The organism is Clostridium sp. KLE 1755 (assembly GCF_000466465.2).
In the GTDB taxonomy this organism is placed as follows: domain Bacteria; phylum Bacillota; class Clostridia; order Lachnospirales; family Lachnospiraceae; genus Eisenbergiella; species Eisenbergiella porci.
The window spans coordinates 28,706-86,146 of record NZ_KE992768.1 but is presented as its reverse complement, the minus strand read 5'-3'; the positions used below and the strand labels follow the sequence as shown (position 1 = coordinate 86,146).

Sequence of the window (57,441 nt, the reverse complement as noted above, 5' to 3'; positions counted from 1 at the left end):
AGGAAAATGCCGGAGAGGCGGACGGCCTCTTCTTTTGTTTTTCCGATGACCAGATCCAGCATCATGTCCGCCGAGGCCTGGGAAACGGCGCAGCCGCTTCCTTCAAAGGCTCCGTCCGTTATCCTGCCGTCTTCTATTTTCAGCCTGAGCACAATATCATCTCCGCAGCTGGGATTTACGCCCTCCAGCTCCAGCCCCGCCCCGGCAAGGGGGTGCTTGTGGGCGGGATGCATGTTGTGGTCAATGAGTATTTCATGATAAAAAGTTCTATTCTCCATATCCCATTTTTCTCCTTACTTGTCGCAGGCTGTGAAGAAATGCCTGTATTTCATTTTCCGTATTATAGAAAGCAATGCTTGCTCTTGCGGTAGATGAGACGCCGAGATAGTCCATCAGGGGCTGGGCGCAGTGATGGCCCGCCCGTACCGCAATGTGATCCGCATCCAGTATGGAGGCTACATCATGGGGATGCACACCGTCCACAGTGAAGGTGAGTATCCCGCTGTGCTGTGTTCCATCCGCAGAGCCAAGGATCCGGATGCCGGGGATTTGCTTCATTCCCTCAAAGGCCAGTACGGTCAGTTCATCTTCTCTTTGCTTCAGCCGTACCCAGCCGATTTTTTCCAGATATCGGATTGCAGCTTCCAGGGCCGCCGCACCCGCGGCATTTACCGTCCCCGCTTCGAATTTATGGGGAAGGGGGGCATAAACGGCATCCCGGCGGCTTACCCTTTCTATCATCTCCCCGCCGGTCAGGAAGGGAGGCATGGCTTCCAGCAGTTCTTTTTTTCCATACAGCACGCCAATTCCCATGGGCGCCATCAGCTTATGGCCGGAAAAAGCGAGGAAATCAGCGTCCAGCGCCTGTACGTCAATGGGGATGTGGGGCGCGCTCTGGGCGGCGTCCACCACCACAACAGCTCCCTGCCTGTGGGCCAGTTCTGTAATTTCCCGGACAGGGTTCACTCTGCCGAAAACATTGGAAATATGGGCCACTGCCACCAGCCTGGTCCGCGCAGTGACGGCCTGTCGGATACATTCCGGCGTCAGTGTTCCGTCCGTCTCACATTCCAGGAACTTAAGTACGGCTCCCGTGCGCTTTGCCGCCATCTGCCATGGCAGAAGGTTGCTGTGGTGCTCCATGATACTGACCAGAATTTCATCACCGGGCCGAAGCTTCGACAGCGCATAGCTGTAAGCGACCAGATTCAGGGCTTCCGTGGTATTTCTTGTAAAAATTATTTCCTCCGGGCATGCCGCGTTGAGGAAGCGGCATACGGTTTTTCTCGCATTTTCATACTGCTGTGTGGCATCCATTCCCAGCTCATATAATCCTCTTAAGGGATTGGCGTTGCTGTTTTCATAAAAGGAACGTTCTGCTTCCAGCACACAGGCCGGACGTTGGGCAGTTGCCGCGTTATCCAGATAAATCAGCGGCCCGCTGCGGCCGAAGATGGGAAAATCCCCGCGTATTTCCTGTTCATTCCAGTTTTTCATCCGGGCTTCCTCCTTCCAGATATTTCTGTATCCGTCTGACAACGGTATCATCCGGGATTTTGGCGCACAACGCATCAATTCCTGCGCGGGCCATCATATCACAGGCTTCTTCGCGGCTTAGCCCCCTGGAGCAGAAATAAAAAAGTTTTTCCTCATCCAGCTTTCCCGCTGTGGCGCCGTGATTTCCCTGTACGTTCTCTTCACCGCATAAAATCAGCGGTATGGTACGGTTTACCACATCGTCTCCCAGAAGCAGCACTTCCTCTTTTTCCGCGCCTTCCGCGCCGGAGCAGCCCCTGTGGAAATCAATGGTGCCCCGAAAGAGCTTCGATGCCTGATCCCGCAGCACGCCTTTCACTTCCATCTGGCTCTCTGATTTCCTGCCGTGATGCTCGGCCACGTAATTCATATCCAGCTTCTGCATGTTTTTTCCCAGATAGCCGATATCCGCCTTCATGCGGCTCGCATCTCCCGCCAGGTTTATGCGGGCGCCCGCATAAGTGGTTTTGGCGCCCAGCTGCAGCTGCAGCAGTTCTATGGAAGCGCCTTCCTCACAAATCCCGCCCACATCATTCATGGCAGCAAAGCCATCGCCTAAAAGCTGTACCTGGATTAGCCTGACCGCCGCGTTTTTTTCAGCGTAAACCTTCGTCTGGATACCGGCGCTGCCGGAATCCTTACGGCCTGAAAAGTTTTCCATGATCACCGTGATGCTGCTTCCCTCCTCCGCATAAATACAGACCGCATGCAGAGAATTTTCTCCCTGTTTATATTGCCAGGAAAGTCTGAGCGCCTCTTCGGGATGCGCGCCCCTTTTAATTCGGAAAATATCCATGGGCGTTTCACTTTCCCGCACAAACTCATCCATATCCGGCCCCATACCTGTGGGGATTTCCTGAAAACCGGATTCCAGCGTTCCGGCGCTCATTCCCCGGATACAGGATACGCCCTGCCCGGGCAGCGTAAACTGCGGATTGCAGGACACCATATTTTTTCCGTAAATTTCAGTATCAATATCTGAAAGGCTGCTGTCATTCATATGAAGCCAGTTCCATGTCCTCATGGGCAGCCTGTTAACCTTCATTTCCATTCCTTGTTTCATTTCATCCTCCTACTGTTTTGCAAAGCAAAATACGGTTCCTCCGGCGGGCAGAGGCTTTCCGCCTTGTTTTGAAAAACAAAATGCAGGCCCTCTGCAGGCAGAAATTTTCTTCCGTCTCCGCGCCGCTATCCGATGCTGCCTTTCATTTCCAGCTGTATCAGATTGTTCATCTCCACCGCGTATTCCAACGGCAGCTCCCTGGAAACATTTTCGGCAAAGCCGCTGACTATCATAGCTCTGGCGTCTTCCTCCCCGATACCGCGCGACATCAGGTAAAATACCGCGTCTTCACTGATCCTTCCAATCCGGGCCTCATGCCCGATGTCCGCATCCGGCGTCCGGATATCCATGGCCGGTATAGTATCTGAGCGTGAAAAACTGTCCAGCATCAACGACTGGCAGGAAACGGCCGCCCTGCTTTGCTTGGCATCCTTCGCCACCACCACAGAACTGCGGAAGGTACTGATCCCGCCGTCCTTGGAAATGGATCTGGTATTGATAAAGGAGGAAGTATTCTCGCCCTGATGGACAATTTTGGCGCCCGTGTCAAGGCACTGGCCCTTTCCGGCGAAGGTGATTCCCGTAAATTCCGCCCGGCTGTCTTTCCCCTTTAAAATACTCATGGGATAGAGACAGGATACATGGGAGCCAAAGGAGCCGGATACCCATTCAATCACACCGCCTTCCTCCACTACAGCGCGTTTGGTGTTCAGGTTGTACATGTTTTTGGACCAGTTCTCAATGGTGGAATAGCGGAGCCTGGCTTTTTTGCCCACATACAGCTCCACGCAGCCGGCATGCAGATTGGCCACATTGTATTTGGGCGCGGAACAGCCTTCGATAAAATGCAGATCGGCGCCCTCATCCACAATGATGAGCGTGTGTTCAAACTGTCCCGCTCCCGGCGCGTTCAGCCGGAAATAGGACTGCAGAGGTACGGTGACTGAAATGCCCGGAGGCACATATACAAAGGAGCCTCCCGACCAGACGGCTCCGTGCAGCGCCGCAAATTTATGGTCATTGGGCCGTACCAGCTTCATAAAATGTTTACGTACCATGGAAGCATATTCTCCCTTCAGGGCGCTTTCCATGTCCGCGTATACCACGCCCTGGGCGGCCACCTCTTCCCTTACATGATGGTATACCAGCTCGGAATCATACTGGGCGCCCACGCCTGCCAGGGACTTACGCTCCGCCTTCGGGATCCCCAGCCGTTCAAAGGTATCCTTGATCTCCGCCGGTACATCGGACCATCTGGCGCTCATATGCGTGTTGGGCCTGACATAGGTTACGATATGCTCCATGTCCAGCCCCTCCAGGGACGGCCCCCAGTCAGGCACCCGCATCTGATTATAAATCTGCAGGGACTGCAGCCGGAACAGCTCCATCCACGGCGGATCCTTTTTCTCCCGGGAAATCTGCGCGACAATTTCAGGCGTCAGGCCTTCTTTTACCCGGTAAACATCCTTTTCTTCATTTTTTATGTCATAAACGCTTCTGTCTATATCATCCACATAGGTTTTTTCTTCCATAAACACTCCTTTCCGGCATTTTCGCGCCTACTGCCGATACATCCGCACGGCCTGTTCGTAAAACTGTTCAAAGCCTTCCGCATTGATTCGTTCCACCAGCCCGGCGTCTCCTGTCTCCACGATACGGCCATCCACCAGAATATGCGTGTAATCCACCTTCAGGGATTCCAGAATCCTCGTGCTGTGTGTGATGATGAGAAGCGCGCCCTTTTCATTCTTCTGGTATTCCTCCACGCCCCGGGATACCGTGCGGACCGCATCCACATCCAGCCCGGAATCCGTTTCATCCAGGATTGCCAGGGCGGGCCGCAGCATAAGCATCTGCAGGATCTCCGCCTTCTTCTTTTCGCCGCCGGAAAAACCTATATTCAAATCCCTGTCCGCATAGGTTTCATCCATCTGAAGCACCTCCATGGCCTTTTTCATTTCCTTCCGGAAATCCCAAAGCCTCAGTTTTTCTCCCCTGCGCCTCTCCAACGCGCTGCGGATAAAGCTGCCCAGGGAAATCCCCGGCACCTCCAGCGGATTCTGGAAGGAAAGGAAAATGCCGTCTGTCGCCCTTTTTTCCACCGCTTCCTCCGTAATATCCTTATTCTTAAAAAAAATGCTTCCTTCCGTGATCTCAAATTTGGGATTTCCCATCAGCGCATATCCCAGGGTGGATTTTCCCGCGCCGTTAGGCCCCATCAATACATGAGTCTCTCCCGCGTTCATCTGCAAATCTATCCCATGAAGAATTTCCCTGTCCTCCACGTTAACCTTCAGTCCGTTTACATTTAATAATTGCTCTGTCATAGCGTTCCTCCATTTCCGTCATTTTCTGACCGGCCTGCTCTTCTATTTTCCCTGCCGGCGTTTCCGGCAGACATTACTGCTTATTTCTTCCTTTCCCATAATAACGGAAAAGGATTTGAACATTTCCTACCATTTAGGTATGAATTGTTCAAATCCTATTATAAATACCCTGGCGGGAATAAGCAATATAAGAAAAGCGATGTAATTGAGAATGTTTCTCATTTACATCGCTTAGTTAAAAAATGTATCGCCTGCAAAGGCGGGAGCACAGCCGGCCCCTGCCTTTCCGCCTGCATCTTTGCTCCGGTTCGGGCTCTTAACAAAAAAGAGCAGCTGTTTTGCGCGGTTCTGTCTGTTATGGCAGGGACAACTTTTTCTCCGCAATTTGCGTCTGCATATAAAGGATTACCGCAATGACCGCCGTCAGTACATCTGCCGCCGCCTGGGAGGCAATGATCCCGTAATAACCGGCAAGCCGGGAAAGTATAAAAATGCACAGCGCAAAGACAACGCCCTGTCTGCTGACGGAAAGCACCAGCGCAGGCAGCGCTTTGCCTGCGGCCTGGAATACGGTGGTAAATACGAGAATCACACCGGCACAGGGCATGGAAACAAGCAAACACCGCAGCATCAGGCTGCCGGAGGCAATAATCCCCGCATCTTTCATGAAAATCCCCATTATCTGCGGGGCACACAAAGCCAGCAATCCCGCGCATACAACCGAAAATACCAGCTCCACGCAAAGGTCAAACCGTATAATTTTCCGCAGCCTTTCCCGGTTTTCAGCCCCGTAATTATAGCCTATCAGCGGCTGCGCGCCAAAGGCAAAGCCAACCATAATAAGCATGACAATCATATTCACCTTCATCGCAATTCCCATGGCTGCCACCTTTTCCGTCCCATATTGCACCAGATAACGGTTCATGAGGGCCATACCCAGACTCTGCATCAGATTCGTTACGGAGGCCGGAATGCCGATGGCGAAAACAGCCAGCAGATCCTGTTTTTTCACTCCGCTTATATGGATGGAAAGCGTAAGCTTCCGGCTCTTTTTCAGGACAAAACACACCAGGATGATATCTGTGACAAGGTTTCCCAGGACGGTTGCAATCGCGGCGCCTCCCGCCCCCATTCCCAGCCCGAAGATAAAAACAGGATCCAGGATGATATTCACCACGGAGCCGACGACGGTTCCGATCATGGCTTCCACAGCCAGCCCCTCCGTCCTCATCAAATTGCCGGGCGTCAGGGACAGAATTACCGCAGGCGCGCCGAGCGCCATATAGGTATAGTACTGGGACGCATACTCCCAGGTATCCTTACCCGCTCCCAGCAGATGCAGGATCGGCGTCCGAAACAGCAGCATGGACACCGAGACTGCGGCCCCGCACAGAATCGCCGCATAGAAGCAGAAGCCGCTTACTTTTTTCCCTTCCCCGTCCTTTTTCTGACCGAACAGCCTGGAAATCACGGAGCTGCCGCCCAGGCCGAAAATATCTCCCAGGGCTATCATCAGTGTAAAAACAGGCGCGCACAGGGACACTCCCGCTACAATGCTGGTATTCTGTGTCCGGGCGATAAAAAAGGTGTCCACCATATTATATACCAGGCTGATCACCATGCTGAATACCACCGGCAGCGCCAGCTTGAAATATGCCTTGGGCACCGGCGCCCTTTCAAATAAATCGTCAGTCATTTTTCCGTTCCTCTCTTCTCTCACCGCATGCCACAACTGTACTGGCCACGGCCTTTTCATCCGGAATTATAGCAGAAAAAATTGCTTTTTGTTGTGACATATGTCACAATAAGAAAAAAGGAGAAAACAGTTTCTGAAAAAGCGCCGTGCAGTTACGATAGATGCAGCTGTTCAGACAGAGCCGCGCTGTTACTGGAAAAAATATATGAAAAAAATTTATGACAGGCCAATCGTGATGGAATATGTGAAAAAATATGGCATTTCCCGTTTTTTTGATACCAGGGATCTGCCCTTTTTCCTCATCCGCTACGAGAAGGGTGAAACTATCATTCATCCGACGGAGCATACCAGATATCTGCAGTTTGTTGTGGAAGGGACGGTGGCCATATATTCTATCAGAAGGGATGGTTCCCAGTTTCCCATCGCATCCAGCGATGATTTTATGATGCTGGGCGATGTGGAATTTGTCAACCAGAGCCTCCCCGCACTGTTTGCAGAAGCCAAAAGCGATACAGCGGCAGTGGCGCTTTCCCTGGATGAAAACAAGCCTGCCCTTGACAGGGATCTTGCCTTTCTCCACTATACCCTCCGTTCTCTTGTAAAAAAAATAGAGCTGTCCACAATGAATGAGGCCGAATTCATCAGCCTTGAGGACAAGCTCCTGCATTATATCCAATATTGCTGCCATGACGGGCTTTTGGTCCATATCGGTAAAGCCTCTGAAAACCTGCACTGCAGCCGCCGTCAGCTGCAGCGGGTTCTCAGAAAGCTGACCGAACAGGGAATCCTGGAAAAAACTTCGAAGGGGGTTTACCGGCTGCTGCCCACACAATAATTTCAGCCTTCTGCCCCGTTTCCTCTAAAGTCCCTGAAAAGTGTCCGTATACTCCATTATGGGACGGCCATCCTCCGTAAAGCCCAGCGGCAGAATTACATAACGGGAATCGTGGTAATCTTTACCGTTCCATCTGTCCGCCACATAATAATAAACCGTCTTCCCCTCCTTTTCCACGGGAAGGATAAAAGCCGGCTGTGTACGGTAGGTGGTGCTGTCTCCGATATCCGTCAGCGTACTCCAGCGTCCCTCCATGCTGTCGGCGCAGGCATAGCGGCACTGATTGGGCGCCCAGCCCGTGCAGAAGGAAGAAAACATGTAGTATTTCCCCGCTCTTTCCATTACCGCAGGGGCTTCCCTGTATTCGCCCTGCCAGAGCTTATGTACCAGGCAGTCCGCATTCAGGTAATCATCGGTTAGCCTGTACACATGCAGATCCGCATTGTCCCTGGAAGCGGAAATAAAATAAGCGCTGCCGTCCTTATCCTCGAAAAGCGTACAGTCTCTTGACATATAGCCAAAGGGATTGAAGCACCCCAGATAGGTGAAATCCCCGTCCGGCGTATCACAGACCGCGATGCCGCAGGCGGCGTCGTTATAATCCACTCCGTTTTCAACATGCATCCACATGACGAATTTCCCGATTTTCCTGTTATATAATACCTTCGGACGCTCCACATTGATTTTGCCGCCTTTTTCACTGCGCAGCTTCTGATCTGTCCTCACCCGGTGCTCCGCTGTGGGTGACTCAGTGGTCAGGACGTGATTGCAAAAGGTCCAGTTCAGTAAATCGGCGGACCTGTATACACTTACATATCTGTTTTCCGTGCGGTTTTCCCCATACCAGTACCAGTTGTCCCCCCATTTCAGCATGTGCCCGCCATGGGCGTGGAGAATATTGCCTTCCGTATCATACCAAAGTTCCCCATTTGTTAATTTTGTATTCATTTCTGCTCCTGTCTCCCGCTGAAGCGGGCATGCGGACAGAGCCGCATAATTATTAAAGTGTAAGGATGGCGGGGCCTTCCTTACAGCGTGAAGTTTCTGAAACCGGGAGCGGCATTTTGATGTCTCCGGTCTTTTTTCACATCTGTCTGGCTTTCATTCAATCACAGATCCTAATTATCTGCGGGTAATGAATGAAAAAATTCTTTACTTCTCCATAATGCTATCCAGCAACCGCCTGAATTCCCTTTCAAACCGTTCATCATCCTCAGCAGTCCGTTTATGCGGCCCCTTTCCATGATGCCTTGAAGAGGCCCGTCTCGCCTTTTTTGACAGATGCCGTTCCAGCAGCAGCTGATCCATATTATCCTGCGTATACCGGATTCCCGACTGATGTATCCCGAATGCGCCTTTCCCAAGCGCCATGGCCGCCACTCCATAATCCTGCGTCACCACGATATCCCCCTTTTTACAAAGGTTTACCAGCGCAAAATCCACAGCGTCGGCTCCCGCCCCGATTATCCTGATTTCACTGTAATCAGAATGCAGTACATGATTGGTATCACACAGCAGCACCACCGGAATTCCTTTTTCCCTTGCCGTCCGTTCCACAATAGTAATGACAGGACATGCATCGGCATCAACTAAGATTGGCATTTTTCCGCCTCTCCATACCAAAACAACAGGAATTTTCCCTCAAAGCTGCTCCATACCATCTTCTGTATCATCGGAAAATAGAAGGAGGAAAAAAGCATCTCCGTAACCGACAGCCTGACTGCAATGGCAAACAACGTTTCCTCATATGAAAAATATACATCCTCCCTGCTATCGGGAAGATTCAAACCGCAAAGATAGGAAGCCTGCTCTATGGAAAGTACAGACAGCGCCTTCTGTTTTTCTTCTTTTGACAATGTGCCGAAATAAAAGTCAAAATAAGTATTTTCCTTCCCGTTTTCTCTCAAAAGCTGATAAATAAATGAAACAAGCTCCTCCCTGCTGCCTTCTATCACCTTCATTTCCCGGCCGCTATATCTCATGGCCTCCTGTAGGGTATCCGGTACCATACATCCCGCTGCTATCAATTCTTCTTTTTTCATATCGGATCACCTGCCTCCATGGTATACTTTCCTGTTTTTCGTTGGCTTATTTTCTGCGCGCTGGCCTGCACAGCTAAATGCGCTGGCCTGCTAAACAGTTACGTCTTTTGCATAAAATACCAATGTCATATTTTCTTTGATTTCTTCGGTCCGGCCATTTTGACGATATCCCATTTTTTCATACAGATGACAAAGCTTCTCTTCCTGAAGGATTGTGTCCAGCTCCCAGCGCGAGGCCGACGGATACAAGGCTTCGGCCATGCGGAGCGCCCGCTGTGCATAGCCCTTTCCCTGATATTCCGGCAAAATATAAATCTGTTTAAGTATACATAACGTCTCCAGGTGAATTACCCTCAACGCACCGATATGGACTTTTCCGAGACAGATAAAATAATAATCAGAAAATTTTTCCCGCAGTCTTCTTTCCGTCTTTTCTATTTTTTCTGCGCCGGGGCTGAAATCATAATCCCTGTACTTTTCCAGCAGCTCCCGGAAACATTTTAACTGCATCTGGTACAGCTCTTCACAATCGATGATTCCCGCCTTCCGCAGAGTCATATCAAAGCCATACTGCTGTCCCTGTCTGCCGCATTCCTGCATCCTGCAGTCACCGTCTTCCTTTTTCATAGTAGCCTCACTACTTATTCACCTGCACCAAACAGCTCTCTCGTCTTCTTCATCCTGTCCACTATCCGAACGCCGAAGGGACACCTGGATTCACAGCCGCCGCACTGGACACAGTCTCCGGCATTCGCCGACAGCTGCTCATAATGCGCCTTCACCGTAGCCGGCACCTCTTCCTGCATGGCTGCCAGATCGTATAGCTTATTCACCATGGCAATATCGATTCTGACCGGACAGGGTGCACAGTGACCGCAGTAGGTACACTGTCCGGAATATGCATGCTTAGGCGCAGAAGCCAGCACGCTGGCATAATCCTTCTCTTCTTCGGTGGCTGTCTCGTATGCCACGGCCGCATCCACATGCTCCGGCGTATCAAAACCAGCCATCACACTGGCAACCGCAGGACGCGTCAGCGCATAATGCAGACACTGCACAGGAGTCAGCGCCACACCAAAAGGAGAGGTTTCCGCCTGGAACAAACGGCCGCCGGCATAGCCCTTCATCACCGTTATACCCACACCCTCCCGTTCGCAAATACGGTACAGCTCCTCCCGCTCAGGTGCGATACCGCTTAGCTGCTCCGCATAAGTTTCCTTGAAATACTCATTCAGATCCTCACTGGCCGGAAGCAGATCAAAGGCCGGATTAATGCTGAAAAGAAGCATTTCTATTTCCCCGCTCAAAGCCGCCATTTTAGCCACATCCGGGTTATGGGTGCTCATGCCGATGTGACGGATGATGCCCTTTTCCTTCAGGGAGCGGACATACTCTATGAACTCCCCGTTCATTATCCGTTCAAACTCGGCTTTTTCATCCACAAAATGGATCATCCCCAGATCAATATAATCCGTTCCCATCCGATCCAGCAAATCCTGGAAAGCAATTTTTACCTGCTCCAAATCACGGGTACGGACATACTGCCCGTTCTGCCATGTGCTCCCGATATGCCCCTGGATTATCCAGCGCTCCCTGCTGCCCGCAATCGCCGCGCCGATGTTGGAACGTACCTGCGGCTGTGACATCCAGCAATCCAGAATATTGATTCCCAGCTCCTCACACCTGTCAATCACCGCCTTAACCTCTTTTGTATCATGCCGTTCCAGCCATTCCCCGCCAAGCCCGATCTCACTTACGGAAAGCCCTGTTTTCCCAAGTTCCCTGTACCTCATTTCCTCTCCTCCTGCTTTTATGCTGCTCTTATGCTGCTTTTATACTGCCTTTCATTTTCGCATTTCCATCCCGCCGTATTTGATGAAGAGCGAAATCTCTTCCTCATCGTAAGGCGTAAAATCCTCATGATACAAATCATGCTGCCACAGTGACAGATCCAGCCCCTTTACTTCCCGCATATAGTCCCACGGCAGGTAGAACTGTGATTTTCCGGCCACCAGCCCCCAATGATAGCTGCCGATCCTGTTCTCATAAAAATACGGCAGGAGCTCCCTGATATTATTTCCCAGTATTCGGTTCAGCCACTCCGTATTGACCAATGGACGTCCTTCCTTTTTCAGTTCCTCCACCACTTGCTTTACCCGGTCAAAATTCTCATATTGATGAAAAGTAATTATATCGGACAGCTCCACGGCTCGCTTCTGAATCGGCTCCAGCTGCGCCTCCCCGGAAATGCCGAACCCCTCCGGATATGCCCAGGGCGCCGCCGTCAGCGGCTGATCCGGATCAATTTCCCTGGCAATCTCAAATACACGCTCCATATACTCCATACTTTGCGCATGCCTGTTGCTGTTACCCGGTTCATTCCATAAATCCCATATAATAATACGCGGATCCTTTTTGTAACGGCTGATAATTTCCTCTGCAAATTTGTACTGAGGCTCTCTCCACTCTTCCTCATCAAATAAAATCCAGCCCGTTTTCCGCGTTTCCCCGGTAAACGGATTCTCCGCCTTTCCCCCATGATGCCCGATATCATAGGGCTGCCATCCCTTCCCCATCTGCGAAGGGAATACCGGACTTGGCCTTTCAAAAGGCGCGCAGTCATTAAACAGCACCGGCATAAGCGTTATCTCATATTTTTCCAGCAGCAAAAGCAGTTCGTCCAGCTTCTTAAAGAAAAGCTCCCGCTCAAAATACCAGGCCTGGAAAGGCATGAACATCCTTATGCTGTTCATTCTCGTTTCCCGCAGAAGCGTCAGCTCCCGGTCAACGGAAATCATTACCTCCTCCCGCGTATCATCCTGCCACAGCTCGATATTATGCAGCGTAATCGCAGGCACATAATTACAGCCAATCAGCCATGGGTGCCCGTTATACCAGGCATTGATTCTTTCCCGGCTCCATCTGCCGCCCATTTTTATTCCCCCTTCCATGTCAGACACGGTGTTCTTAATTTCAGTATATTATATGTGAAAGGAGGATACAAGCGGAAAACGGAAACACCTTGATTTTAAGAAGGGTGTTATATGATATGGCCCGGCAACAGTGATATAACGAAAGGATGAGTTTGAAAAAAAGCAAAAAAGCCCCGGACATTCCAGCCCGGAGCAATTTTAATTATTTTTCACTTTTCAGTTTTATTGGAAACATACCATATTCTTCATTCTGATTCCACTCATTAATGGAAACAACATCAACCTTTTCTATTAGCTTTACTTTGTCAGAAACCAAATCCTGCAAGTGAAACGGCAGTTTCTTTTTTAATCGATTTCTTATCATTCGCCTTGATACCGAATCCCCATTTGGATATTCCAACACATAAACAAACTCTTTCGGCTTCTCTTTTCCCAGTAGGTGCATGTAATGCAATGAATCATAGAATTTTTTTACCACATTATTTATTTTCTTGTCAGCTCCCGGCTGAAAAGCTTCCGGTTTTGCCGCCCCGGATATACAGGCATTTTTATATTCCATCATAATTATTTTCTTTTCAGTTTCTATTACTAAATCAACATCATTTAAACTGCCTTCTGTAGAACTATATGCCTGATGTATCTCATCTGTCGCCCATAAGGCTTTGGTACAGTCGAAACTATAGCATCCATTCTCTTCCGTAAATACCTTCTTCATTTACTTCTCCATTATCAGGAATTATATATTTCATCTAAAAGTTCATTAAATGATTTAATGATCAGATTATTCTTCAAATCCTCAAACCTGCCATTGCAGGAATATTCCAAATTCCTTTTTTCATCATAGCTCACAGAATGAAACAAAACACTATCCTCTTCTCTTCTGTGAATTTCAAAGTATTTCGCAAGTACATAATCATGCGTGGAAATAAAAATCTGCACGCCGTCCCTTTGCAGCTCTAACAGCATATCTGTAATAATACTAAGATATAATGGATTAATATTGGCTTCCGGTTCATCCCAGAAAAGCACCGAACCTTTCTCCAACGTGCCGTTTTTTACAAGCTGCCAGAGAAGCGCCATTTTCCGTATTCCTTCTGCTACCAGGTTAAACTCCTGCCTCGAATTTCCTATTTTTAAATAAAATTCATCTTTCTGGCCATCATAAACAACTGTCCCACCAACAATTTTTTCAATTGCTTTTAATTTTTTATCACGTTCTGCCGAATTTCTTCCCACAGATATATCTATTCTTGCAGAGTTGATAATATCAATATAGGTATCATCAAATTTAACATTATTCTTTTCGACAGCTGCCGTCAGATTATAGCTGTTAGACAAAATTTCTTTTGCCGGTATAAAGATGCTGCTAATATCCTTAAATTCATTTTCCCAGGCTTCTTCTCCCCGAATCTCCGCATCCCATTTTTTCGTTTTATTATGAAATGAAGCTGTAATAGTATGATTTTTTTGTTTTTTCTCCGACAAAGCAGACACTTTGATTTCTGAATTATGATTTCCCGGCTTTCTGGTAATCAATCTCGATATTTTAAACTCGTCCGGAAGCATTGTCCTGACAATTTTAGCCGAGAAAGATGTTTTTGGATCCGCCGCCTGGCAGGCTGCATAGAGGATTTTGAGAATATGCGTCTTTCCGGTTCCGTTTTCACCTATAAAAATGTTTATCCCTTCATCAAATGCTATCTCTATTTTATCAAAAACAGTCACATTTTCTAATCCTAAATGTCTGATTTTCATTTCAAATCCTCCATGTCACAACGATATCTTCATACTATCAAATATGACTGAACATAGCAATCTTAATTCTATCATAACTATAACGGCATCCTCTCAAGGAAATCCGCCTTCAACGATAAATTCCCCGGCTCCCGCATCAGTTCCATGCGATAAAGGCATTAAATACGCCAATCTGCTAAATAATTATGTTATGTCTTTATAATAACCCATATCTCGCAGATGAATAAGAGTAAATACATCTTAAAAATCCCATAATAACTGACAAATTAAGAGAAAGTGCAGTCATTCCATATACTTTTTTTCAGTCTGGATAATATCCAACCGCACCTTCCCAATCCGCATCCATCAATCCAACGTCCATTCCCACACCACAGCCTCATAAGCCCGCAGCATCAGCGTATCCGCCCATTGCGCATCAGGATAATTTGCGATAACCAGCTCCGGCCTGCGCCCCTTCATCTCCTCCGGCAGTTCCCAGGCCAGTTCTTTTCCTGTAAAATTACATGCCACCAAAAGCCGTTCCTTTTCCAGCCCCCGTTCATAAATAAACAGCTCCTCTGACTCCGGCTCCAGCAGGCGGTAATCCCCGTAAACAATTATTGGCCTTTCCTTCCTCATAGCCACCAGCTTTTTATAGAAGGAAAAAACGGAATCCTCCCTTCCCACCTGCTCCTTTGCATTAATTTCATGGTAATTGGGATTTACCATAATCCACGGCTTTCCGGTGGAAAAACCCGCATTTTCCGAATCCTCCCACTGCATGGGCGTCCGTGCGTTGTCCCTTGACTTGTAGCGCAGGTAGCCAAGCATTTCCTCCCTGCTGAAAATTCCTTTTTCCGTCAGTTCCCGGTAAGCATTGATGCTGTCCAAATCCCGGAAATCCGAAATATCCGCAAAGGGCGCATTGGTCATCCCCAGCTCTTCCCCCTGGTAAATATAGGGGGTTCCCTGCATCATATGGCTGCATACCGCCAGCATCTTGGCGGATACCTCACGATACTGTGCGGAATCATTTCCCAGGCGTGACACCACCCTGGGCTGATCATGATTACACCAGAACAGGCTGTTCCAGGCCTTTTTGTACAGCCCGGCCTGCCACCGGGACAGAATCTCCTTCAGCTGTGAAAGCTTACACTTTCTGTCCGTCCACTTATTTCCGTTTTCGTCAAAATCCAGATCCATATGCTCGAACTGGAATACCATGTTCAGCTCTTTTCCGTCCAGCGACGCATATTTCAGCGCTTCTTCCAGCGTCACGCCGGAGCATTCTCCCACGGTCAGCGTATCCCTGCCATCCAGGACCTCCCGGCGCATCTCCTGAAGGAACTCATGTACCCGCGGCCCGTTGGCGCAGAAATTAAAGGCCGCATAGCCGTTCAGCCCCGCCGGCCCGTCCGGATACGCAGGATCCTTGGATATCAGGCTGATAACATCCATGCGGAACCCGTCCACACCCTTGTCCAGCCACCAGTTCATCATCCGGTATACTTCCCTGCGCACCGCCTCATTTTCCCAGTTCAGATCCGGCTGCTTCACAGAAAAAAGATGAAGATAATATTCCCCGCTTTTTTCATCCTTTTCCCAGGCGGAGCCGCCGAAGCAGGAACCCCAGTTATTCGGCGCGCCGCCCTTCACAGGCTCCTTCCAGATATAATAGTCCCTGTAAGGATTCTCTTTTCCCTTTCTGCTCTCCACGAACCAGGGATGCTCATCCGAGGTATGGTTCACCACCAGATCCATCACCAGCTTCATTCCACGCTCATGTATCTGTGAAAGCATCCGGTCAAAATCCTCCATAGTCCCGAAATCCTTCATAATCGCCTGATAATCACTGATATCATACCCATTATCATCATTGGGCGACTCATAAACCGGGGAAAGCCAGATCACATCAACACCCAGCTCCTTCAGATAATCCAGCTTTCCCGTAATTCCCTTCAAATCCCCGATTCCGTCCCCGTTGCTGTCACAGAAGCTCCTCGGGTATATCTGATATACAACACTTTCCTTCCACCAGGTTTTATCCATACCGTACCCCCTTCTTTTCATCCCGCTGCGTATTCTATCCGCATCTTGAAAAATATTATACCATTTTACCTGTTCAGCATCCATACCCCAAAATTCAGATACGCCGCAAACAAAAGCCAGAGCAGGTAGGGTATCTGAAGATAAGCCGCTTTTTTATCGATCTGGTAAAAGCTTTTAACCATCTTTGCCGTAAGCACCAGCAGAAGCAGCAGCCAGAAAAAGGCAAAAAGCCTCCAGCCAAAGGCAAAGAAAAAAATACTCCAGAAAAAATTCACCGCAAGCTGCGCCGCATACAGCTTAAGAGCCTGCGGTTTTTCCTGACTTTCAGAACACCAGATCATGGCTGAACTGATTCCCATTAATATGTACAAAATGCTCCATACAATGGGAAACACCACTCCCGGGGGCGACAGCGGCGGTTTTTCCAACGTCTGATACGCCGCCATGCCGTTCCTGCTTAAAAGGGCGGAAAGCCCTCCCACCGCAAGCGGTATCAGGATCGCTGTAACATAAGTAGATTTTCGTCTGCACATAATAACCTCCACACTTTGTTCCCCGGCGGCAGCCTGGCCTGCCGCCGGATTTTCTTTCTTCTGTAAATTGTATGCCGAATCAGGTAAAATAGCCGCATTTTCGCTTCCGGGAAAAACACCGTGGGAGCCGCGCTTCCCGCCATGGCCGCAGACGGGACAGAACAGTTGCCTGAATTCAACATTTTCTGATAAAAATTGCGAAAATGGTTTGCATATTCCGACAAAACAAGTATAATTGCTAAGTAAGAGTCCTTTTTTGGATAAAATGGAGCAGACATGACAAAAGAAGTAATCGTTAAACGTAATAAGTACGGAATCAAACTAATTCTCGACAATCACATACCCTTTCCGGAACTGTTGCAGCTTATCACAGATAAATTCAAAGAAACAGGAAACTTCTTTAAAGATGCCCAAATGGCCCTTTCCTTTGAAGGAAGAGTACTGACTCCTGATGAACAGCTGCAGATTATAGAGACCATTACGGAAAACACCTCCATCCGGATTGCATGCATCGTAGATGACGACAGCGCCCTGGAGGAACGGATGAGGACACAGCTGGAGGCTGCAGAATATGCGGGAATGCCCCAGGCTGTCACAGCGGAGGAGACCTCTACTGATTTTTACAAAGGCAACCTGCGTTCCGGCCAGGTTCTGGAAAGCTATTCCAACATCACGCTCATCGGAGATGTGAATCCGGGCGCCAAAATTATCTCCCACGGAAGCATCGTTATTCTGGGATCACTGAAGGGAAACGCCTGCGCAGGAGCTGCCGGAGCCGGCAACTGTTTTATTTTTGCGCTTGAAATGAAGCCTATCCAGCTGCAGATCGGCGATCTGATCGCCAAAAGCCCGGACAAAGAAAAGAACCCCCGCGCACTCAGGAAAAAGGAGAATGCCGTCGGTTCTTACTCTCCCCAGCTGGCCACCGCCAAAGACGGGAATATATGTATCGAACCGGTTATAAAAGGGTGCTTCAACAATTTATAAAACCAGGTGTAACTGTTCAATACCCTCACAGTTACAACCAGATTTCCAACTAACATACAGAAGGAAAAACCTCTGTTTTCGCAGAGTACGTATTTTCCTTCGGAAAACTAGCAGGAGGATTTAGTTAAATGAGTGAAGTTATTGTTATCACATCCGGAAAGGGAGGAGTTGGCAAGACCACAACAACAGCAAATGTGGGAACCGGACTTGCCATGCTTAATAAAAAGGTTATCATGATCGATACCGATATCGGTTTAAGGAATCTGGACGTAGTTATGGGGCTGGAAAACCGTATCGTTTACAATCTGGTTGATGTGGTGGAAGGCAACTGCCGCTTAAACCAGGCGCTGATTAAGCACAAAAAATACTCCAATCTGTGCCTGCTGCCTTCCGCACAGACAAGAGACAAGGATTCCGTTTCCCCGGAACAGATGAAAGCTCTCATCGATGAACTGAGGGAAAATTTTGATTATGTCCTGCTTGACTGCCCGGCAGGAATTGAACAGGGCTTTAAGAACGCCATTGCAGGCGCTGACCGCGCATTTGTGGTAACCACGCCTGAGGTTTCCGCCATCCGCGACGCCGACAGGATCGTAGGTCTTCTGGAAGCCAATGAAATGCAGCGTATTGATCTGATTATCAACCGGATCCGCATGGATATGGTGAAGCGCGGTGACATGCTTAAGGTGGAGGATGTCAACGAAATCCTTTCCCTTCCTTTAATCGGCGTGGTTCCTGACGATGAACAGATCGTGGTATCCACCAACCAGGGCGAACCGCTTGTCGGCTCCAGCAGCATGGCGGGACAGGCATATATGAACGTCTGCAAACGTCTCCTGGGCGAGGAAGTGCCGTTTTTAAATCTTGACGCGAAAAGGGGCATGATGTCCAAGCTGAAGGATATGTTCAAGAAATAATAGGGGGGCTTTACCATGAGATTAATGGATTTATTCCGGAAAAAAAGTTCCGGCGAGGTAGCAAAGGATCGTTTAAAACTTTTACTGGTCTCCGACAGAGCCAACTGCTCCCCTGAACTGATGGAACAGATTAAAAATGATATCATCCAGGTCATTTCCAAATATATGGATATTGACGCCCAGGGACTGGATATCCAGATCACCGAAACGGAATCCGAAACCGGCAACGGCGTGGTTCCTGCGCTGTTTGCTAATATTCCGATTAAGGATCTGCATAACAGGACCGGGAAATAATAAAATCGGAAAAAGAAATGTCCGCCGTCAGGCGCACATTGAGAAACGGCTTATTTATGGCTGCCGCAGCCACAAATAAGCCGTTATTTTGTCAGCGCTTCAGTATCAGCACGACCTGTCAACCGAATAAACCGCTTCAATATTTTCAATGGGCACATCGCCCTCAAAGCCCTGGCTTGCCATCAGAATATATCCTCCGTCCTTCCCCAGCAAATCCATGAACCTTCGCACCTCCCGCTTCACCTCCTCCGGTTTTCCGAAAGGAAGCAGTCCCTGGGTATCAATACCGCCGTGGAACACAATTTTTCCATTGTATTTTTCCGCCAGCGTCTCCACCTCCAGCCCCTTCACCTTCTGCACCGGTTCCAGCGCATCCACGCCGCATTCGATGAATTCCGGAATGAGCGGCCCCACGGCCCCGCAGGAATGCTGCTGATAAAAGGCGCCGTACTCATGGGCAAGGTTTACCAGTTTTTTAGTATTTTCCTTATAGAACTGCCTCCACATATCAATGGAAAACAGCAAAGAAATCTGCGTTCCGTAGTCATCATGAGGGCGCAGGATATCCACCTTTCCCTCACCCGCCTCAAAGATCCTGCGGTAGTATTCCATCTCGAACTCATTCATCCGATCCAGAATCCGCTGCGCCGTCTCCGGCTCATCCAGCATCAGCATGAAAAACTCATCCATTTCCATCAAAAAGGTCACCATCTGGAAAGGCCCCTCATGTCCCACGATAATGGCCTTATCCGGATTTTTTTCACACACTTCCCTGACAGCGCTGTAGTCAAACCAGTCCGGATCAGGGAACGGAACCGCATCCGCCTCCTCCACCGTCTCCACGCCGTGCAGCGGAAAATAAGTGGTTGTTCCATAGGTATCCATGGCCGTCGTATGCAGCGTTGTCTCATATCCCCAATAGGACAGCTCCACCTGTTCCCCCTTTTCGTTTTTCCAGGCTTTCAGCGGCGGCCCGATATATCTGGGGGAAGCTGTCACAATATCTATTTCATACTTCTCCAGCAGCTGATCGTATTCCGTAAAACCATAATGCTTCAGAAGCCTGTCCGTCACCGGCCCCACCGCCTCAAAGGCCGCCGGTATCCGATCCGGCTTCCGATGCTCCATAACCGCTCTCACTCTCTCTTTCGACGTCATATCCCAATTCCTCCTTTTCCCGGGTCTTCCTCCATTGATCCATATCCTGTCTTTCAAATATGTGCCCCCGTCCGGTTTACCAATATTTTACCGTCCCCGGCAGCCGCCCGGAATTCCCAAATTCATCACTTTTCTTGTAAAAAAAGCAACTATCAGACTTGCAAGCCCCAGTAAAATTATATAGACTGGATAATATCATATTAAAATATACAGGATAAAACTATGAATGCAATTGATAACCGTGATAATTTCCCTTCCTTTCTTTATAGCGCACCGGAAACCGACAGCGCCCGGCTTCCGTTTCTTCTCCATGCGGTTCGCATGGGCTGCGGCTTTCAGGAATCCTTTTTTCAAATCAACCGGGACAATAGCTACCCGTATTTTACCGTCCATTTTCTGTTTGACGGATGCGGGCTATTCCACATTGCGGGTGAAAATTATCTTCTGAAAAAGGGGGATGCCTTCATCATCCCCGCCGGGGAAGCCCACAGCTACTCCAACCGCTCCGAGGAGCCGCTGGGGCTCATCTGGATAGAATTATCCGTGCCGGGCTGCCAGGAGCTGTCCAGCTATTTCCACCTGCACCGCATCTACACCATTGATGCCTCCCACACGGAAGCGCCGCTGGGCCGCCTGATTTCCATCCTTCACAACAGAAAAAAGGGCGTTTTTTCAACGCCCTTTGAGCTGTCCGGCTTATATTATACGTTTCTGATGGAGCTGCTTGACGCCGCGCAGACCCAGGTATCCCCACAGCTCCCGGAGCTGCTCACCGCGGCCCTGTATTATATCGGACACCATTTTACGGAAGATATTTCAATCGGACAGCTGGCGGACTACCTCCATGTCAGTCATACCTATCTGACCCGCATTTTCCGCAAATACATGGGAACCACCCCCATAAAATATCTGAACCTGAAACGACTGGAATACGCCTGCTTCCTGTTGGACAGCAGCATCCTTACCTGCGAGCAGATCGCGGAACGCATCGGTATGTACGACGCATCCCATTTCAACCGCTTCTTTTCCCAGCAGCTGGGGATGCCCCCTTCTGTTTACCGCAGCCGGAAGGGACCTTCCTCCCCGCCGCCGGCGACCTGACACAAATATACATCAAAAATCCTCCAGGAGGATTAACACCCAAAGTGGCCTGCCCGATCTTCCTTTAATCAAATCGTTTTCACTTATATAAGCTAATAAGATCATTCACAAGCACTTCATCATTTGTAAGTTGGATTTTATTATTGCTTAAAAATCCATCCATTGATTGGATTGTTTTGTCGGTCACAGAGATTTTCCATTTTTTGCTTAAATCTTTTTTAAAACTAATATAAATTTCATTCTTTATTGGTTCATATACGATTGTGCACAGAGTATTTTTCTGACTGGTTTTATTTAAAATTTCAAAAGCTTCATTTATTCCAAAGCTATGGATATTATTCCGGATATACTCATAAGCACAAATATATTTGTCAGCACCAAGGCCATATACTTCATTATAATTTGTTTCCTCAAATTTCCCATTTGGGAAATTGGTCATAACAATGAAATCATTATGAACAGGGCTTATTATATTTGTACCATTTCCTTCTTCCAGAATAAATGCATCACCAGTTTTATCAGCAATCATAGTATGCAGCCCCAAAGCCGGAAATAATGGATTTCTTGGATATGAGATTACTCTTTTATTAAGAATCTCAAAAAATTCAGATGCTTTTCTTGTTTTCTTTAGCGCCTCATCAAAAATATCAAAAGCAAACCAATTATTTTCGTCACAACTTGCTTTAAAACCCGGACCATATTCTACTGCCTGAGTTAATATAAAAAGGCCCTCACTATTAAAATAAGCGATATCCCTGTATTTATTTTCCAATAAGGCGGAAAAGTAAAACAGGTTCATATCATTGTAACTACTGATTTTTAATTTTAAATCAATATCATCCGTATCGAAATTCATACCATAAACAGCTTTTTCCTGATGGTATACTGCAAAACTTGTACACATTTTGAAACCCCCATTAATATATTTGACATATAATATGCCCAGGCTATTTAGAGAAGCATTTAACTATTTATTACAAACTTCGCCACTTTCTTAAACATATGTATTATGCTACTATAGGAATTTCGATGGTTCAACCTTAATCATTTTTCAGATTCAAAAATGCTCCCTTCAAGCCTATGCTTTAACTTTCTTATTTCTTCGGACTCTTTTTGTTTTTCTTCTTCATCAAGCTCTTGAATTACCTGTGTATTATCTACTCCCGAAAGAGCTTCAAGTAACTTGCGCATCTCATTTTGAAACAGGGGATTCGAACCCAGGGACAGGCTCACTACTAAAATGAGAAATAATTTATATATCTTTTCTTTCACTCATATTCCTCCAATTCAATATCTGCTTTGATTCACTCTCATAATAAACAGATGGCTTATACCCGCTATCTATTTGCATACAAAAAGAAAGCCATTATCTGATTCTAAAAATGGCTTACAATCACTGGCACACTTGTAAGGATTTGAAAAGGAGTTGCTTCAATCGTCGAGACGTACCTTTTGATTAATTAATGTCCATTCATCGGGCAATAATCTAAAAAAGGCCGAAAAGAAATAAAGAAAAACTAAAATAACAAAAAGAAACAGGCTGAATTCTTGTGTGATAGCCGCAATTACAGGTATTGGACATATATTCTTCGTTATAATTTCAGTATCAGAATTATTTTCGCTCAAAAATGAAGTCTTAAAACAGGTGGTTTTATCGCCACCTTCATTGGAAAAGCTACTTTCTGAATTTGCCCGCGCCTCGATTACAGTGGTCCTACCTGATAATCCATAAAGCTTGTAATTACTGCAAAAGAGCACATTCATAGTTAAGCCCGCAGCAAAAAGAAGCATAATGAAAAAGAATAAAATATGGGATAAATGATTTTTCTTATTATTTATTTCCATTACACTTCCCTTCTTAGCCGCTGCAGCAGAAAGCCCTTCTTCACTGACCACTGCCTCATCCAGCTTCTGTTCCCCAGCTAATTCTATTATCAGATAAAGTATACCACAGTTTCACCAGGCCGTAACCACTAACTTATAGCCGCAGCTGCGTTAAAAATCAGCCGTATTATCCACCGTTTGCCGCGCTTCATCCCCCGGTGAGGAAAATCTGCTGTGAAAAGTAGATCAGGCTTCCCACCATTTTCCCCAGGGCCACGGAAAGGACCGCAAAACCCAGCCCATGCCTGAACTGGATTCTCCGTGCAAAAATAGGTATGGTATTCAGCATCTCAGCAATAGCCAACGCCAGACAGCCGACAAAAATCCCGGCGAATACGCCGAATACGATTACCGCCGCAGCGCTAATCCATTTCCACAGGCTGTCTGTAAAAGAGCCGAACACCTGCCCTTTTCGCACCCATTCCCCCACATGGCAGGAATACTCAAAAACGCTGATAAAATTTCCAAATAGCGTGCCTGCCACTACCATTTCCTCATACAGGAAAACCTTCTTGCTGGTATGGGTCTTTCCCGCAAAACGGGGCACCAGGCCAACGGAAATCAATACAGTAAATACCCCTGCGGATACCAGAAAGCCAAAGCTCAGCCCAAAGACAGCCATAAAAACACTTTTAAGAAACATCAATGGTCTTTCCCTCCCTGTCCGCAGTTTCCACCAGCGCATTGTTCACGTCATCCTCATATATGCGCATTTCCACCTCGATAGGCGTGGGGTCCTTTGTAATCCGCCTCCCGCCGATATGGTTGAAGAATACGATAATCCCAATGGCAAGCCCGATGGAGTATGCCACCTCCAGTATGGTAAAGCCGTCTGACGCTTCTCCCGCTATCATTTCATAAACCTTCATGAATACCTTATTGATCCCGATATCATTATGAAAAGCCATGATGGTAAAGGCCGTTCCGAAAAAACAGATAAGGCAGACGAACGCAATCTTCAGCCACTGCGCCGGCCCCTTTTCCCGTTTCACCCTGACCCGTTCCATAATGATATCCGTCTCGCCCAGGTTTTCCACAGTCAGCTCCGGATACAGCTTCTGAAGGGATTCGATGATTTTCATCACGCTAACCACCTGGCGCAGAGGCTTGGTGTCCCTGAATTTATATATCTTCATGGCTTTTGCGTGAGCCAGGATATCCTTATTCGCACATACCAGCTTTCCTAAATCAGAAAGCTGCACATCCTCCTTTTCTATCTCCACATTCCGTTCCAGCTTCAGGTATAAAGTTTCCTGTGATGCCATACCGCCGCCTTTCCGGCCGGTCTTTTACGTCCGTCGGGAACGCTGCGCTTCCCGCCTGTACAATCCGGCCTTTCATTTCCATAATTTCGCTGATTCATTCACACGTTAGTAATATGGAAATTTTTCTTTTTTATACACATTCTCCTGAAAATCCAGTGATGAAAAAATTTTGCCCATGAAAAAACAGCAGTTGATCAAACTGCTGCTTTTCCAATCATCATCATATCATCTATCAAAATTAAGTAGTTGTCTTAGTTGGAGAACATGTAAGCGGTGGAAAGCTTAACGCCGGAACCGGTGTTGGTAATATATGTATAGATACCAATCTTAGTATAGTTGCCGCTTACCATGTTGCTGTAATGTGAAGGGCTTGCCTTCAGGCTTGCGAATACGCTGTCTGCTGCGGTGTTCTGTTCTTGCTCTGAAAAACCGAAGCTTCCATATGTAATATAGGAAAGGTTCTCGCCGCGCCATTTGTTGGAACTTATCATATCGCATCCACTTGTTCCATCGGGACGGGTATGGCTCCAAAGAGATGTAATTTCTTCACTTCTTACTGCTGCGAAGCTGTTTAATTCATTGTCAAGTGTCAGTGCGGGAAGTCCCTGCTCTGCTCTCAAATTATTGATATCTGCAAGAAGTCTTGCATTCATTGTCATTGTCTGATCTGCTGTTGCTGCTTCCGCTTTCATTGTGGATGCGGGTGCCATTGTTGTTACGATAACTGTTAAAACTGCTAATATGGTGATGATTGCTTTCTTCATTTTCCTTCATCCTTTCAAATCGTGTCGATTGAAAAATGATGGAAAACTACTAGGCATATTCGGTTATTTAAAAGTAGTGATAATCCTTCGATTATCTTACAGTACCATGTGGTACCGGCAGCTGGCTGCCATCCTTTCTGAAGGGAAGGCCCTGTAGCTTTGCGTCCTTACTTTTCAATAAGTTTGCCAAATGTAGTTTTCACGCCTTTTTCAAGTGCAAAGGCCTGATAGTAAAAAAAATAGTCTTGCGTCTGTAAGGAGACCAAGGCTATCATTGCAAATACATACGCTTTTACTATGTATCAGGCAACTGGCTGCCAACCTCTTATAGAGGGAAGGCCCTGTAGCTTTGCGTCCTTATCTTTCAATAAGTTTGCCAAGTGTTAAATTAGATGTATATGATGATTAAATGATGTATGATGATTTATCTAACTTCATACTACACCCATACAGTTAAAAAAGCAAGTATATTTTTAAATTTTATTACTTTATGTAACTATTTAATAATTGTGAAGGGACAGAACAGCTGCACTTTTTATTGCAGCTTTGGAAATTACAGCCCCGGACCCGGCTCATGCCTGCCGGCGCCCGGGTCCGCGCCTGTTTTCCAGCGGCTTCATCTGTTTCATTTCATCTGTCTGGCTTCATCTGTTTCACTTCATCTATCTTTATCTGTCTTACTTCTCTTACTTCATCTGCCTGACTTCATCAACCACGCCATGCACGACAAACCGCCCCGTGCCGCCGGCTTTTCCGTGGCAGGTGGACAGCGTGACCATATCCGGCCTTCCCTGCGTGGACGCTTCCTGATATCCTTTAAAAAGCGATTTCCGAAGTATCATATCCAGATAGCTGTCATAATCCTCGTCCGTATAAACGGACTGATAGGTATCGCTGCCGCTTACCGTCGTATAATAGGAAATAATCCGGTATCTGACCGCTTTATCTTCCGTATAGAGATAAAACCAGGGATTCCCGTCGGCCATCCCCTCTTCCTGGATAAACTTCTTCAGGGATCCGAACATGGTGCGGTTCTTCATGTTATGCCCGTAAATCACCGTATTCCTGTCCGACAGATCCGGCGAATTGCCGGCATCCATAAATATGCAGCCTGCGCTGTTCTTCTCACCCTCAAAGGTCTTATAAAGATACGCCTCATTATCCGCCCCCTGGACCACCGGATAATTCAGTTCCAGGGCCGGGATATATAGCCAGTATCTGAAGTCCTGATTTTTATCCTTCAGCGCTTCAAAGTCTATCTCCGGCATAAAAAAATCATCCTCAGGCGCATCCGTCACCGTTTCCGCAGCGGCCGCCGCATCCGTATTCACATATTCCTGCAGCTCCTTATATTCCGCCGCTCCCTTGCTGTATTCCACAAAAATACCGCCCAGATTTACGCAGGCCACGATAAGGACAACAACTGCGCACAGGGGAACCAGAATTCTAATCCATTTTTTCATATGTGCCTCTTTCTTTCAGTGCATATTTAAAAATTCATCCCACAGACAAAAGTACCAGCTCAGGTAACCGTGAAAGAACCGAACGGTTACCCTGTTTGACTTTATTATATACCCTGCCGAAATCCTGATCAATGAATTTTCAGCACACCAGCTGCTCCCGCATGCGCAGCAATATTTTTTTCTCCAGCCTGCTCACCTGTACCTGGCTGATTCCCAGGACCCCAGCCACCTCAGTCTGGGTCTTGTCCTGGAAATAGCGCATCTCAATCAGCTCACGCTCCGTCTCGCTCAGGCTGTCCAGCAGCTGGTTGAGAAGCATATGATCCAGAAGCTTTTCCTTTTCTTCGTCCAGGCAGCCTGACTGGCAGTCCCCCGCCGCCACCTTGTCCAGAAGCTGTACCTCATTGCCGTCAGACTGGTAAATGGTCTTATAAATGGATTCCACCTCCACATTGGCCTCCATAGCCATGACGATATCCTCCTTGGCAATGCCCGTTTCCCCTGAAATTTCCTCCAGTGTGGCGTCCCTGCCGTACTGATGGCCCAGCCGCTCCGCGGCCTGCTTTATCTTCCAACCGTTTTCCTTCAGGGTACGGCTCACCTTAACAAGACCGTCATCCCGCAGAAACCGTTTGATTTCACCGCTTATCATGGGGACCGCATAGGTGGAAAAACGGACGTCAAAGGACAGATCAAACTTATCTATTGCCTTGATCAGCCCTATGGTCCCAATCTGGAACAGATCCTCCATATCGTATCCCCGGCCTGAGAAGCGTTTCACGATGTGATGAACGAGTCCCAGGTTTTTCTCTATCAGTACTTCTCTGGCCGAATTATCCCCGGCCTGCGCCTGTGCAATCAGTACTGATATTTCCTCCATGCACTACTCCTCATCTTCCGACCAGGAAAGAGTTCCCAGCTTCTTTTCCATTTTTACAAGAGTTCCTCTTCCCGGCTCGCTTGTCACATCCAAATCGTCCATAAAGGCCTCCATGAAGGCAAAACCCATACCGGAACGGTCCATATCCGGCCTGGTGGTAAACAGCGGCTCCATGGCCTGCTCCACATCCGCAATCCCTCTGCCCTTATCTTCGATTTCGATATGTAAAACATCTCCCCGCAGGCAGCATCTGACCTCCACCTTGCCCGGCTCATCCCCGGACCAGCCCGCATAGCCGTGGATAATGGCGTTAGTGACCGCTTCGGACACGGCGGTTTTTATGTCCGCCACCTCCTCCAGTGTAGGATCAAGCGGTGTAATGAAGGCGGCTACGGCCACTCTGGCAAACCCCTCATTTTCCGAAACCGCGTCAAATTCCAATTTCATTTCGTTGTTCATTTCTCCTCCATTCTGCCGTCTGGCGGCATCTGCAAAATGTAATCCCAAAGCAGCTGCAAAACGCAGGGCAGCCGCCGTTGATTGAATGTTTCATTCCATGATTTCCACAATTCTGTCCAGCCCGGCAAGCTGGAGCATACGCCGGATCTGCCTGCCCGCATGAAGCACAAAAACCTTTCCTCCGAAGCAGGAAATGAGCTTGTATCTTCCAATGAGAATGCCGATTCCTGAGCTGTCCATAAAATGGGTGTCCTCAAAATCAAAGACCACATTGCCCACCTGGGATTCCAGGATATAGTGGTCCGCATTTTTACAGATTTCATCGGAACGGTGGTGATCCACCTCCTCCGGCATCCGGATGCACAGATAGTTATCAATAATTTGATAATCGCCCGCCATCCTTGCAGCGTCCGCCACCTCGGCCTGGCTGGTCACCTTCAGCTGATCGTTTTCCCTGCTATTCATTGACTTAAAATCCTCCTCCATATGTTTCTCCTTTCTCACAGTTACTGCCAGAACCCCGTCTGACCAGCGTTAAAAAAAGAGAACCTCATGCATACGCATCCGGCCAGTGGCCGTGCGTCCATGAAAGTTCTCTTTTGTAAGTGATATTTAATTGGATATCTATTTTTTCATCCTGGAGTTCGGCATCCGCCGTTTCAAAAACGGCTCAGGATTCCAGCTCCTTCAGATAGTCCTTGGCCCGGCGGGCCTTTTCCGTATTCGGGAATTGCTCAATTACCTGGTTGTATATTTTGGCGGCGTTCTTGCTGTCGCCTTTTTTCTTATAGGCGTTGCCCAGGATAAAAAGGGCGTCCCCATTGGTTTCATCGTAGGAAAATGCCTTTTCCAAATCCAGGATGGCGTTCTCGTAATCTCCCGCCTTGTAGGATTTATTCCCGCTGTTCGTGTAAGCCTCGCTAATCTTGGGGCCCACAGTCTCCAGCAGCTTGGCGTACAGATTCTTATATGCCTCGGAAATCGTATCGGACTGCATGGCTTCCTTATCGATTCCTTCTAGCGCCTGGGATATCTTCTCCATATCCTCCGGCGTATCCAGGTAGGTGTATGCCGCATTCAGCAGATCCTCAACAGTCTGCAACGTACCGTCCTTACCTGCATAGACCTCCAGCTCCGAATTCAGTTCATCATTCTTTGCAGTCAGGGTATCCAGCTGCTTCTGCATATCCGTAAGTTCTGCATTTTTCTTATCCAGCTGCTCGCCGATACTTCTGCTTTCTTCGTTCAGCTGGGCCTTCAGGCTCTGGAGCCTGCCGGGAAGAAACAGGGTCAGGGAAACAGCCAGGCCGATTGCCACGCCGCCAAGCAGATAAAGAAGTCCGGTATAGTTCTTTTTCGGCTCCTTCACGGCAAGAGGCTGGATGATGGTTTCGTTTCCGCTCTGATATTTGATAACATCCTCAGTTTTCGCGGCCTTGTGGACATTTTTCACGCCTTCGTCCACATTCAGGGCGGCGTTGACCTCCTTCATGTAACGAAGCGTCATGGTGTTGCCCACATCAATCCTGCTGCACTTCACAAGCTCCCTTTTCGCCTTGTCCCAATCCTCATTATGCATATGAAGAAGGGCCAGAAGCTGATGGGCGCGCAGGAATTTGGAATTGATGGAAAGCACCTTGCGAAGCTGGATCAACGCCAGATCCAGGCTCCCCTGCCTGCAGTACACCAGGGCCTGGTTGTATTTCTTAATCGCCTGGTTCAGGTTTTCCAGCTGGCTGGGGCTGTTCTGCACAGCTTCGATATAGGCGTCGGCAATATTCTTCTCCGGCTGGAGATTCTTGCTGATGACCCATTCGCTGAGGGCATCCACGGTTTCACCCATCTCAAAATATACGAGTCCCAGAAGGTTCCTCGCTTCAATATTCATCTTATTCAGTTTCAGACATTCCGTCAGGCTTACAACTGCGCCTGAAAGATCCCGTACGTTCGCTTTCTCCAGACCATCATTATAGTAAAAATTGGATACGCTGACGACCTTCTTATACCGCGCCACATCGGCGCCGCAGTTCGTACAGAAATCGTGTTCCGTAAGCTCTGCGCCACAATTATAACAATTCATAACGGCAATCCTCTATTCCTCTGTGCTCTTTGCTGGTTTCCTGTTCTTTTCGATTTCCACCAGCAGGTCTGTCAGGTCCGTTAAATCATGGTTATATATGGCTTCCTCCACCTCGTCTACTTCAAGGCTGGGATGAAATTTCTTCAGTTCTTCCTCAAAATCTATCATCATAAAAACACCTCATTCTGCCGGCGCATCCGCACCGGATATGGAAAGCTGCTGCAGCCGTGCGCTTTCTTACAGCTGCTGCTTCTGTTTTCTTTTCTCAAGGTATGCTTTCAACTGGCCGGCCAGATACAGGCTCCCTGCGGCATAGACCTCGTCCTCAGGCCGCTTCTTTTCCAGCAGCGCCTCCATGGCCTGCTCCGGGCTGTGATAGAGCCTTACCTGGTTCCTTCCGCTCCAGAGCGAATCCAGCTGTTCCTCCGTCAGGCTTCTTGCGCTGTCCAGCCTTGCAATGGCCACATCCTCAAAAAGCCCGCTGTCCACAATACGCTGTGCCATCGGCTCCACCCGCTTGTCCGCCACAGCGGAAAACAGCAGATGCCTTTTCCCACGGCAGCCGTCCTCCCGGACACTTTCCAGAAAAGCCTGCATACCATCTTCATTATGGGCGCCGTCAATGAATACACCAGGCAGGACTTCTTCCATCCGGCCTTCCCATTTTGCCTGCGACAGCCCCTTTTCAACCTGCTGCCTGGTAACCGGGCAGCTTCGTGAGAGCACCTCCAGAGCGCAAACGGCCAGCGCGGCGTTCTCCTTCTGGTAAACTGCCCTGGTTGACAGGCTGACCCTAATATATTCATAATACCCAGAGCGCATGGAAAAATCAACGCTTTTATTCTTAAATTTAAATAAAACAACTTGTTTTTCTGACACAGGAATCACTTCTGCCGACATTTCACGGGCCTTTTTGACAATAACCTCGTTTACCTCTTCTTCCTGCTCCCAAAATACGACAGGGACGCCTTTTTTAATAATCCCGGCCTTTTCCGCGGCGATTTCGGCCTTCGTATTTCCCAGATATTCCGTATGATCAAGGCCTATGCGGGTGATGACCGTAACCAGCGGTTTTTCGATAACATTGGTAGCGTCCAGGCGTCCGCCCATTCCCGTTTCCAGTATAATATAGTCTGCCCGTTTTTCCTGAAACCAAAGCATGGATATGAAAAACAGCATTTCAAAAAAAGTGGGATGGTATTCCTCCTGATTTTTTTCACAAAAGGCCTTTACGCTGTCCATCACCTGATTAAAACAGCGGGCAAATTCCTCTTTGGAGATCATTTCCCCGTCGAGCCGGAAGCGCTCCCTCACATCCACCAGATGCGGGGAGGTGAAAAGGCCGGTCCTCCGGCCCGCGCCGCTTAAAACAGCATTAATATAGGAACATACTGATCCTTTTCCGTTTGTTCCCGCCACATGGATCAGGCCCGACCGTTCGCCCGGCCTTCCCAGATATTCATAAAACCTTCGGGTGTCCTCAGGTGTATTTTTCTTCGTAAATTTGGGGATCTGCAGGGCATAATCCACTGCCTCCTCGTAGGTATAGCTCTTTTTTTCCATCATTATCTTCTGCCTCGTGTATTTCTTTGGGACGGCCTGTACTCCGAAACCGCAGCGCCCACACTGCGCAGGTCCGCCTGTGCGGCTTCAAGCAAGGGGGCGGAAAACAGCCCTGCGCACTATGCGCACCCTGCTTCCGCCCTGTGAATCCATGATTCCCTGCACGGTACCGTCTGCCGCTTATTTTTTCAGGGCGCCCAGACGTTCTTTTACCTGTGCCATCATCTGTGTGTATTTTTCCAGCTTTTCCTTTTCCTCAGCGATTTTGCTTTCCGGCGCCTTGGACAGGAATTTTTCGTTGCTCAGCATGCCGTTGACGCGCGCCAGCTCACCCTGCAGCTTCTTTTCCTCTTTTTCCAGTCTTTCGATTTCCTGGGCGATATCCACCAGCTCCGCAAATGGGATGTAGCAGGTGGCCCCTGCGATCACAACGGAAACCGCATCGTCCGCAATGCCTGTCCGGTCCGCCTGGACGGTTACCTGGGAGGCATAGGCAAGGGAAGCGAAGAACAGCTTTCCTTCGGTAAATGCCCGGGTGATATCCTCCTTGTCGCTTACTACATAAACATGCGCCTTTTTGCTGGGCGGCACGTTCATATTACTTCTCACGTTACGGATGCCCCTTACGGCCTCCTTGATGATTTCAATATCCTTCTCCTGCGCCGCATAATTCCAGTCCGCGCGGTATTCGGGCCATTTTGAAATCATGATGGATTCTTCCTCGTCCTGGAGCGTGCAGAAAATCTCTTCCGTCACGAAGGGCATGAAGGGATGCAGCAGCTTCAGCGCGTTAAGAAGCACATTTTTCAGCGTCCACAGGGCCGCTCCCTGGCTGTCTGCATCATCGGTATCATACAGCCTGGGCTTCACCATTTCAATATACCAGTCGCAGAACTCGTCCCAGATAAAGTCATATACCTTCTGGACCGCGATGCCCAGTTCAAAGTTCTCCATGTTGTCGGTTACTTCCTTCACCACATTGTTCAGCTTGGAAAGTATCCATTTATCCACCGGCTGCAGATGCCTGTCCGCATCCTGAGGGATGGTCTTGCCATCCATATTCATCATGATGAAACGGGAAGCATTCCATACCTTATTGGCAAAATTACGGCTGGCCTCCACTCTCTCATAGTAGAAGCGCATATCGTTTCCGGGCGCATTTCCCGTAATCAGGGTAAGGCGCAGCGCATCCGCGCCGTACTGGTCGATGATCTCCAGCGGATCGATGCCGTTGCCCAGAGACTTGGACATCTTCCTGCCCTGGGAATCCCTGACAAGGCCGTGGAACAGGACGGTGGAAAAGGGTTTTTCACCCATCTGCTCATAGCCGGAGAAGATCATGCGGATAACCCAGAAGAAAATGATATCGTAGCCGGTAACCAGCACGTCCGTAGGGTAAAAATAATCCAGATCCTCCGTTTTATCCGGCCAGCCCAGCGTGGAGAAGGGCCACAGCGCGGAGGAGAACCAGGTATCCAGCGTATCCGGATCCTGGGTCAGGTGGGTGCAGCCGCACTTCGGGCAAACCGAAGGCGCTTCCTTAGCCACCACGATTTCACCGCATTCGTCACAGTAATAAGCCGGTATACGGTGTCCCCACCAGAGCTGTCTGGAAATACACCAGTCGCGGATGTTATCGGTCCAGTTATAATAGGTTTTGTCCATGCGTTCCGGAATCAGCCGGATATCGCCGTTCTTTACGCCCTCCACAGCGGGCTTGATCAGCTCGTCCATTTTTACGAACCACTGCTTTTTAATCAGCGGCTCCACCGTGGTCTTGCAGCGGTCATGGGTGCCTACATTATGGGAATAGTCTTCGATTCCCACCAGGAGTCCCATTTCGTCAAGCTCCTTCACGATGGCGGCTCTCGCTTCATAACGATCCATACCTGCGAATTTGCCGCCGTTTTCATTGATGGTGGCATCATCGTTCAAAATATTGATTTCAGGCAGGTTATGGCGCTTTCCTACTTCAAAGTCGTTAGGGTCATGGGCCGGGGTGATCTTAACCACGCCGGTACCGAATTCCATATCCACATAGGAATCCGCCACGATGGGGATTTCCCGGTTCATCAGGGGCAGCAGCACCTTCCTGCCGATAAGGGACGTATATCTTTCATCCTCAGGATTGACCGCCACAGCCGTATCGCCCAGCATGGTTTCCGGACGGGTGGTTGCGAACTCCAGGAACTCCGTAGTGCTGGGCGCGCCGTTTTCATCTATGAGCGGGTATTTGATGTGCCAGAAGTGGCCCGCCTGCTCCTCGTAAACCACCTCCGCATCGGAAATGGAGGTATTGCATACCGGGCACCAGTTTACGATACGGCTGCCTTTATAGATCCAGCCCTTTTCATGCATTTTGCAGAACACTTCGGTTACGGCTTTATTGCAGCCTTCGTCCATGGTGAAGCGCTCTCTGTCCCAGTCACAGGAGGAGCCAAGCTTACGCAGCTGGCTTGTGATCCTGCCGCCGTATTCCTTTTTCCACTCCCAGGCACGCTCCAGGAATTTTTCCCTTCCCAGGTCGTGCTTGTCAATGCCTTCTTCCTTTAATTTTTCAATGATCTTCACTTCCGTTGCGATGCTGGCATGATCCGTTCCCGGCTGCCACAGCGCATTATAGCCCTGCATCCTCTTAAAACGGATCAGGATATCCTGCATGGTATTGTCCAGGGCATGTCCCATATGCAGCTGTCCCGTGATATTCGGGGGCGGCATTACAATGGTAAAGGGCTTTTTGCTTCTGTCCACCTCTGCATGGAAATATTTCTTTGCTATCCACTTTTCATAAAGTCTGTCCTCAATGCCATGAGGATCGTAGGTTTTCGCCAGTTCCTTACTCATAATTACTCCTATCCGCCCGCTCCTGCGGGCCTTTGTTTTGTGGGGGGGGGGACGGGCTTTCCCGCAGTCCTGCCCGGCGTCCTGGTTCCTGCGGGGTGCGGATGGGGGGAGTGTCTGAGAGCTTTCAAAAAGGGGGTATTTCTAACCGTTTCCTTTTCCCATTCTGCTCCCAACATGGCGCAAAACTCCTCACCCAGGGCAACTTGCGCTGCAAGCAGCTTCAGTTGTCTGGGTTCGTCAGACAGCGCCATTAGGGGCGGGAGCAGAATGGGAAAAGGAAGCGGTAAGAAATAGCTCCATTTTTTCAAAGCTCTCAGGCACTCCCCCCGTCCGCACCCCGCAGGAACCAGGACGCCGGGCAGGACTGCGGGAAAGCCCTAGGGTAGTGGCCGCGGAAGTTAAGGGCAGAATCGCCCTAATGCACATAAAAAAGGCCCTTTGCCGGGTTGGTTCGGCAAAGGGCGTCTTTAACGCGGTACCACCTTTGTTCACCGGGAAACTTGGGGCGTCTGGTGTGGGAATGAGACGCTCAGGGGGGCAGGGGGATTTTTGCTGTTGCGGTAAAAATCCTGGATTCCGGCCTGCGTTTGGTTTCCTGGCCTTTGGCATCTTTTAACGGGGATGAGGCGGGAGGCCTTAATGGGCAGAATTTATGGGGTCTGCTTTTGGGGGTCCGATTCCAAAGCTACCTTCGGCATTCCTTTCTTCTGAACGTCTTCCAGCCTGGCTTGGATTTTGTGTGTCGTTGATTAATATTTAATCAGCGGGGATTGCGCCAGGACGTTCTTCTCTGTGAAGGGGGGATGCTTACTCCTCTTTTTCATTATCTTTGATATTATGGCGGCTGAACCCTGTAATTTCGGGGTGGCCAATTTATTTTTTACTATAATGAATGAATGGGCTTTTGTCAAGTCCATACCCGTATTGTTTTATGGGTTATGTTAGCGTTCTTAAAGGAGTCTGGGGGCGCGCACATTTATAAATTCGGCCTGGCGGCCGGCGGTGCGATAGCAGAGATGCACCCATTCGCGGATTGTTACGGTTTCTTTATTTCCTACGTTATAAATGTGTTGGGAGGGTTTGGTGTTAAGAAGGATTTCTGTGAATCTGCTTAAATCATGGACATGAAAAAACTGTAGCTTCATTTTTCCATCCCGGGGCAGATAAAATTTTCTGTCCGCCATAGCACAGTCAAATACAAAGGCTTCCCTATATACATTGTTCATTTGGCCATATAAATAGGGCGGCATGAGGATATATGCTTCAGGTTTTCTTTTCAGCAGGGGCGCTTCCGCCCGTAACAAGTATTTTTTTCATAGTATCAGTCGCGCTCCTTGATGGGAATCCATATTTCAATGATCGAGTTTTCCCGGTTCCAGTGAAATCTTTCATCGTATTTTTCGAAATGGATGAGGTCTGTCGGCAGGGGCTCGTACTTTATATTGGGCAGGAGATTTCTGTAAAGTTCTTCATAGGTATCATAGATTCTGTTCATCGCGCCGGTATGTTCTGCCACCAGGTATTGGTGGGGCTGGATTTCTTTCAGAATAAAGCCATCCGGTATAATTGTTCTTTTGGGAATGGCGCAAAAGTAAGTCAGCCCGCCGTTCTTTCTTTCCATAAAGGCGTATTTGAGCCAGGTGCCGCTTTGGGACAGGTATGCTTTTTTCAGGTTGGCATTGAAGGTACGCCAGAATTGTGTGCTGATTTGTATATTTTTTGTACGGTATCCGGTAAGCTGGATTTCCTGTCCAATGACTGAAAATGCTTCCAGTTCACGTATTTCATATTTCATTTTATGCCTCTTTTTTCCACAGGCAGGCCTGCAATCCCGCTTCTTTAAGCCGTTGAATGGGCTTTATATCGTGAGCCGGCAGCCGTAGCCCGGACGGCGGGAAGGACGTTGCCTGCGCTGATGCGTTTATCCTGCCTGTTCAGGCCGTTTCTTTCACTGCAATCCAAATCTCGACAAGGCCGTCCTTTCCATAGTATTCGATATCCGGCGCTCCTGATTTCATTCTGCCTGTAAGGTAGCCTTTATTTAAGGGCCGGTATTTGGATTTGGGCAGCCATTTTGTGATTGCCATGGCTTCCGTTTTTCCGATGGTTTCCAGCGTGCAGGGGAAAATTGCCCATGTCATGGCCGGTATGGCGTATTCTGTGATATCGTTTCGCGTATCTTTGTCACTTGATACTGCGATCAGATACTCAAATTTACGGGGATCTGTTTCGTCCGTATTATAAATATTTATTCCGAGCAGGCCCTGCTGCTTTTGATTTGACAGCGCCTGTAACGGTTTGTCAAGGTTTTCTGTTTTAAACCTGGTCCAGAGGGCCGGGATGGCTTTTCTCCCTTCGCCTCTCCTGTTCGTTGTCTGAATTTTGTAACCGATTGTGCGGAAGCTTTCTTTTTTCTCAATCCGAAAAGGTAAATCCATTGTAACCCTCCTGTTTAGCTGTTTGCTTTTTTCTTTCGGGTCCGGGCAGCCGCCGTGGCGGAACGGATGTTTTCTTCAGCGGCCCCTTTGCCTGTGCATCCATAATTGTACTTTAAATCAGGCGGCGCTTCCTCTCTTTTACAGTACCAAATAGATAAGTATCCGTCAAATTCAGGCTATGGGATTTACTGCGGCGCCAATAAAGTCAGGGCAGCCGTATTTACTCCGCCTGACGGTATTGTTCCGCCAGCTCCCCGGTAATGGGCATCAACCGGCCGTCTTCAATGGAATATACCTGATCGCACAGCTGTTCAATGTCTTTATAGCGGTGGGACGTGAGGAAAATCGTTTTGCCCTCCGCTTTCAGCATACGGATAATTGTCCTGACATCCTCATACGTCTTATAGTCCAGGGCATTAAACGGTTCATCCAGAATCAAAATATCCTGTCCCTCCATAATGGCCTGTGCCAGTCCCAGTTTCTGTTTCATGCCAAGGGAATAGTGATCAACCTTTGTCTTATCCGATGGATCAAGCCCCACCTTGTCCATGGCTTCTGCAATTTCCTCTTCGCCTATCCTGCCCTGAATATCAGCCAGGAATTTCAGGTTCTGGAAACCGCTGTAAATGCCGATAAAACCGGGCGAGTTAATGAATACCCCCATATTGTCCGGGAAATCCCGGCCATTCTTTCCAAGCTGCCTGCCGCGCACATAGATGTCTCCATTATCCGGTTTTTCGAAGCCGCACAATATTTTGAACAGCACTGATTTTCCGCTGCCGTTGGCGCCCACAAGGCCAACCGTTTTTCCGCGCTCCACAGCCAACGATACCTCCCGGAGAATCCTCCTGTGTCCGAAGCTTTTTGATACCTTCCTTAATTCAATATATGAGCTCATAACGGTTCCTCCTAAACCAATATTTTCTTACTGCCGAATGTCAAGAGCCACCCAAGCGTCAGCATGATAACAACAGCCTCCGTCCCCAGTGCCGCTGCGGCAGGAAGCCCGGCGCCGGAATTTAATTCCGCAATCCGTGTCAGGCCTGAAAGGCCGAAGGGCAGATAAGATACCCATTGTCTGGGCACAACACAAAGCAGATTTCCCACAGCCGGCACCAGAAAACCGATTGTAACCTGTCTTGAAACGGCATAAACACACATCATGACAAGATACTGTCCCATAGTATCAAGGAATTTCATAATAACAGCATACAGCAGCATTTTCCACGCCGTAATCCCGTCTGCATATCCAAAGAAAAATATTCCAAAAAGCCCCGCAGCAAACCAAAGAAGCGCATAGGCAGCGAGAAAGCCTGTGCCGGCCCACAGAATTCCACTCAGCAGCTTCCTTCGGCTTTCCGCCCGGACGGAAATAAAATAGGACTGGCCGCTCGCCGTCCATTCCAGGAATGCCGCCAGAAGATACAGCGGCGCACCGTTTACAATCAGCATTTCAAGGAACGGGAATACCCGGAAACAGCCTGTCCCATGCCCGGCAAACAGAGAATATACCCATTCCTGCCCGGATTGTAACCGAAAGCCTGCCCCGGCCTTGTACAGCGTTATTACCAGGACAACCGCAAAAAGAGCCAGTAACTTCTGCCGCGCCGCCAATTCGCGGAGATAACAGGCTGTCATGCCTGATATCCGCGGCCGCGGGAGGGATATACACCCCCGCCATCCAAACCGCACCGTTACAGTAATGATGATGGCAAACAGCAATAATGTAATTCCTGTGACAGCAAAACGGTGATGCGACCCCAAATTATGGTGCAGTATCAGCAAATGATTAAAGCCCGTCAGCGGCAGGCTGCGGACAGCCGGAATCTTCATCCACAGAACCGAGAGAATATAAAGGGCAAGAATCACCCTGACTGACCATTTCCGCCCCCCGAAATGCCCAATCCACATGCAAAACCCGATTATCAGCCAGCCACCGAAAAACTGACAGGCAGAGAATGCCGCAAATGCCTGGACCGGGGTGGAAAAATACTGCCGCAGCACAAAAAACAGCTCTGCACCCGCCGCTCCTTCGGGTAATTCCCACCCATTTCCCCCGGAAAGCCCCATGCCGGATAAAAGAACCGCCGCGCTTTGGACAGCGATCAGCAAAAGGACAATCCCCCCTGTTCCCAGCCATTTTCTATAAAAATAGGAATGATAGCTTTGAAAACGCAAAATCACATTTTCCCCGTCATCCTCCAAAAAGGAAAAACAGCTTAACAGTAAAACCGGAAGCAAAAAACAGGTCAGATAATAGTGATCGGATACCGCCGATAAAATATGCTGTTCAAAATAAATCCCTTCGTTTAACCGGCCGCTGACGGAAAAGAGCAGGCATCCGGCAAACAGCACAAACACCTTCCCATATCCCCACAGGCGGAAATTCTTTTTGATAAGCGCCGCCATAACAAGCCCCCTAAACGTTCACCACAGTATTTTTCCTGATTTTTGCAAGGAAAAACGCTGTAAAACTGATGACACAAAGCAGCAGAACCGGCCCTGTGAAAAACGAAAGCCACGTCACCGCATGGAAACTGATACACGTTGGGTCAAAAGCGACAACTAACCGATATTTCTCCAAACTCAGAATTGCCATAATAAAATTCTCAAGTATGGAATAGATAAACGGCCCGGTGAGTATTACAAAAATATTTTTACAATACATGGCGAGTACAAAACCAAAGGTCATGGCTAAAATACCTATCACACCTCTCCAGCAGGAAAAAGCAGCCGCATAAAGCAAAGGCTTTTCTACAAATGCTGTTTGGAAAACATGCGAAAAGGTATTGGTTTCAGGCGGAACCACCGGCGCTTTAATATCAATGGCATATACTGCAGACAACAGATAAGGGACCGCCATAATGCAAAATGCTCCCAGTGCATAGGCTGTCCATTTTGCTGTCAGGTATTTTTTAACCGGGACGCGCGGGGCGATATACAAGAGAAAATTATTTTTACGCTCGTAATACAGATTCCAGCAGAGCGGAATCACAACAAACAGCGGATAAAGCAGGGAAAACCCTCCTGTTCCCACCTCCCACGCCTCCAAATCATAATGCAGTGTATAGCTTAAATAGAGCTTTTCAATCAGCACACACATGATAATTGTCAAAACGGCAGTTGTTAAAAGCACCGGCAGAAACATTTTTTTACATTCGTTTTTTATCAATTGGGGCATATCTTCCATTCCTTTCCGTTTTTCATAACTGTTCAATTTCCTTCACAGTTACTCTTTTTCTTCAATATATCGGAGTATCCTGCGCACTTCAACCTCCCGGAACCAAACGAGGGTTTTAAGGGAACAAAATAATTTTCATTCCTTTAAAACCCTCGTTCATACCCGTTAATTATGGAAGAAGGACGCCAAATACAACATAATTTTCTTCCGAAACGGCTTCATTGCGCGTAATAATCTTTCCATGATACCGTTCAGAAATACGCAGTATGTTATACAAGCCGTAGCCGCGCCCCTCACTGCTGCTTTTTGTTGTAAACCCTTTCCTGAACAGCCCCATGAACTCCGTATTCGACATGGCCGGGGCCGGATTGGAAACAAGCAGCTCCAGATACGTCCCTTTTTTCCTGACGGCAATATAAACCGTGCTTCCTTTCGGGGAGGCCTCGATTGCATTATCCAGCAAAATCCCGATTGTTTCAATCCACTCTGTTTCCGGTACCGCGGACTTTTTAAAAAGCCCATGCAGCTGCAATTCCATATGAATCCCCGCCGCCACCGCCTGTTTTATTTTTCCAAACAACATTCCTGCAATGACCTTGCTGTCACAGGAGAGCAATTCCCGGTCGTTGGAATTGATGACAATGCCGCCTGTCAGCGCCGCCACCTCTCTTTGCGCCTCCTCCAAAGTGCCGGCAGAAGCCACGGCCGCCTCAATTGCCAGCATACGGTTCTGAAATTCATGCTGTCTTGCCCTCACCTGGGAAATCAACTCCTCCACAATGGGCACATACTGTTCAATCATATGGATTCGCTTTTGCTCCTGCAGCCTGCGCCGATGGAAAAACAGCAGGATGCTGTTAAACAAAAGGACCGCCAGCACCAATACCGTAAGAAGCCCTGAATGAGAAAGGAACCTCTCCGCCTGGAATGAAACTACAGTAAGCGCCACCATCAGCAAAACCGCAATATCCGACGACACAATCCAGACCGCAATCCCACCCGTCAGCACCAACTGCTGGAGCGCGCCATAAAACGGCGTACAAAACAGCAATGAAACAAGGAGCAGCGTCAATACACGGCCGCCAAAAAGCAGCCAGCCTCCCCAAGCCCCGAAAGCGGCCAACACAGCGACACAAACACACCTGACAAGCAAATACAACGAAAACACCGCCATTGTCCCGCTAAGAACGTCACCGTTATTTTCCCATTTGAAATAAATACTGTGAAGCAGCAGCACAGAAAAAACCAGAAATAGCCATCCCGCAATACTGTTAACCGGCACAATCTCATATCCGTATGCGGAAAGCGCGGCGCGCACCCCTTCATTCGCTACAAAATTCACCCGCAGGACAACACACAAAACAAGCAAAACAGGAAAAAGCAGAATATCCTTCCCCCTTGCCTCCGACCTTTTCTGAAAAACGCCTTCACAGCAAACTGCCAATGCGCCCGCATCCAGCCCTGACTGCGCCAAAATACACAAAACATTCATGCTTCCCCCCACAGCCCGTCCTGATACTTATTGCCCACAGGCACCACCTCCGTAACCCCCTTTAAATAGATTTTCCGCCCGGCCTTATCAATCCTGTCAATATAATCCCTATTCACAATATAACTCTTATGACACTGTACAAAAGGACCGCCCTCCAGCAGCGCCAACATTCCGGCTAACGTATACCCGGAAACAGTATCCTCTTTTCTTCCGGACAAACGGTTATCCGTATGAATAACCAGTTTCTTCCCAAAAGCTTCAATATACACAATATCCTCCGCCGCATACTCCAGAATAAACTGCTTTTGCTCAAGCTGGATTCTCCTCCCCTCCCGCCTGATCTGCCCGGAAAGTCCCAACGCATCGCGAAACGCCTCAGCAAATTCCTTCTCCCCAAACGGTTTTACAAGGAAACTATAACACTTCACATCACGATAAGCCGAAAGCTCCTCCCCCGCCAGCCCCGTTTCAAATATAATCGGTGTATACCTATACTCCGGCAGCCCGCGCAATTGCTTCGCCAAATCAGTCCCCTTATAATCCTCCAACTGAATATCAATAATAAAAAGCGCAATCTCATTCTCCCTTGCATACCGCAGCGCCTCCCCCGCCCCGGCAAAAGAAATCACTTCCAGCTCTCCTGATATTTTCCCAATATACTCAACAATCCGCCTTACCGCGCCCCGATTGTCCTCCGCCAATAATATTTTACCTTTACCCATCATTATGCCACCTCATCCTGCGCCTGTTTTTCAATCCTGACACCTTTCAGCATAATATAATTCTTCCATACAGGCAATACAACTTTCAAAGAAAAAGGCCTGCCTGCCCAACAGTTACAATTATTTGTATCCGCTTCTTTACAAAACTTACATATAGCGTTATTATATATCTATAAGATATATCTAAATGGAGGATTTATGTTAGAATCTATTATTTTAGGCATGGTATCAGACAATGATTTCACCGGCTACGACATCAAAAAGCTGATAGAAAACGGCATCGGAGTTTTTTATAAAGCGAGCTATGGAAGCCTGTATCCGGCCTTAAAACGATTAACAGACAAAGGCTGTTTAACAACCTACGAAAAACCCCAGGGCGGCAGGAAAAAAATTTTCTACCACATCACAGAAGAGGGACAAAAACAGTTTTTCGACTGGCTGGTTTCACCCACTGATATAACCGAAGGCACGAACACCCATCTGGCAAAAATTTATTTCTTTGATAACCTGTCCCCCGAAATCCGTGAGCAACAGCTATTGGAATATGAAATTAACAACAAGAATTATCTGAGGAAACTGAATGATTTAGAAAATAAGTATAATAAAATGGAAAACAAAGAATGTTTTTACTACAAACTATCCACCCTTTACTACGGCATCTGCATTACCCAAAAAACAATTCAATGGTGCCAGCACATCCGCATGCAAAAACCACTCTCCGACTTAATACAGGATAAAAAATCATAAACCAGCGAAAGGATGACTTTATCAACAGCCAAAGGTAAAAATTATGATAACAAAATCCCCCAGCGGCGCCCTCAGCCCATACTATTACAAAGGCGGCTATTTCCATGGAATCCATTATGGCAGCTACTTTGACGATTCAGACGCATTACTTTCCATGATGAAAAAAGAAGAAGAGTTCATTCTAAAATCACCGGAAAAACGCAGAATCCTAATTGATCTCTACGAAACGACTCTAACCAAAACACTTACCGAAAAAATTACAGAACATATCAACCACCTGCGCCCCAACATCGTAAAACTAGCAATCACCGCCACCCCAAAAAACCTTCACAAACTCCACAAAGCCCTTACCAGAAAAACCTCACTCCCACAATCACAACTATATTTTTCCACCGACATGGAAGAAGCCAAAACATGGCTTGTAAGCGACACATGCCATACGCACATCTATTCAAAATAAATATTGCCACTTCCAAATTCCAGAATATCAGCTAAAATGATAACACACTACTCTACCCTAATTTTATTATCACGCACCATTATTCTATCCTAAGTATTCAATACTCCAACACATTTATATATTTTCACTACTATTCCTCTTTATCTACCTGTTTGCCAAGGCCAGGAGAACCGCATCCGCCCCAGTCCCTTCCCTTTCGTTGGGGCGGCGGGAGCCTGTTTTTTTTCTTCCGGGCTGCGTTGGGGTATTTTATACTCCATAGGAAAAAACGGTGATGTTTTTTACTGCTCCTGAATACCAGAATTCTGCCGCCCTTAGCAGCCGCAAGCGACTAAAGTCGCTGGACGAACGCAGCCGACTAAAAGTCGCTGCGTGAGGAGTTCTGGCTGCGTTGGCAGAAATCTGGTATACAGGAACAGTTAGAAACATCCCGTTTTTGAGACTGGAGCATAAAATACCCCAACGCAGCCCGGAAGAAAAAAAACAGGCTCCCGCCGCCCCAACGAAAGAGCGAAGGGACTGGGGCGGATGCGGTTCTCCGTCCCCCCTAGCGCGCACTGAAATTTTTCATTTGTTTATAGAGTTCCCCCGCCGAAACCGGCTTGCTGATATGTGCATTCATTCCCGCCCTGCGGCTTTTCTCCACATCCTCCGCAAAGGCATTGGCAGTCATTGCAAAAACAGGAACCGTCCCGGCGTCACTGCGGTCCAGAGATCTAATTTTCTTCGTGGCCTCGTAACCATCCATTTCCGGCATGAGAATATCCATCAGAATATAATCATAGAAGCCCTCCGGGGAAGCGGCAAATTTCTCCACGGCAATTTTTCCGTTCTCAGCCATATCTGTCCATGCGCCGGCTGCCTGAACTATTTCGGCAGTAATTTCCCGGTTCAGTTCGTTATCTTCCACGATCAGGACGCGTTTACCTGCAAACTGCTTCTGTTCCAGGCAGATTTCTTCGTTTTCTTCATTTTCAGGCTGTCCGCCACAATCGGCTGAATCCGCTTCGCCGGCCCCGTCGGCTTCGGGAAAAGGAATATCCAGAAGAAATAAACTGCCTCTGCCAGGCTCACTTCTGACGGCTATGCTGCCGCCCATCAGCTCAACGAAGCGCCTGGTAATCGCAAGGCCAAGGCCTGTCCCGCCATACTTGCGGGCCACATTGCTGCCCTCCTGCTCAAAGGGGCTGAAAATTTTATCCAGGTTTTCCGGCGCGATGCCGCAGCCGGTATCCTCCACTTCAAAATGCAGCCAGTGTCTGCCGTCCTGCACTTTTTCTTCCCGGATCCGGAACCAGACCTGTCCGCCCGCTTCCGTGAATTTAAAGGCATTGGAAAAAAGATTGCTGATAATCTGGCTGATACGCAGCGAATCACCCAGCACAACAAGGCTGTCGTCAACGGATGACTCCACATGAAATGCGATATTCTTATCCGCAGCCTGGGAGGAAGCTATGACCATCATCTGCTCCAGTATCATTTTCATGCTTATTTTTTCCGGGCACAGCTCAATTTTGCCGCTTTCCACCTTTGACATATCCAGCACGTCATTGAGCAGGGCAAGAAGATGCCTGGAAGACATGTCGATCTTATTCAGGCAGTCGGATACCCGCTCCGGATCCTCCAGATGATGCATGGCAATATGGTTCATCCCAATAATGCCATTAAGCGGCGTGCGGATTTCATGGGACATACGGGAGAGGAATTCACTTTTCGCCATGCTGGCGCTTTCTGCCATCTTCAGAGCCTGCTCCGTGGATTCCTTTTCCCGGGCCAGGAGACGGTTCTTCTGCCAGATGACCATGGAATACAGAAGCGCTATCCCAAGAATACTTACCGCAGTGAGCAGTATAACCGTCATGGCAACCCTTGTCATGCTGCTGCTCAGTTCCCCTATCCTCTCATCCAGCTTACCATAAGGCATACTCACGCAGATGTACCAGTCATTGACGGACAGCGGTATATAATAAAGATATTTATGGATACCCTCCAGCGTAAATGCAGTGACGCCTGTTCCGCCCTGTCCCACATTGTCCCGCAGCATCGAAGAAGCATATCCTTCATCAAATTCCGCCTGTTCCTCCAGGTAATCGAACAGGTTCCTGCCCACTGCACCATCATCCCCGTCATGTCTGATGATATAATTCCCGTTTGTGTCAATAATGTTTCCATAAGCGTTGGCGCCTTCTCTGTAAAGCGACAGCCTTTCCCCCAGATACGAAGGAGTCATTCCCACCACTGCCGCAATCAGACGGTGCTCACCAAACATGACAGAAGGAATTTCCGAGGACAGCAAAATCATCGTATTTCCAGTGAGCACACTGTTTACCTCAAGATATTTATCCTGTCCTTCAAGCAACGCCTTTGCGCCTTCTATACGTCCATCTGCAGAAAAATGCCCTTCCGACGTATAATAATCCCCATTATCCTCCAGAAAAGCTACAAAGGCATAAGCGTTCTTCACAGTCCTGTCCCGGATAAAAGCCTGAAGCATTTCCATGCTTTCCAGATCCGCCTCCGTTATGTTCGCCGTAATGCTGCTGACCCGGATAAACTGGCTGTTCATTGTAGTATCAAAATGTCCCGCCATCTGATCTGCCATCTCCGCCAGATAAATGTCGCTGATATCCAGAATCGTTCGCCTTGTTTCCTGTCTGTCCGCCCGTACCATCCAGACCAGAAGCGAAAAAATGAGCAGTCCCAACACTGCCGCCGCTGCCATCACACTGGTCTGCTTTTTATTCGAAAATGAAAACTTGCCTTCCTTCATTACCGGTTCCGCCTGATTATATTTTATCGTCCAGCCGTAAAGCTTTATTTTTTATCATCATAGCATCCCGAAGAATGAAAAACAAGACTTTATTACAGTGTTTTCGGATCCGGTTTTTCCGGGTTATATATTACGGTTCAGCCTGGTCTGAACCGCCGCTGCCCAGACCTGCCCGGACTGTAACGGTTAAGTTCCAATGTCCCCGGTAATCCTGTATTTTCCCGGCGGCAGTCCCTTTTTCTGCCGGAATATGTTGGCAAAATAGTGCTCATCCGAAAACTGCAGCCGGTAAGCAACCTCCTTCACTGTCATCCCTGTGTTTCTCAAAAGCAGGCAGGCCGTGTCTATTTTCCGGGACAGCACATATTCATAGGGTGTCTGGCCATATGCCTTCCGGAAAACCCGTGTCAGCTGGGAAGGGGAAAGGCTGGCTTCCTTTGCCAGCTGTTCAATACTCAGGCGTTCATAAATATGCTCATCCACATATTTCCTCACTGCAACCGCAGTCTCCGGGAGCCGTATTTCCGGCTCCGCCCCCGCCGCTGCGTGAGCGGCCAGCTGAAGAAGGATTTCATGGAAAAGGAGGGAGGTCCTGCGGGCCACCTCGGTCCCGCTGCCCTCCTTTTTTTCACAGACATGAAGGAACTCCCGGAATAAAGGATAGACCGGGCAGTCCCGGAACAGGACCGTCTCCCCCAGGCCGAAGCCTTCCACCAGGGTGTCGCACAGGCTTCCTTTTACGTTCATCCATATTTTTTTCCATGGATTGCCCGCATCGGCCTGGTAAAAATGGCTTTTTCCCCGGGGAAGCAGATAAACGTCCCCCTTTACCGGACGGTAGGTTTCCTCCCCGATCCTAAGCAGGCCTTCCCCTTCCATAATATACTCAAGGATATAGATGGAGGAATTCTCCCTTTCTATATGATAATGGCTGTCAGGATAGGTAATTCCCGTCATCTCAATCTGAAAAACCGGCTCTCCCGGCAACTGGCCCGGGAGGAATGTAATGATTTGTTCCATAATGCGTGTTTTCCTCAATATTTTGCGTGTAATTTCCATTTATTAACCTATATTATAGCTGTATACTTCAAGTAACGCAAGATGAGCCGGTGCATCCGGCAGAATGGAGGAAATTATGGGGAATATACCTAGACCGGAACATCCTTTTCCGCAGTTTGTACGCGAGGACTGGGTGAACCTGAACGGAACATGGGATTTTGAACTTGATTTGAACAACAGCGGGCTGGAAAGAGGCTTTGGAAAAAGGACGGATTTTAAGGACAAGATCCTGGTGCCCTTCTGCCCTGAAAGTGAATTGAGCGGCGTGGGCTACACGGACTTTATCGCAGCCGTATGGTATCACCGCACCGTTACCGTCAGCGCAGAGCAGCTGCAGGGAAAGGTTTACCTGCATTTCGGCGCCGTGGATTATGACTGCCGTGTATTTGTTAATGGCACGGAGGCGGGAAGGCACAAGGGAGGCTATGTGTCCTTTGCCCTGGAAATTTCCGCGCTTCTGAAGGAAGGGGAGAATCATCTGGTCGTATGTGCACAGGATGATACCAGAAGCCCTATGCAGCCCATCGGCAAGCAGAGCGACCGCTTCTATTCACATGACTGCTCCTATACCAGAACCACAGGTATCTGGCAGACCGTATGGATGGAATTCACGCCTGACGCACATATCTGCAGCGTCCAGTATTATCCGAATGTAGCGGAAGGCTCCGTAACCATCAAGGCAGTAGTGGAAGGGGAAGGCATCTTCAGCGCCGCCGCTTCCTATGAGGGAACCGCCTGCGGAAGCGCATCCGCCAGGACGGATTCCGGCAACGTAATCGTCACCATCCCCCTGAGCGAAATCCATCTCTGGGAAGCAGGGGCAGGACGCCTTTATGATCTGCAGCTTTCCTTCGGCGATGACAAGGTGAGCAGCTACTTCGGCCTCCGTGAAGTGAAGCTGGACGGCTACCGCTTCCTGATTAACGGCAAGTCCGTATTCCAGCGTCTGATCCTGGATCAGGGATTCTATCCCGACGGCATTTATACGGCGCCCTCCGACGAGGCTCTGGTAAATGATATCCGCCTTTCCATGGCGGCAGGCTTCAACGGAGCCAGGCTGCACCAGAAGGTATTTGAACCCCGCTTCCTCTATCACTGCGACAGGCTGGGTTATCTGGCCTGGGGCGAAATGGCAAACTGGGGCTTTGATCATTCCTCCTATTCCGGCTATGAGGCATTTATTCCGGAATGGATCCAGTCGATTGAAAGAGATTTCAACCATCCCGCCATCGTAGGCTGGTGTCCTTTCAATGAGACCTGGGATTTTGAGGGACGCAGACAGATTGACAGCCTTCTTGCCCTCACATGGAAGATCACCAAGCAGTATGACACCACCCGTCCCTGCATCGATACCAGCGGCAACTACCACGTTGTTACGGATATCTTTGACGTGCATGACTATGAGCAGGATCCCGAAGCATTTGCCGCTACTTATGAGCCGTTTAAAAATGGTACGGGCGTATTCCACGACCGTCTGGGCGACAGGCAGCAGTATAAAGAAGGGCAGGCGATGTTCGTCAGCGAATACGGCGGAATCAAATGGGCTCCCGGCAGCACGGACGAAAAGGCCTGGGGATATGGAAACGGCCCCAGGACCGAGGAAGAGTACATATCCAGATATAAAGGACTTACCGATGCGCTTCTTGACAATCCCAGGATGTTCGGCTTCTGCTATACACAGCTGACAGACGTAGAACAGGAACAGAACGGCATCTATTACTATGACAGGACACCTAAGATCGATGTGAATATCTTTAAGGAAATCAACAGCCGGAAGGCTGCTATCGAAGACTGATACGAATAGATGCCCTGGCTTAATATCATGACATTTATCTCCCACAGCTGCGGACCACCCCCTTACATATCCTATGTGTTCCGCAGCTACGGGAATAAATTAAGCCCGAAAGGAAAATGGCAGATACCCCTGAAGTATGTATGCCATCTGCCTTTCGGGCCTGTTATTCTTATTTTGAAGCACAGACATAACTGCCTGGCAAAGCTATACCCTGCCTTCCATAATAATATTCTGAGGATTCATTCCCAGCGCTTTATAAAAGCCCATGGCCGATTCATTAAAGGCCCATACCTTCAGCTCCACCCTGTTGATTCCCATCGGCCTGATTATGTCCGCCAACGCCTCATAGAGCGCTTTTCCCACACCCATATGCCTGAAATCTTCAAGGATGCAGATATCGTCAATGTAGGCATAGCGTCTGGGCACCACCACCGGGTGGGCCGGAGCCTGCTTCAGCTTGACATTACATATGCCCGCAGCCCTGCCGTCTGCCTCGGCTACCAGGAAGAAGGAATTTTCCTCCTCCATCAGCTTTTCAAAATCTTCCCTGCCAAACGGGCTGTCCTCCAGGTCAGCAAAAATATCCGGCCGGTTTACCGCATGGATATGCTGTTCTTCCCGTATGGCCGCTCTCAACAGCTCATAATCTCCCCAGCCGCCTTCTCTTACGGTAATTTTCTTTTTCTCCTGCATCAAATTTACCTCTTCTCTTATATGCCTTCTATACCAAATCTGCTGCGTTTTCTCCGATTTTGCTGATAATCTTTTTATTAATTCTCGCATAGAAGAACAGGGTGACAGCCAGCGACATAAGTTCCGCAATCGGGAATGCCCACCATACGTTTTCCACCTTACCGGTCAGGGAAAGCAGATAGGCTGCGGGAAGCAGCACTAAAAGCTGTCTTGCCACAGATACCGCCAGACTGTAAACACCGTTGCCCAAAGCCTGGAATACACTGCCGATAACAATACAGAAGCCGGCAAACATAAAGCTCAGGCTGATGATTCTAAGGGCAGGCACGCCGATTGTCAGCATATTTTCCGAAGCGTTGAACATAGCCAGCAGCTTGTCCGGGAAAATCTGGAAAACAAGGAGCCCCACCATCATGATGGACACCGCATAAATGATACTCAGCTTTGCCACATGCTTCACACGTTTCCGGTTGCCCGCGCCGTAATTATAGGCCACAATGGGAACCATTCCGTTATTCAGGCCGAATACCGGCATGAACACAAAGCTCTGCACCTTGAAATAAACGCCGAAGACCGCCGTGGCAGTTGAAGTAAACTGAATCAGAATCAGGTTCATGCCATAGGTCATGACAGAGCCGATTGCCTGCATGATAATAGACGGGATGCCTACGGCATAAATCCTGCCGATCATTTTTTTCTCAGGACGGAATTTTCTGAAATTCAGATGGATATCCTTGTTCACCTTCAGGTTAAAGATAATTGCCAGCCCTGCCGCCACAATCTGTCCGAATACCGTAGCCGCCGCTGCGCCCGCAACGCCCATTTTGGGAAAGCCAAAGAGGCCGAAAATCAAAATAGGGTCGAAAATAATGTTGATCACTGCGCCCAGACTCTGGGTAATCATGGTATACATGGTCCGTCCGGTGGACTGCAGCAGCTTTTCAAAGGTCATCTGGGTAAACATACCGATAGAACAGATACATACAATCGTCAGATAGGTTACGCCATAGGATACAATTTCCTGATCCTTTGTCTGGCTTAAATAAAACGGCTTCGCAATCAGTACGCCGACTATCAGAAATACCACGTAGGACATAATCGCAAGGAAAACGCCGTTTTCCGCCGCTTTATTAACATTTTCCTGATCCCGCTCTCCCAGGCTTCTGGAAAGGACCGCATTGACGCCGACGCCGGTTCCCGTGCTGAGGGCGATCATCAGCGACTGGATAGGGAACGCCAGGGAAACAGCGGTCAGTGCATTTTCATTAATCATGGATACGAACACACTGTCCACAATGTTGTAAAGGGCCTGCACCAGCATGGAAACCATCATTGGAAGGGCCATGGACAGAAGCAGCCTGTTCATGGGCATGGTTCCCATCTTATTAGTCATAACGCGTTCCGGCTGCTTTCCCTCTCCCGCCGCCTGGGACGCCGTGCCATTTACAGCTGCATTTTTCTTTTGTTTTTCACTCATTTTAACACCGCTTTCTAACTCTTAACTAGCTAACCATTCCAGTATAATAGAAAAAACAGCAGCCCGCAAGTAAAACAATCTGCTGTTCCTTCCTATTTATATAAGCAATTTAACTAAAGTTTTTGCAAAACTGTCCTGTGCCATCACAGTTACTTGCAAAATTCCATTCAAAACCACCTGCGAAATTAATATTTTGTACTTCCGGATGACTTTCAGCCGGTCAGCACTGTAAACGCACCGGCCGGCTGAACTGCTGATTTTTCCTTATGCATGGGGAATATTGGTAAATTCCGATATTTCCCGGCTGATGGTGCATAAATCCTCAACGCTTAAATCATGCAGCCTCTCATGCCCTGTGATACGGGCAAAGGTTTTCAGTTCCTCCAGGGAGCAGTTGAGATAGTTTGCCACTCTCGCTGCCGCCGCATCCATCTTAAGGCGTGCTCTCAGTGTCTCATCCTGTGTGGCAATACCTACCGGACATTTGCCGCTGCCGCAAATCCGGTACTGTTGGCAGGCCGCTGCCATCAGCGCCGCCGAAGCCACCGCCACCGCGTCAGCTCCCATGGCAATCGCCTTTGCAAAATCCGAGGATACCCGCAGCCCTCCCGTAATCACCAAGGAAATATCGGATTTCACGCTGTCCAGATATTTCCTTGCCCGGTAAAGTGCAAATACAGTGGGAACACTTGTGGAATCACGCACCAGACGCGGGCTGGCCCCTGTTGCGCCGCCTCTTCCGTCGATAGTAATAAAATCCGGACCGGCAAAGACACAGTATTCCAGATCCCGTTCAATTCTTCCCGCTGCGATCTTGATCCCGATCGGCCTGCCGTCCGATTCACAGCGCAGTTTGTCAACCAGCGCCCGCAAATCCTCTCTGGTATTGATTCCCGGGAATCTGGACGGGCTGATAACGTCCTGTCCCAGAGGCTTATTACGGATGGCTGCGATTTCCGGAGTCACCTTGCCTCCCGGAAGATGTCCTCCCATGCCGGGCTTGGTACCCTGGCCGATCTTGATCTCTATGGCATCAGCGCGCCGCAGGTTCTCCGGCGTCACACTGTACAGATTGGGCACATATTCAAAAATATATTTGGCCGCCGCTTCCCTTTCCTCCGGCAGAATCCCGCCTTCGCCGCTGCACATGGCCGAATGCGCCAGAGCGCTTCCCCTAGCCAGGGATATCTTGGCTTCCTTTGAAAGCGCGCCGAAGGACATGTGGGATATGTATACCGGATTGTCCAGTATAAGCGGCTTCTTGGCATTCGGGCCGATAACGGTGGTCGTATCCACATGGGCATGCTCATCCAGCGGCGGAGGATTCAGCTGCGCCCCCAGAATAAGTATGTCATCCCAGCAGGGCATGGGCATCTGTGTCCCCATGGCCTCAATAAGGGGCTTTCCTGAAACCGCCATTTCGTGAATCTGAGCCATGTACCGGATATTTTCATCCTGCCTTCTCCATTTCTCCGGATAGGCAAGAGTCTGGGGTTCACTATTTTCATCTGTGCATGCAGCACCGGCCGGCGCTTCCGTTTCCCCGGCAGCTTTCAGGCCTGTCTGCGTGCCAGCTTCTGCAGTTTCCGTTTCCGGCACAGCCGCAGGCTGCTCCTCCAGCAAACGTAAGTTATCCGGGGAATGCCCGCACACCGGACATTTTTCCAGCTCTGAAAAGAGCTTCCCTTCCTTTTCCTCGTCAAAAATGTAACCACAGATTCCACATTGGTATCTTGCCATACCTTTTACCCCCTTATTATTTATAATACGGCCGCCTGTTTCCGGCAAAGCCGTTCGTTCCCCTTTTACAGCTGTCCCTGGTTTTATTCCTTTCTGTTTTTTACCTGATTCCTTACCTCCTTCAGCCCCTGATCCTTGTTTTCCAGCGGATAAATCCACATATGGCTGTCCGGGTTCTGTACATCCTGGCAAATCGGCACCCTGCCTTCCAGATCCCTTCCTTCAAAGGTCTTAAACACACCTTCCTTCGCTTCACCGCGCCATTCCTGCACGTTGCCGTCGGCATTCAGCGTGTTGATATACATATTTCCATGGTACAGCCCGTCCTTGAAATTGCCGATCACATTCTGAAAATAACGGCTCTCCGGGGCTGCCCTGCCGATATCCAGATCATAGTGCTCCTGGCCTTCCCCATTGGGCAGATTGTCCAGCCAGGCACCCTCATAGCTATGGGTAACCAGAACCGGATCAAAGGAAGCGGCGGCATTGTCCTGACAGTACATTTTCAGCCACATTCCCTTCCCGCTGCGCAGGCCGTCCTTCCATTCTCCGTAGTAATACTGATCCTCTCCGTAAACGGCAATGCCCGTTCCCTCCGGGCGGCCCTGCTCATTCCTGTCCCCGTAGTAATAAAAATAAGCTGAACTTTTCAGGGAGGCCGACATGGCGCGGTAATGCGCCAGCCCGCTCAGATCCTCTACGGCTTCCACATTATCCTTCTGCCAGTAATCCATCATTTCTGCGAGCATCTGGGTATTCGTTTTCTTTACAATGACCGTCGCCGTATTTGCGCTTACCTGCGCCGTATCCGGCACATTGGAGCCGGATACGGCGGGAGGCGCGTCCTTCACAGCATCCGGCGCGCTTTCTGTTTCCACAGGTTCCTCGGCATCCAGCTCAATCGTCTCCTGAACCTCCACAGGATCCTCTTTGCCGGTATTTTCTCCCGTTTCACCTGAGGCTTCCTCCGTGCTTTCCGCCGTTTCGCCGCTTTCCGTTTCGCTTTCCGTTTCCTGCACCGCCTCTGTATCCGGCCCCGTACCGGACTGCCCCTTTTTCTGCCTGGCACTGACTGCGCACATTACCAACACTACAATGATAAAAAGAAGCAGGGCGGCTATGGGGACCAGCTCCTTCATTAATTTACTGTTTTTCATTCCTATTCTCTCCGGTTCTTTCTTTTCAGGGCGGCAGCTGCCGCAGCCTTCATTTATAACTGCCCATCACTTCAGCAGTTACTTTTATTCTACCATACTTGACCGCAACGTCACAGAAAAGATTTTCTTAATTAATTGGGCTTCATTGCCTGCGTCTGACATATACCTCTGCCCACGCCGGGAAAAAGCCGGCGTTTATGGCAACGCTCCTGGAAAGCCCGTGGGATTCCGCGGTGCCGTAGAAGGGGATTTTCCCTCTGGCAAGGATTTCCTGTTTCAGCAGGGCAACCAGACTGGAGGCCAGGCCACGGCCCGCAAATTCGGGTAGCACGTCAATTCCAATCTGCCACATCAGCGGACTGTCCTCACTGGCCCCGGCCACAGCAGCAACTTTTCCGTCAATAATCGCAGCAACAGCCAGCATATCCGGCATCAGCTCAGAACCGCAGATGGCATGGCGGAACTGCCGCCCATCTTTCCAGTCGGGCAGCTCCCCTTCTTCCAGCCATCTGACCTCAAAATCCGGTTTTACCGCCGTTTGCTGCATTCCAGGGAGAAAATAAATATGGGTATCCGCAATCTCCCTGCGCTGGCTGCGAAGGCAGTCATCCAGCCTGCGCAGGTTTGAAAAACGGCAGAACCATTCCGGCTCCGGTCCCTGTTCCCCGTATTCACGGCAGCACCAGTCATAAATTGCCTCATCCGCCATAAGATACCCTTTCCCGCAGAACAGAATCGCCCTGAAAAACAGATCCATCCCTTCATATACCCTTGCCCTGGAATCAATTCCATAGTCAATGCCTGCCGCCGCTTTTTCCATACACTCTCTCATAAGCCAGCCATAGGCCGTATCAGTCATAAAGGTCTGATCCGGCATTTTCGGCCTTCTTCCTATTAAATAACCGCGTTTTCCTGCTTCGCCGGACGGATCCAGCACGCAGTCCATTTTAAACTGGGCCTCCACCTTTTTTATAATATCCTCAGCTATATGCATTTTTGTTAATCCTCCCTGCAGATTGTGCTGCTGCCGCAAATGCGCTTACCTGCCCTGCGGCTGCCGGTTTTTTCATATTACAATTACGTATTTCTTCTGTCAACCGGCGCTGCCCGATTTTCTCGTTCTGTATTTCGTAGTTCCGTGATCGGTATAATTATTTTTTCTTTCCAAATTATGAATTCTTCGCCGCTTCTCTTGACAGTCACCATATCGCTGACTAGAATGTAACAAGAATCATGGGGTATTCTGATCCGTATGGGAAAACAAGGCTTCCAAGCCGAAGCTAAACGGCACATGCGGCTCTGACAATATTGATTTTCAAATGCGCTAATACGTATAGATGGGAGTAAGCTGAAAGAAGGACGCTTTCAGCCTTCCTGATTTTCAAATGCGCCAATGCGCATAGATGGGAGTAAAAATGAAATTTCTAAAGAAAATAAAGGAAAGCAGGCTGAACCTGATTTTGCTGCTGCTTTACCCAATCGTAACCTTTTATCTGCTGGAATGGTTTACCCATAATCCCTGGAAAACCATGAAGGCAACTCCGCAGGTGCTCAATATCGTAATGTTTGAGCTGGTTGCCCTGCTGCTTTTCGCCCTGTTCGGCCGGCTGCATGCGGCGCTGATGACGGAAACGCTTTTCTTTTTCCTGTATGGGCTGGTGAATTATTTCGTGCTGAATTTCCGTTCCGTGCCGATTCAGCCCTGGGATCTGTTCTCCATCAGCACCGCCGCAAGCGTTGCGGACAACTATGAATATACGCTGGACAAACAGGCGCTTCTTGTGGTTATCGGCTTTCTGGTTCTGCTGATACTGGAATTTTTCTGCAGGTATACCCTGAAAAAAGGAACCTGGAAATTCCGCATACCCACGGCTGCCGTTGTATGCGCCCTGCTGGTGGCCTTCGGCGGCATGTTCCATTCCGACGAAATCGTCCAGCAGAAGCTGCGGCTGTATGACAAGCTTTTTACCCCGACCACCATCAGCTTCAAGAACGGCACAGCGCTGGCCTTTGTCATGGAGCTGCGTTATATCTCCGTAGACAAACCGGCCGGCTACAACGCGGATGCCGCCCGGGAGGAGCTGGCCGCCTATGCACAGCCCTCGGAGGAACCGGAGAAAAAACCGAACATTATCGTCATCATGGATGAAGCCTTTTCCGATCCAGCCGTGCTTGCGGATTTTCAGACCAATGAAGATTATATGCCTTTTATGCACAGCATGATGGACGGCGCGGACAACACGGTTTCCGGATGGCTGAATGTTTCAGTCCTGGGGGGAAATACTGCAAATACCGAGTTTGAATACCTGACGGGGAATACCATGGCCTTTCTTCCCACCGGCAGCATCCCCTACCAGCAGTACATCAAGGCAGAAACGCCTTCCATGGCCTCCCACCTGGCTTCCCTTGGCTATAAAACGGTAGCCATGCACCCTTACAAGGCAACCGGCTGGGACCGTGATAAGGTTTATCCGGACCTGGGCTTTCAGGAAATGCATTTCCTGCCCGATTATAAAAATCCGCTTCTTGTAAGAGAGTATGTAAGTGATAAATCGGATTTTGAGAAAATTATTGAAACCTACGAAAAGAAAGAACCCGGAGAACCGCTGTTCGTATTCAACGTAACGATGCAGAACCATTCTTCTTATACGGAAAGCTTCGATAATTTCCAGCCGGATATTACCGTGGAGGGCGCCAATTCCACAGCCCTGAACAATTATTTATCCCTGATGAAGCTTTCGGACGAGGCGCTGCAGGAGCTGATTGCCTATTTTGAAGGGCAGGAGGAAGAAACCATCATTGTTTTCTTCGGTGATCATCAGCCTACCAACTCCGTTGTGGAGCCGGTATGGAAGCTCAATGGGAAGCGTAATGCAACACTGACTGAGGAAGAACTGTCACGGCGTTACAAGGTTCCTTTCATCATCTGGGCCAATTATGATATTGAGGAAACCACAGGCGTGGAAACCAGCGCGAACTATCTGGGCTTTCAGACGCTTCAGGCCGCAGGCCTTCCCCTTCCTGATTATTTCAGCTATCTGGCCGCTTTTTCCGGGGAGGCGCCCGTAATCTCCGCCAACCATGTGGAGCTTAAAGATGGTACCTTTACGAATGCGGACGATCAGAAGGATTTGCTTTCCGGCTACAGAGGCTATCAGTATTACCAGATCTTTGATGCATCAAAGCGTAACGGCGGTTAATTTCCCACGCCGGAAAAACCGCACGGCCACATAAGCGTAACCCAATTACAGCTCTGGAGGTACAACGACAAAAATGAAATTCATGAATACAATGACGGCGGGG

General features: G+C 48.8%; 54 protein-coding genes and 2 riboswitches (1 of these 56 running past the window's edge). Of the genes, 9 read left to right on the top strand and 45 right to left on the bottom strand.

The features are described 5' to 3' along the window. The 6 genes from sufU to HMPREF1548_RS24465 form a co-directional block, all read right to left on the bottom strand. Positions 1-278 carry the 5' portion of a Fe-S cluster assembly sulfur transfer protein SufU gene (gene sufU / locus HMPREF1548_RS24490; protein WP_021639413.1) on the bottom strand. It extends 151 nt beyond the left edge of the window, so the window shows 278 of its 429 coding nt (coding positions 1-278); the start codon lies at positions 276-278; the stop codon falls past the left edge of the window. Then, positions 268-1,497 carry an aminotransferase class V-fold PLP-dependent enzyme gene (locus HMPREF1548_RS24485; protein ID WP_021639412.1) on the bottom strand — a complete coding sequence of 410 codons (1,230 nt, stop codon included), beginning with the start codon at positions 1,495-1,497 and terminating at the stop codon, positions 268-270. Before HMPREF1548_RS24485 ends, sufU begins: the two co-directional genes overlap by 11 nt. Continuing rightward, positions 1,481-2,599: a SufB/SufD family protein gene (locus tag HMPREF1548_RS24480; protein WP_021639411.1), complete on the bottom strand. Its 1,119-nt coding sequence runs from the start codon at positions 2,597-2,599 to the stop codon at positions 1,481-1,483. Before HMPREF1548_RS24480 ends, HMPREF1548_RS24485 begins: the two co-directional genes overlap by 17 nt. Before the next feature lie 125 nt (positions 2,600-2,724). After that, entirely contained in the window at positions 2,725-4,131 is a 1,407-nt protein-coding gene (sufB, locus tag HMPREF1548_RS24475; RefSeq protein WP_021639410.1) for a Fe-S cluster assembly protein SufB, read from the bottom strand. 27 nt (positions 4,132-4,158) lie between these two features. After that, complete coding sequence (gene sufC / locus HMPREF1548_RS24470) at positions 4,159-4,926, bottom strand: Fe-S cluster assembly ATPase SufC (RefSeq protein WP_021639409.1); 768 nt, start codon at positions 4,924-4,926, stop codon at positions 4,159-4,161. Between the two features lie 355 nt (positions 4,927-5,281). Further along, positions 5,282-6,622: an MATE family efflux transporter gene (locus HMPREF1548_RS24465; protein ID WP_035323765.1), complete on the bottom strand. Its 1,341-nt coding sequence runs from the start codon at positions 6,620-6,622 to the stop codon at positions 5,282-5,284. Between the two features lie 205 nt (positions 6,623-6,827). On the opposite strand from HMPREF1548_RS24465, the gene HMPREF1548_RS24460 reads away from it, so the two are divergent. Continuing rightward, the gene (locus tag HMPREF1548_RS24460; RefSeq protein ID WP_021639406.1) at positions 6,828-7,457 is read left to right on the top strand and encodes a Crp/Fnr family transcriptional regulator; all 630 of its coding nucleotides are present in this window, start codon (positions 6,828-6,830) and stop codon (positions 7,455-7,457) included. A gap of 24 nt (positions 7,458-7,481) precedes the next feature. On the opposite strand, the gene HMPREF1548_RS24455 is transcribed toward HMPREF1548_RS24460, so the two are convergent. The 10 genes from HMPREF1548_RS24455 to HMPREF1548_RS24410 form a co-directional block, all read right to left on the bottom strand. Beyond that, positions 7,482-8,405, bottom strand: coding sequence for a family 43 glycosylhydrolase (locus tag HMPREF1548_RS24455; RefSeq protein ID WP_021639405.1), 924 nt, complete (start codon positions 8,403-8,405; stop codon positions 7,482-7,484). A gap of 204 nt (positions 8,406-8,609) precedes the next feature. Further along, positions 8,610-9,059 (bottom strand): YaiI/YqxD family protein, encoded by a 450-nt coding sequence (locus tag HMPREF1548_RS24450; protein ID WP_021639404.1) that lies wholly within the window; start codon positions 9,057-9,059, stop codon positions 8,610-8,612. Further along, on the bottom strand, positions 9,047-9,499 hold the full coding sequence (locus HMPREF1548_RS24445) for a hypothetical protein (RefSeq protein ID WP_021639403.1): 453 nt from the start codon (positions 9,497-9,499) through the stop codon (positions 9,047-9,049). The genes HMPREF1548_RS24450 and HMPREF1548_RS24445 overlap by 13 nt, the downstream gene beginning before the upstream one ends. Positions 9,500-9,589: 90 nt before the next feature. Continuing rightward, positions 9,590-10,126, bottom strand: a complete 537-nt coding sequence (locus HMPREF1548_RS24440) for a GNAT family N-acetyltransferase (RefSeq protein WP_021639402.1) — start codon at positions 10,124-10,126, stop codon at positions 9,590-9,592. 14 nt (positions 10,127-10,140) lie between these two features. Further along, positions 10,141-11,292, bottom strand: coding sequence for an aldo/keto reductase (locus HMPREF1548_RS24435; RefSeq protein ID WP_021639401.1), 1,152 nt, complete (start codon positions 11,290-11,292; stop codon positions 10,141-10,143). 51 nt (positions 11,293-11,343) lie between these two features. Further along, positions 11,344-12,432 (bottom strand): cellulase family glycosylhydrolase, encoded by a 1,089-nt coding sequence (locus HMPREF1548_RS24430; RefSeq protein ID WP_035323763.1) that lies wholly within the window; start codon positions 12,430-12,432, stop codon positions 11,344-11,346. A 202-nt stretch (positions 12,433-12,634) separates the two neighbouring features. After that, a complete protein-coding gene (locus tag HMPREF1548_RS24425; RefSeq protein WP_021639398.1) occupies positions 12,635-13,147 on the bottom strand; it encodes a hypothetical protein in 513 nt (170 codons plus the stop codon). A 14-nt stretch (positions 13,148-13,161) separates the two neighbouring features. Then, positions 13,162-14,187: an AAA family ATPase gene (locus HMPREF1548_RS24420; protein ID WP_021639397.1), complete on the bottom strand. Its 1,026-nt coding sequence runs from the start codon at positions 14,185-14,187 to the stop codon at positions 13,162-13,164. Between the two features lie 345 nt (positions 14,188-14,532). Further along, entirely contained in the window at positions 14,533-16,215 is a 1,683-nt protein-coding gene (locus HMPREF1548_RS24415; protein ID WP_035323790.1) for a glycoside hydrolase family 13 protein, read from the bottom strand. Between the two features lie 65 nt (positions 16,216-16,280). Then, a complete protein-coding gene (locus tag HMPREF1548_RS24410; protein ID WP_035323761.1) occupies positions 16,281-16,748 on the bottom strand; it encodes a TspO/MBR family protein in 468 nt (155 codons plus the stop codon). 276 nt (positions 16,749-17,024) lie between these two features. Between HMPREF1548_RS24410 and HMPREF1548_RS24405 the strand changes: the two genes are divergently transcribed. The 3 genes from HMPREF1548_RS24405 to minE all read left to right on the top strand — a co-directional run bounded on the left by HMPREF1548_RS24405 (position 17,025) and on the right by minE (position 18,946). Further along, positions 17,025-17,735, top strand: coding sequence for a septum site-determining protein MinC (locus tag HMPREF1548_RS24405; RefSeq protein WP_021639393.1), 711 nt, complete (start codon positions 17,025-17,027; stop codon positions 17,733-17,735). A 128-nt stretch (positions 17,736-17,863) separates the two neighbouring features. Next, positions 17,864-18,652, top strand: coding sequence for a septum site-determining protein MinD (gene minD / locus HMPREF1548_RS24400; RefSeq protein WP_021639392.1), 789 nt, complete (start codon positions 17,864-17,866; stop codon positions 18,650-18,652). A 15-nt stretch (positions 18,653-18,667) separates the two neighbouring features. Continuing rightward, positions 18,668-18,946, top strand: coding sequence for a cell division topological specificity factor MinE (minE, locus tag HMPREF1548_RS24395; protein ID WP_021639391.1), 279 nt, complete (start codon positions 18,668-18,670; stop codon positions 18,944-18,946). Positions 18,947-19,051: 105 nt separating this feature from the next. On the opposite strand, the gene HMPREF1548_RS24390 is transcribed toward minE, so the two are convergent. Further along, positions 19,052-20,104 (bottom strand): uroporphyrinogen decarboxylase family protein, encoded by a 1,053-nt coding sequence (locus HMPREF1548_RS24390; RefSeq protein WP_021639390.1) that lies wholly within the window; start codon positions 20,102-20,104, stop codon positions 19,052-19,054. Between the two features lie 222 nt (positions 20,105-20,326). Between HMPREF1548_RS24390 and HMPREF1548_RS24385 the strand changes: the two genes are divergently transcribed. Next, complete coding sequence (locus HMPREF1548_RS24385; RefSeq protein ID WP_021639388.1) at positions 20,327-21,205, top strand: AraC family transcriptional regulator; 879 nt, start codon at positions 20,327-20,329, stop codon at positions 21,203-21,205. 79 nt (positions 21,206-21,284) lie between these two features. Here the strand turns inward: HMPREF1548_RS24385 and HMPREF1548_RS24380 are convergent, their stop codons facing one another. The 21 genes from HMPREF1548_RS24380 to HMPREF1548_RS24270 form a co-directional block, all read right to left on the bottom strand. Further along, a complete protein-coding gene (locus HMPREF1548_RS24380; RefSeq protein ID WP_021639387.1) occupies positions 21,285-22,109 on the bottom strand; it encodes a linear amide C-N hydrolase in 825 nt (274 codons plus the stop codon). Positions 22,110-22,249: 140 nt separating this feature from the next. Then, entirely contained in the window at positions 22,250-22,477 is a 228-nt protein-coding gene (locus HMPREF1548_RS24375; protein ID WP_021639386.1) for a hypothetical protein, read from the bottom strand. 159 nt (positions 22,478-22,636) lie between these two features. Then, positions 22,637-23,101 (bottom strand): hypothetical protein, encoded by a 465-nt coding sequence (locus tag HMPREF1548_RS24370; RefSeq protein WP_021639385.1) that lies wholly within the window; start codon positions 23,099-23,101, stop codon positions 22,637-22,639. 136 nt (positions 23,102-23,237) lie between these two features. After that, the gene (locus HMPREF1548_RS24365; protein ID WP_021639384.1) at positions 23,238-23,732 is read right to left on the bottom strand and encodes a stage V sporulation protein AB; all 495 of its coding nucleotides are present in this window, start codon (positions 23,730-23,732) and stop codon (positions 23,238-23,240) included. Next, entirely contained in the window at positions 23,722-24,354 is a 633-nt protein-coding gene (locus tag HMPREF1548_RS24360; protein WP_021639383.1) for a stage V sporulation protein AA, read from the bottom strand. Before HMPREF1548_RS24360 ends, HMPREF1548_RS24365 begins: the two co-directional genes overlap by 11 nt. 251 nt (positions 24,355-24,605) lie before the next feature. Further along, entirely contained in the window at positions 24,606-25,118 is a 513-nt protein-coding gene (locus HMPREF1548_RS24355; protein ID WP_025490666.1) for a CAP domain-containing protein, read from the bottom strand. A gap of 113 nt (positions 25,119-25,231) precedes the next feature. Further along, a riboswitch (cyclic di-GMP riboswitch) is annotated at positions 25,232-25,316 on the bottom strand. A gap of 104 nt (positions 25,317-25,420) precedes the next feature. After that, positions 25,421-25,506, bottom strand: a riboswitch (cyclic di-GMP riboswitch). 298 nt (positions 25,507-25,804) lie between these two features. After that, positions 25,805-26,581: a class B sortase gene (srtB, locus tag HMPREF1548_RS24350; protein WP_021639378.1), complete on the bottom strand. Its 777-nt coding sequence runs from the start codon at positions 26,579-26,581 to the stop codon at positions 25,805-25,807. A 139-nt stretch (positions 26,582-26,720) separates the two neighbouring features. Further along, on the bottom strand, positions 26,721-27,461 hold the full coding sequence (locus HMPREF1548_RS24345; protein ID WP_021639377.1) for a SigF/SigG family RNA polymerase sporulation sigma factor: 741 nt from the start codon (positions 27,459-27,461) through the stop codon (positions 26,721-26,723). Between the two features lie 3 nt (positions 27,462-27,464). After that, positions 27,465-27,920: an anti-sigma F factor gene (gene spoIIAB / locus HMPREF1548_RS24340; protein WP_021639376.1), complete on the bottom strand. Its 456-nt coding sequence runs from the start codon at positions 27,918-27,920 to the stop codon at positions 27,465-27,467. 90 nt (positions 27,921-28,010) lie between these two features. Continuing rightward, a complete protein-coding gene (locus HMPREF1548_RS24335) occupies positions 28,011-28,385 on the bottom strand; it encodes an STAS domain-containing protein (protein WP_051358474.1) in 375 nt (124 codons plus the stop codon). A gap of 205 nt (positions 28,386-28,590) precedes the next feature. Next, on the bottom strand, positions 28,591-30,000 hold the full coding sequence (locus tag HMPREF1548_RS24330) for a tetratricopeptide repeat protein (RefSeq protein ID WP_021639374.1): 1,410 nt from the start codon (positions 29,998-30,000) through the stop codon (positions 28,591-28,593). A gap of 12 nt (positions 30,001-30,012) precedes the next feature. Beyond that, positions 30,013-30,171, bottom strand: a complete 159-nt coding sequence (locus HMPREF1548_RS29690) for a hypothetical protein (RefSeq protein ID WP_021639373.1) — start codon at positions 30,169-30,171, stop codon at positions 30,013-30,015. A gap of 66 nt (positions 30,172-30,237) precedes the next feature. Next, complete coding sequence (locus HMPREF1548_RS24325) at positions 30,238-31,566, bottom strand: bifunctional folylpolyglutamate synthase/dihydrofolate synthase (RefSeq protein WP_021639372.1); 1,329 nt, start codon at positions 31,564-31,566, stop codon at positions 30,238-30,240. A 177-nt stretch (positions 31,567-31,743) separates the two neighbouring features. Further along, entirely contained in the window at positions 31,744-34,407 is a 2,664-nt protein-coding gene (locus tag HMPREF1548_RS24320; protein WP_021639370.1) for a valine--tRNA ligase, read from the bottom strand. Between the two features lie 1,321 nt (positions 34,408-35,728). Continuing rightward, on the bottom strand, positions 35,729-36,202 hold the full coding sequence (locus HMPREF1548_RS24300; protein ID WP_021639364.1) for a GyrI-like domain-containing protein: 474 nt from the start codon (positions 36,200-36,202) through the stop codon (positions 35,729-35,731). Between the two features lie 139 nt (positions 36,203-36,341). Next, the gene (locus HMPREF1548_RS24295) at positions 36,342-36,845 is read right to left on the bottom strand and encodes a GyrI-like domain-containing protein (RefSeq protein WP_021639362.1); all 504 of its coding nucleotides are present in this window, start codon (positions 36,843-36,845) and stop codon (positions 36,342-36,344) included. A 220-nt stretch (positions 36,846-37,065) separates the two neighbouring features. Beyond that, positions 37,066-37,743, bottom strand: a complete 678-nt coding sequence (locus HMPREF1548_RS24290; RefSeq protein WP_021639360.1) for an ABC transporter ATP-binding protein — start codon at positions 37,741-37,743, stop codon at positions 37,066-37,068. An 11-nt stretch (positions 37,744-37,754) separates the two neighbouring features. After that, entirely contained in the window at positions 37,755-39,254 is a 1,500-nt protein-coding gene (locus HMPREF1548_RS24285) for a hypothetical protein (RefSeq protein ID WP_021639359.1), read from the bottom strand. A 10-nt stretch (positions 39,255-39,264) separates the two neighbouring features. Further along, positions 39,265-40,026, bottom strand: a complete 762-nt coding sequence (locus tag HMPREF1548_RS24280) for a hypothetical protein (protein WP_035323783.1) — start codon at positions 40,024-40,026, stop codon at positions 39,265-39,267. Positions 40,027-40,195: 169 nt separating this feature from the next. Further along, positions 40,196-41,518: a sensor histidine kinase gene (locus tag HMPREF1548_RS24275; protein WP_021639356.1), complete on the bottom strand. Its 1,323-nt coding sequence runs from the start codon at positions 41,516-41,518 to the stop codon at positions 40,196-40,198. After that, on the bottom strand, positions 41,515-42,243 hold the full coding sequence (locus HMPREF1548_RS24270) for a LytR/AlgR family response regulator transcription factor (protein ID WP_021639355.1): 729 nt from the start codon (positions 42,241-42,243) through the stop codon (positions 41,515-41,517). The genes HMPREF1548_RS24275 and HMPREF1548_RS24270 overlap by 4 nt, the downstream gene beginning before the upstream one ends. A gap of 195 nt (positions 42,244-42,438) precedes the next feature. On the opposite strand from HMPREF1548_RS24270, the gene HMPREF1548_RS24265 reads away from it, so the two are divergent. Together HMPREF1548_RS24265 and HMPREF1548_RS24260 are read left to right on the top strand one after the other, a co-directional pair. Continuing rightward, positions 42,439-42,987 (top strand): PadR family transcriptional regulator, encoded by a 549-nt coding sequence (locus tag HMPREF1548_RS24265; RefSeq protein ID WP_021639354.1) that lies wholly within the window; start codon positions 42,439-42,441, stop codon positions 42,985-42,987. Positions 42,988-43,030: 43 nt separating this feature from the next. After that, entirely contained in the window at positions 43,031-43,447 is a 417-nt protein-coding gene (locus HMPREF1548_RS24260) for a hypothetical protein (RefSeq protein ID WP_021639353.1), read from the top strand. A gap of 547 nt (positions 43,448-43,994) precedes the next feature. On the opposite strand, the gene HMPREF1548_RS24255 is transcribed toward HMPREF1548_RS24260, so the two are convergent. Next, positions 43,995-46,217: a hybrid sensor histidine kinase/response regulator gene (locus tag HMPREF1548_RS24255; protein WP_021639351.1), complete on the bottom strand. Its 2,223-nt coding sequence runs from the start codon at positions 46,215-46,217 to the stop codon at positions 43,995-43,997. A 186-nt stretch (positions 46,218-46,403) separates the two neighbouring features. After that, positions 46,404-47,237: an AraC family transcriptional regulator gene (locus HMPREF1548_RS24250; protein WP_035323756.1), complete on the bottom strand. Its 834-nt coding sequence runs from the start codon at positions 47,235-47,237 to the stop codon at positions 46,404-46,406. A gap of 115 nt (positions 47,238-47,352) precedes the next feature. Between HMPREF1548_RS24250 and HMPREF1548_RS24245 the strand changes: the two genes are divergently transcribed. Continuing rightward, the gene (locus tag HMPREF1548_RS24245; protein ID WP_198168683.1) at positions 47,353-49,071 is read left to right on the top strand and encodes a glycoside hydrolase family 2 protein; all 1,719 of its coding nucleotides are present in this window, start codon (positions 47,353-47,355) and stop codon (positions 49,069-49,071) included. A 204-nt stretch (positions 49,072-49,275) separates the two neighbouring features. Here HMPREF1548_RS24245 and HMPREF1548_RS24240 read toward each other — a convergent pair whose 3' ends face one another. From HMPREF1548_RS24240 to HMPREF1548_RS24220, 5 genes are all read right to left on the bottom strand, one after another. After that, complete coding sequence (locus HMPREF1548_RS24240; protein ID WP_021639347.1) at positions 49,276-49,764, bottom strand: GNAT family N-acetyltransferase; 489 nt, start codon at positions 49,762-49,764, stop codon at positions 49,276-49,278. A gap of 28 nt (positions 49,765-49,792) precedes the next feature. Continuing rightward, positions 49,793-51,157 carry an MATE family efflux transporter gene (locus HMPREF1548_RS24235; RefSeq protein ID WP_035323777.1) on the bottom strand — a complete coding sequence of 455 codons (1,365 nt, stop codon included), beginning with the start codon at positions 51,155-51,157 and terminating at the stop codon, positions 49,793-49,795. 348 nt (positions 51,158-51,505) lie between these two features. Then, positions 51,506-52,981, bottom strand: a complete 1,476-nt coding sequence (locus tag HMPREF1548_RS24230) for a glutamate synthase-related protein (RefSeq protein WP_021639345.1) — start codon at positions 52,979-52,981, stop codon at positions 51,506-51,508. Positions 52,982-53,064: 83 nt separating this feature from the next. Further along, positions 53,065-54,138: an MORN repeat-containing protein gene (locus HMPREF1548_RS24225; protein ID WP_021639343.1), complete on the bottom strand. Its 1,074-nt coding sequence runs from the start codon at positions 54,136-54,138 to the stop codon at positions 53,065-53,067. A 142-nt stretch (positions 54,139-54,280) separates the two neighbouring features. After that, on the bottom strand, positions 54,281-55,132 hold the full coding sequence (locus HMPREF1548_RS24220; protein ID WP_021639342.1) for a GNAT family N-acetyltransferase: 852 nt from the start codon (positions 55,130-55,132) through the stop codon (positions 54,281-54,283). A 421-nt stretch (positions 55,133-55,553) separates the two neighbouring features. On the opposite strand from HMPREF1548_RS24220, the gene HMPREF1548_RS24215 reads away from it, so the two are divergent. Continuing rightward, positions 55,554-57,338, top strand: a complete 1,785-nt coding sequence (locus HMPREF1548_RS24215; RefSeq protein WP_025490641.1) for an LTA synthase family protein — start codon at positions 55,554-55,556, stop codon at positions 57,336-57,338. Positions 57,339-57,441: the final 103 nt, after the last annotated feature.

Excerpts from the sequence above, each read along its gene's own strand:
- HMPREF1548_RS24485 (WP_021639412.1), bottom strand. The coding sequence starts at position 1,497 with ATGAAAAACTGGAATGAACAGGAAATACGCGGGGATTTTCCCATCTTC.
- HMPREF1548_RS24480 (WP_021639411.1), bottom strand. The coding sequence starts at position 2,599 with ATGAAACAAGGAATGGAAATGAAGGTTAACAGGCTGCCCATGAGGACA.
- sufB (WP_021639410.1), bottom strand. The coding sequence starts at position 4,131 with ATGGAAGAAAAAACCTATGTGGATGATATAGACAGAAGCGTTTATGAC.
- sufC (WP_021639409.1), bottom strand. The coding sequence starts at position 4,926 with ATGACAGAGCAATTATTAAATGTAAACGGACTGAAGGTTAACGTGGAG.
- HMPREF1548_RS24465 (WP_035323765.1), bottom strand. The coding sequence starts at position 6,622 with ATGACTGACGATTTATTTGAAAGGGCGCCGGTGCCCAAGGCATATTTC.
- HMPREF1548_RS24460 (WP_021639406.1), top strand. The coding sequence starts at position 6,828 with ATGAAAAAAATTTATGACAGGCCAATCGTGATGGAATATGTGAAAAAA.
- HMPREF1548_RS24455 (WP_021639405.1), bottom strand. The coding sequence starts at position 8,405 with ATGAATACAAAATTAACAAATGGGGAACTTTGGTATGATACGGAAGGC.
- HMPREF1548_RS24450 (WP_021639404.1), bottom strand. The coding sequence starts at position 9,059 with ATGCCAATCTTAGTTGATGCCGATGCATGTCCTGTCATTACTATTGTG.
- HMPREF1548_RS24445 (WP_021639403.1), bottom strand. The coding sequence starts at position 9,499 with ATGAAAAAAGAAGAATTGATAGCAGCGGGATGTATGGTACCGGATACC.
- HMPREF1548_RS24440 (WP_021639402.1), bottom strand. The coding sequence starts at position 10,126 with ATGAAAAAGGAAGACGGTGACTGCAGGATGCAGGAATGCGGCAGACAG.
- HMPREF1548_RS24435 (WP_021639401.1), bottom strand. The coding sequence starts at position 11,292 with ATGAGGTACAGGGAACTTGGGAAAACAGGGCTTTCCGTAAGTGAGATC.
- HMPREF1548_RS24430 (WP_035323763.1), bottom strand. The coding sequence starts at position 12,432 with ATGGGCGGCAGATGGAGCCGGGAAAGAATCAATGCCTGGTATAACGGG.
- HMPREF1548_RS24425 (WP_021639398.1), bottom strand. The coding sequence starts at position 13,147 with ATGAAGAAGGTATTTACGGAAGAGAATGGATGCTATAGTTTCGACTGT.
- HMPREF1548_RS24420 (WP_021639397.1), bottom strand. The coding sequence starts at position 14,187 with ATGAAAATCAGACATTTAGGATTAGAAAATGTGACTGTTTTTGATAAA.
- HMPREF1548_RS24415 (WP_035323790.1), bottom strand. The coding sequence starts at position 16,215 with ATGGATAAAACCTGGTGGAAGGAAAGTGTTGTATATCAGATATACCCG.
- HMPREF1548_RS24410 (WP_035323761.1), bottom strand. The coding sequence starts at position 16,748 with ATGTGCAGACGAAAATCTACTTATGTTACAGCGATCCTGATACCGCTT.
- HMPREF1548_RS24405 (WP_021639393.1), top strand. The coding sequence starts at position 17,025 with ATGACAAAAGAAGTAATCGTTAAACGTAATAAGTACGGAATCAAACTA.
- minD (WP_021639392.1), top strand. The coding sequence starts at position 17,864 with ATGAGTGAAGTTATTGTTATCACATCCGGAAAGGGAGGAGTTGGCAAG.
- minE (WP_021639391.1), top strand. The coding sequence starts at position 18,668 with ATGAGATTAATGGATTTATTCCGGAAAAAAAGTTCCGGCGAGGTAGCA.
- HMPREF1548_RS24390 (WP_021639390.1), bottom strand. The coding sequence starts at position 20,104 with ATGACGTCGAAAGAGAGAGTGAGAGCGGTTATGGAGCATCGGAAGCCG.
- HMPREF1548_RS24385 (WP_021639388.1), top strand. The coding sequence starts at position 20,327 with ATGAATGCAATTGATAACCGTGATAATTTCCCTTCCTTTCTTTATAGC.
- HMPREF1548_RS24380 (WP_021639387.1), bottom strand. The coding sequence starts at position 22,109 with ATGTGTACAAGTTTTGCAGTATACCATCAGGAAAAAGCTGTTTATGGT.
- HMPREF1548_RS24365 (WP_021639384.1), bottom strand. The coding sequence starts at position 23,732 with ATGTTTCTTAAAAGTGTTTTTATGGCTGTCTTTGGGCTGAGCTTTGGC.
- HMPREF1548_RS24360 (WP_021639383.1), bottom strand. The coding sequence starts at position 24,354 with ATGGCATCACAGGAAACTTTATACCTGAAGCTGGAACGGAATGTGGAG.
- HMPREF1548_RS24355 (WP_025490666.1), bottom strand. The coding sequence starts at position 25,118 with ATGAAGAAAGCAATCATCACCATATTAGCAGTTTTAACAGTTATCGTA.
- srtB (WP_021639378.1), bottom strand. The coding sequence starts at position 26,581 with ATGAAAAAATGGATTAGAATTCTGGTTCCCCTGTGCGCAGTTGTTGTC.
- HMPREF1548_RS24345 (WP_021639377.1), bottom strand. The coding sequence starts at position 27,461 with ATGGAGGAAATATCAGTACTGATTGCACAGGCGCAGGCCGGGGATAAT.
- spoIIAB (WP_021639376.1), bottom strand. The coding sequence starts at position 27,920 with ATGAACAACGAAATGAAATTGGAATTTGACGCGGTTTCGGAAAATGAG.
- HMPREF1548_RS24335 (WP_051358474.1), bottom strand. The coding sequence starts at position 28,385 with ATGAATAGCAGGGAAAACGATCAGCTGAAGGTGACCAGCCAGGCCGAG.
- HMPREF1548_RS24330 (WP_021639374.1), bottom strand. The coding sequence starts at position 30,000 with ATGAATTGTTATAATTGTGGCGCAGAGCTTACGGAACACGATTTCTGT.
- HMPREF1548_RS29690 (WP_021639373.1), bottom strand. The coding sequence starts at position 30,171 with ATGATGATAGATTTTGAGGAAGAACTGAAGAAATTTCATCCCAGCCTT.
- HMPREF1548_RS24325 (WP_021639372.1), bottom strand. The coding sequence starts at position 31,566 with ATGATGGAAAAAAAGAGCTATACCTACGAGGAGGCAGTGGATTATGCC.
- HMPREF1548_RS24320 (WP_021639370.1), bottom strand. The coding sequence starts at position 34,407 with ATGAGTAAGGAACTGGCGAAAACCTACGATCCTCATGGCATTGAGGAC.
- HMPREF1548_RS24300 (WP_021639364.1), bottom strand. The coding sequence starts at position 36,202 with ATGAAATATGAAATACGTGAACTGGAAGCATTTTCAGTCATTGGACAG.
- HMPREF1548_RS24295 (WP_021639362.1), bottom strand. The coding sequence starts at position 36,845 with ATGGATTTACCTTTTCGGATTGAGAAAAAAGAAAGCTTCCGCACAATC.
- HMPREF1548_RS24290 (WP_021639360.1), bottom strand. The coding sequence starts at position 37,743 with ATGAGCTCATATATTGAATTAAGGAAGGTATCAAAAAGCTTCGGACAC.
- HMPREF1548_RS24285 (WP_021639359.1), bottom strand. The coding sequence starts at position 39,254 with ATGGCGGCGCTTATCAAAAAGAATTTCCGCCTGTGGGGATATGGGAAG.
- HMPREF1548_RS24280 (WP_035323783.1), bottom strand. The coding sequence starts at position 40,026 with ATGCCCCAATTGATAAAAAACGAATGTAAAAAAATGTTTCTGCCGGTG.
- HMPREF1548_RS24275 (WP_021639356.1), bottom strand. The coding sequence starts at position 41,518 with ATGAATGTTTTGTGTATTTTGGCGCAGTCAGGGCTGGATGCGGGCGCA.
- HMPREF1548_RS24270 (WP_021639355.1), bottom strand. The coding sequence starts at position 42,243 with ATGATGGGTAAAGGTAAAATATTATTGGCGGAGGACAATCGGGGCGCG.
- HMPREF1548_RS24265 (WP_021639354.1), top strand. The coding sequence starts at position 42,439 with ATGTTAGAATCTATTATTTTAGGCATGGTATCAGACAATGATTTCACC.
- HMPREF1548_RS24260 (WP_021639353.1), top strand. The coding sequence starts at position 43,031 with ATGATAACAAAATCCCCCAGCGGCGCCCTCAGCCCATACTATTACAAA.
- HMPREF1548_RS24255 (WP_021639351.1), bottom strand. The coding sequence starts at position 46,217 with ATGAAGGAAGGCAAGTTTTCATTTTCGAATAAAAAGCAGACCAGTGTG.
- HMPREF1548_RS24250 (WP_035323756.1), bottom strand. The coding sequence starts at position 47,237 with ATGGAACAAATCATTACATTCCTCCCGGGCCAGTTGCCGGGAGAGCCG.
- HMPREF1548_RS24245 (WP_198168683.1), top strand. The coding sequence starts at position 47,353 with ATGGGGAATATACCTAGACCGGAACATCCTTTTCCGCAGTTTGTACGC.
- HMPREF1548_RS24240 (WP_021639347.1), bottom strand. The coding sequence starts at position 49,764 with ATGCAGGAGAAAAAGAAAATTACCGTAAGAGAAGGCGGCTGGGGAGAT.
- HMPREF1548_RS24235 (WP_035323777.1), bottom strand. The coding sequence starts at position 51,157 with ATGACTAATAAGATGGGAACCATGCCCATGAACAGGCTGCTTCTGTCC.
- HMPREF1548_RS24230 (WP_021639345.1), bottom strand. The coding sequence starts at position 52,981 with ATGGCAAGATACCAATGTGGAATCTGTGGTTACATTTTTGACGAGGAA.
- HMPREF1548_RS24225 (WP_021639343.1), bottom strand. The coding sequence starts at position 54,138 with ATGAAAAACAGTAAATTAATGAAGGAGCTGGTCCCCATAGCCGCCCTG.
- HMPREF1548_RS24220 (WP_021639342.1), bottom strand. The coding sequence starts at position 55,132 with ATGCATATAGCTGAGGATATTATAAAAAAGGTGGAGGCCCAGTTTAAA.
- HMPREF1548_RS24215 (WP_025490641.1), top strand. The coding sequence starts at position 55,554 with ATGAAATTTCTAAAGAAAATAAAGGAAAGCAGGCTGAACCTGATTTTG.